The sequence below is a fragment of the Kitasatospora xanthocidica genome, assembly GCF_014656195.1.
In the GTDB taxonomy this organism is placed as follows: domain Bacteria; phylum Actinomycetota; class Actinomycetes; order Streptomycetales; family Streptomycetaceae; genus Kitasatospora; species Kitasatospora xanthocidica.
The window spans coordinates 1-51,637 of sequence record NZ_BNBY01000044.1; the positions used below are offsets into that span (position 1 = coordinate 1).

Below are 51,637 nucleotides of genomic sequence, written 5' to 3' on the forward strand. Positions count from 1 at the left end.
CACCCCAGGGGGTGCCGCGCGCCGCCTCCCGCCGTCGTCCCGGTGGACGCGGCGGCCGCGTCGTCACGCCGGCCCCGTCCACCACGCCCGCGGTCCGTCCGCCCGGCGCCCGCACGGGCCGGGTCCGGTCCGGTGGGGCGGCGGCCGGTCCCGGGCCGTCGGCGGTGCGGGCTCCGTCAGTCGTTGTTCCAGCTGGCGCCCGAGCCCACGAAGGAGCCGGAGACGCCGTTCTCGTCCGCCCAGATGAAGAACTCGGCGTGGGCGATCCCGTCGGGGGAGACGGAGGATTCGAGCGCCCCGACACCGGCACCGTTCTGGTTCGCGACGAACGCGCCCTTGCCGTAGTCCGCGCTCAGGCCCTCCTGGGCCGAGGCCAGGCCGGCACAGCCCATCACGAGCGGGGCGGTGAGAGCGGCAACGGTCAGGACACGCTTGAAAGCACGCATGGAAATCTCCTCCACGGAGTTCAGGGGTTGGAAGGGGCGGCGCCGAATCGGCCCGCCGCGACTTCAGACAGCCACGCGCCGCGACCCCCCGCAAGTGCTGCCGCCGCCGGCCGGACCTCACGACTCGTCAGACACACCGAGCTGACCTGCGGGAATGCCGATCGTATGCTGACTTCCCGGGATCAGTCGGGCGGAGCAGGCCGGGGGGTCCTTCCGCGCACAGGGGGCGGGCCGCCCGAACCGGCGCCGCGCCGGGCCGCGCGGAGCCCGTACCGGGTGGTCCGTCCGGGCACCCCGCGGCCGCCGCGCGCGAGCGTGGACACCGCCCCTGATCTGCTTGGATGTCCCGGTGACCGACTCGACCGCACCCCCCGTCTGCCCCTGCGTGCTCTGCGACCCCGCGGCCTCCGCGACCATCCTCGCCCGCCGGCGGCTGGCCAGGCACTGGTCCGCCGAGACGGCGCACGTCCGCGAGTACGGCTGGCACGTGGTCGGGGTGGGCGGGGGAGGGGAGGTCCCGGACTGGGCGTTCACCGTCGGCCTGTGGCACTCCTACCGGATGCCGGAGGTCGCCATGTTCGGCCTGGAGGTGCGCGGGCTGATGCACTGGGTCGGCGAGGCCGCCGCCCGGCTGCGGGACGGGGCGCCGACGGAGCCCGGCACGCTGCTGCCCGGCGTCATCGAGGACTACGAGGTCCGGCTCGAACCGGTGGACGGCAGCTGGCACCGCCCCCTGTTCGGCACGGCCGTCGGCTTCTACCGGCGCACCCCGGTCCCCGTCGTCCAACTGGTCTGGCCCGACCGGGAGCGCCGCTGGCCCTCGGACGAGCACGCCACCCCGGGCTGCCGCGCCCAGCCCAGCCTGTGGCTGCCGGTCGGCGAACACCCGCCGGGCGTCTGGACCGAGGAGGCCGCGGAGGCCGCGGCGGCCGGATGAGCGGTGGGCCGGAAGGCGGGCCGGCGCCCGGCGGCGGGCCCGCCGGGCACCGCCGCCGGGCCGGCGCCTACTGGTCCTCGACGCGCACCTTGTCGGCCTGCATGCCCTTCTGGCCCTGGACGGCCTCGAAGCTGACCTTCTGCCCCTCCACCAGGGACTTGAAGCCTTGGCTCTCGATCGCGCGGAAGTGGACGAACAGGTCGGGGCCGGACTCAGGGGTGATGAACCCGTACCCCTTCTCGTCGTTGAACCACTTGACCGTGCCGTTCTGACGATCCGTCATGTGCTGTCCCCTGGTTGATGCGAACCGTTGTCGACCGAGATCATTTCACGTTGCGTGAGGAATCGAGCGCCAAACGTCACACGCGTCACGGGAGCGGGTCGGGGGGATCGGGGACGCGCCGGGGACGGGCCGGGGGCGGGGCATCCGGCGATGCCCCGCCCCCCGGCGTCGTTCCTAGTGGCAGTTGGGGTAGGTGTTCACAGAGCTCCACCAGTCCAGCGCGCCCCAGGTCTGCGGGCCGACGTCGCCGTCCACCTGGAGGTACCCCATACAGGCCTGGAAGTAGCGGACGGAGTCCAGGGTGGCCTGGCCGAACACCCCGTCGACGGTGATCTTGGCGCGGGTGTCGGGGTTGATCGAGTAGTTCAGCTCGCACTGGAGCTCCCGTACGGCGTCGCCGGTGGCGCCGTACTTCAGCAGCGGCTCGCTGGTGCTCCAGTCGCCGCAGCGCGACCCCGCGGCGTTGGCAGTGCCGGCGGTGGCGACGGTGCCGGCGAGGAGCAGGCCGGTGGCGGCCAGCCCGATGACGATCTTGCGCAAGGTGGTTCCCTCCCGTTGGCGTGCGCCGTAACGGCGGCGCAGCGTGTGCCTCGACACTAGTCAGGGCGCATGCCCCAGAGGGGTATCCAATTGAGCGCCGTTTCCGTGGGCCAATCGACAGACGGCCTCGGGGTGTTCGGGGCCTCGGGGCGGTCAGCCGCCGCCCAGGCCGCCCTGGGCGGCGATCATGGTCAGCCCCAGCCCGTGCACCGCCCGGGCCAGGCCCGGGGTCCGGTCGGCGAGGCGGCCGGTGAGCGCGGCGATCCGCTCGGCGTGGGCGCCGCGGTCGTGGCGCGAGAGCACCAGCCGCAGGTGCCCGTGGGCGGCCAGCGCCGCCAGGGCCGCGTCGGCGAACGGCACCGCGGCGACCGGGGTGTCGCCGCGTACGAGCGCGGCCACCCGTGCCTGGAGGTCCAGGGCCTCGCGCGGGTCCTCCATCGCCACCGTCCGCCGCGGCGCGACCGGGCCGTAGGGGTCGCGGTCCGCCATGGTCACCACGCCGAGCACCGCGAGCCGCTCCTCGACGGCCTCCAGGGTGTCCTCGCGGCCGCGCCTGATCCACGTCTTCCAGCCGTGCGGGCGGGCGTCGCCCAGTTCTGCGAGCAGCGCGTCCAGGACCGGGTCCCCGGTGGCGGCGCCGGAGGCGACCCGCACCCGGCCCGCCCCGTCCTCCGCGACGGCGCCCCGGTGGGCGAGCTCGGCCAGGGCGGCGGCGCGCACCAGGAACCCGGCGCGGGCGCGGTCCTGCAGGGACCGGGCCCGGGTGTCGAAGGCCAGCAGATAGGTGTCCAGATGCAGTCCTCGGCTCATGGCACCGACGATAGGGCGCCACGCGGGGCCGCCGCTCAGCGCTCACCCCGCGGCGGTCGTGCCCTCCGGGTCGGTGCCGTCCGGGCCTGTGCCGTCCGGGTCGGTGCCGTCCGGGTCCGTGCCGGCCGTGTCCGTGCCGGCCGGGTCCGTGCCGTCCGGGTCGGGGAGGAGGGCGAGCAGGCTGCGGCGGGCGGTGTCGACGTGTTCGGCGGCGAGCCGGTCGAGGTGGTGCTCGTCGCCGCCCGCCCGCAGCAGCCGGGCGAGTTCGCGGTGTTCGGCGACGACCAGCGCGCGGTACTGGCCGCGGGCGAGCGAGACCCGCTGCAGCTGGAACAGGAACACCTGGGACCGTACGGCCTGCCAGGCCGCGGTGAGCCGGCCGTTGCCGGCGGCCCGGTAGATCCGGTCGTGGAAGGCCATGTCCAGGGCGAGCAGGCGCGGCACCCCGGCGCCGGCGGCCAGTTCGGCGGCCATCTCGTCGACGAGCCGGTCGAGTTCGTCGAGGTCCCGCGGTGTCGCCCGGCGCAGCGCGGTGACGGCGGCGAGCCGGTCGAGGGCGGCGCGCACCCGGTAGACCTCCTCCACGTCGGCGGCGGTCGCCGCCACGACGGTGGTCGGCCGGTGCCAGCCGGTGCGGATCAGCCCTTCGCGCTGCAGCCGGGCGAGCCCTTCGCGCACGGCCCCGCGGCTGACGCCCAGTGACTCGGCGAGCTCGACCTCCCGCAGCGGGGCGCCGGGCGGGAAGCGTCCGGCGAAGACGGCGTCGCGGACCCGGTCGGCGACCTCGTCGGCCAGTCCGCGCCGGACCGCCTTCGGCAGGGGTTCATCGTCCATGTCCGAATGTTGACATCAGGTCGTGCCGGGGATCAAGGTGAGGGACATGACCCGTCCTGCCTTTCATCTCGCCGTCCCCGTCGACGACTTGGTCCGTGCCCGCGCGTTCTACGGCGGTGTGCTCGGGCTCCCGGAGGGCCGGTCGGCCGACGGCTGGGTCGACTGGGACTTCCACGGCCACCAGCTGGTGACGCACCTGGTCGCCGGTCCCCGGCCGGACGCCGCCGGACACGGCACCGTGGACGGCCACGCCGTGCCGGTGCCGCACTTCGGGCTGGTGCTGGACGTCGACGCCTTCCACGCCCTGGCCGGGCGGCTGGCCGACGCCGGTACCGGGTTCGTCATCGCGCCGACCCTGCGCTTCGCCGGGCAGCCGGCCGAGCAGTGGACCATGTTCCTGCACGACCCGGCCGGCAACGCCCTGGAGTTCAAGGCGTTCCGGGACGAGACCCGGCTGTTCGCCCGGTGAGGGGCGTCCTGGTCACCGGGGCCTCCCGGGGCATCGGCCGGGCCGTGGCGCGGGCCTTCGCCGCCCGCGGCGACCGCGTCGCCGTGCACTACGCCTCCAGCCGGGCCCAGGCCGAGCGGACCCTGGCCGAACTGCCCGGCGAGGGGCACGTCCTGGTGGACGGCGACCTCGGCGACCCGGCCGCGGCCGAGCGCATCGCCCAGGCGGCGGAGGAACGGCTCGGCGGGGTGGACGTCCTGGTCAACAACGCCGCCGTGGCCACCTCGGCGGCCAACGCCCACCCGGTGGCCGAGGTGTCGTACGAGGACTGGCAGCGGGTCTGGCGCGAGATGGTCGACGTCAACCTGCTCGGCGCGGCGAACCTCGGCTACTGCGTGGCCCGGCGCCTGATCGCCCGCGGCGCCCCCGGCCGGATCGTCCACATCGGCTCGCGCGGCGCCTTCCGCGGCGAGCCGGACCACCCCGCGTACGGCGCGAGCAAGGCCGCGCTGCACGCCCTCGGCCAGTCCCTGGCCGTCGCCCTGGCCCCGCACGGGATCTCGGTGACCTCGGTGGCCCCGGGCTTCACCGCCACCGACCGGGTCGCCGACCGGCTGACCGGCGCGTCGGGGCTGGCCCTGCGCGAGCAGAGCCCGTTCGGCCGGGTCGGCACCCCGGAGGAGGTCGCCGCGGCCGTGCTCTACCTGGCCTCCCCCGAGGCGACCTGGGCCTCCGGCACCGTCCTGGACCTCAACGGGGCCTCCCACCTGCGCCTTTGACGATCCATCAGATCAGCGCCGGGCTCAGCCCAGCAGGCGCAGCCGGGTCGCGGAGACGCCGAGGCGCACGCTCTGGCCCCAGGTGAGGTCCAGGGCGTCCGCCTCGATCCCGTCGCCGAACGCGACCAGGCGCTCGGACTCGACGGTGAGCACCAGCCGCTGCCCGGCCTCCAGCAGGCCGTGCACCCGGCTGGTCCCGGTGGTGGGGGAGGGCCAGGCCTCGCGGACGAACCAGGCCAGCGCCGACGCGTCCGGGCCGGGCAGGGCGGGCAGGCAGGCCGGGCCGCCGCGCTCCAGCCAGGCCGAGCGGCACCAGCCGGTGGCGCCGGTGCCGGTGGAGACCAGGACGCCCGAGGAGGCCTGGGCCTCCACCGGCCCGGTGGCGTCGGGACCCTCAGAGGCATCGGGGGCGCCGGCGGTGCCCAGTCGGTAGCGCGCCGTCTGGTGGCCGGCCTGCCCGACGTACACCTCGTTCAGCGCGAGCAGCCGCTGGCCGTCGTCCGCGACGGCCTCGACCATCGTCCGCTCCTCCAGCGCCCCCGCGCCGCCCGCCGCCGCGGCCCGCAGCAGCGCGGGCAGGGCCTCCACCCGGTGCCGCACCAGCACACCGGGGTTGCGGCCCGGGTCGGCGTCCACGCCGACCACCGGCTGACCGTCCAGGTACTTGGCGACGTTGGCCACCAGACCGTCCTGGCCGACCACGGCCACCACGTCCCCGGGCTCGAACAGGAAACGCGGCAGGTCCGACCGCTCGACCCGGCTGCGCCGCCAGTCCAGCGGCACGGCCGCCGCCGCCCCGGCGAGCGCCGCCGCCTGCCGGTGGTGGCGCCCCTCCACCTCCCGCGCCGAACGCCCCCGGGAGGCGAGGAAGAACGCGGCCTGCCCGGGCGTGCCGTGCCGGGCCACCAGCTCCTCGTACTCGGTGCGCCGGTGAACCAGCACCACCCGCGGGGCGAGGCTCACCGCTGCGCCCCGGGAGCCTGCGCCCCGGAAGCCTGACCCCCGGAAGCCTGACCCCCGGGGGCCTGCGCCCCGGGGGCCTGAGCCCCCGGGCCGCCGAGGCGGGCCAGCAGGCCGGTGAGCACGTCCGGGGTGAGCGTCACGCTGTCGATCCGCGGCAGGTGCTCGGCCAGCCGCATCAGCGCCAGCGCCCGCAGCACCGCCGGATCGGCCTGCTGGTGGGCCGTCAGCCAGGCGGCCTCCGCCGCCGCCCGGGCCTCGCCCAGCTCACGGGCGGCCTGCGCGTCGGCGCCGGCCAGCCGGGTGCGGCGCTGCGCCTCGGCGTCGGCGCGCACCCGGTCGGCGACGGCCTCCTCCTCCGCCTGGAGCCGCTGGTTGGCGCCCTGCTGGGCGAGCAACTGCTCCTCGCGGCGGGCGAGTTCGATGCGGTTGGCGAGCTCGTTCTCGGCGATGCCGCGCTCGTGCTCGACGGCCACCGCGCGGCGCTCGAAGGTCGCCCGGTCGGCCTCCTGCTGGACCAGTTCGCGGGCGGGGGTGCGCAGCGCCCGCTCGACCTCCGGTTCGGGCCGCAGCGCCACCACCCGGACGGCGATCACGGCCAGGCCGGTCTCGGTGATCCGGGGCTCGTCGGCGAGGCCCTCGGCCATCCGGGCGCGCACCGCGCTCACCCCGTCGGCGAGGGCGGCGGCGAGCGGGGTGCGGGCGAGCAGGCCGAGCGCGTGCTGCTGGGCGGTCTCGGTGAGCAGGGTGGCGAGCTGGTCGAGCGGGGCCGCGCGCCAGGCGCCGGTGTCCGGGTCGATCCCGAAGTCGACGCGGGTGGCGGCGGTGGCCGGGTCGGTGACCCGGTAGGTGAGCGTCGCCTGGACGGTGACGTCCTGGAAGTCGGAGGTGCGGGCGTGGAAGAGCATGGCGAGCTCGCGGTCGTCCACCGGGACCTCGGAGATCGCGGCGGTCAGCGGCCGGAACCAGAACGCCAGCCCGGTCCCGTCGTGGGCGACCTTCCCGCGCCGCAGGTGGCGGATGTGCGCGGTGGGGACGGCGCGCAGGTGGCGCCGCCCGAATCGTCTGGTGATGTCGGCCATCGGAGAACCCCTTTTCGTCATGGCGACGATATGAGGCGACCCCCTTTTTCGTCAAGATGACGAAAAAGGGGGTGCGGGGTCGGCGGGCCTGCCGCGCTCAGGCCTCCAGGACCAGCCGCAGGAGCTCGCACAGGGCCTCGCGCTGCGGTGCGGTGAGCCGGGCCAGCGGGTCGGCGGCGAATGGCGTCCGGGCGCGCAGGTCCGCAGCGACGGCGCGCCCGGCCTCGGTGGCGGCGACACGCTTGATCCGCCGGTCGTTCTCGTCGAGGCTGCGCTCGACCAGGCCGCGCGCCTCCAGCCGGTCGATGATCACGGTCACGTTGGACGGCTCCGCGTGCAGCCGTTCGGCGACGCGGCGCATCGGCACCGGGCTCTCGGCCGCGAGCAGCGCCTTGGCCTGCAGTGGGGTCAGGTCGTGGGCCGCGGCGGCGGCCTCGGACTCCTGGGTGTAGCGGCGGTTGACGGCCGCGAAGAGGCCGACGACCTCCCCGGTGAGCTCATCCGATGGGTTGGACATGGGGCCAGCGTAACGAGGTGCTTGACAGGGTGGAATGTCGGCTCGCATAGTTATGGTTCATATTGGTTATGAAGCATAAGCATGTGAGGGGTCACCGCGATGAGCACCGAGCGCACCGAGAGCACCATGGGTGCCAAGACCGTCCTGATCACCGGCACGTCCACCGGCATCGGCCTGGCGACCGCCGTCGCCGCCGCCCGCGCCGGCTGGCACGTGATCGCCACGATGCGCGACACCGCCAAGGCCGGCGCCCTGCTGGCGGCGGCCGAACAGGCCGGCACCACCGTCGAGGTCCGGGCGCTGGACGTCACCGACCCCGCCTCCGTCGCCGCCTGCCTGGCCGGCCTCGACCGGCTCGACGCGCTGGTCAACAACGCCGGCGCCGGCCACGTCGGCACCCTCGAACAGGAGAGCGTCGAGGAGGTGCGCGCCGTCATGGAGGTCAACTTCTTCGGCGTCCTGCACGTCACCAAGGCCGCCCTGCCCCTGCTGCGGGCGAGCCGGGGCCGGGTGCTGACCGTCACCAGCGTCGGCGGCGTCATCGGCCAGCCCTTCAACGAGGCCTACTGCGCCGCCAAGTTCGCCGTCGAAGGCTTCATGGAGTCCCTCGCCCCGGTCGCGGCCACCACGGGCGTGACCGTCGCCGTCGTCGAACCGGGCGCGGTGGCCAGCGAGTTCGTCGCCAACGTCGGCCTGCCGGACGACGCCCTGGAGCAGGCCGGACCGTACGCCCCGGCCCTCGCCGCCTACCTGGAGCGCACCCGCGGCGCCTTCGCCAACGCCCAGAGCCCGCAGGACGTGGCCGGCCTCATCGTCGACGGCCTCACCGCCGAACACCCCGCCTTCCGGCTGCTCACCTCCGAGGCCGCGCGCGCCTTCGCCGGCGCCAAGCTCAAGGACCTCGACGGATCGGCCGTCCAGACCCTGACCGGCGCCTGGGTCGCCGGCTAGGGCCGGTCCTGCGGATCGCGCCTGGGCTGCGGCGCGCTCGCGTAGACGGGCGGCGGTGACCGTCACCTGAGCTGTGCCGAGGCGGACTTGCATGCCCTCGGGAATGAATCCCAGGGTCGCGTGGCTGTCGATCAAGCCGAGGTGATCACAGCTGCCCGGCTCCGTGTGTGTGCGGTTTTGAGGGAGTGTCAGCAGTATGTCCGTTACACAGCCTGCCGTGGAGCGTGTGCGCGTCTCCGCGGAACCCGACTGGTACGAGTCGGCCGGTATCTCGCTCGGCGTCCGGGTCGGGAACTTGGTCTTCACGTCAGGGCAGGCGCCGATCGATGCCCAGGGGGCCACGGTCGGCGCCGGGGACTTCGAGACGCAAGCCCGTCAGGCGCTCGCGAATCTGTCGACGGTCCTCACGAACGCGGGCTCCAGCCTCGCCGACGTCGTCAAGGCGACCGTGTTCGTCACGGACATCGCGCAGCAGGACATCTTCGCGAAGTTGCGCGCGGAACACTTCCCGGACAAGCCCCACCTCGCGGAGTCGTTCGTAGAGGTCTCCTCACTCGCGAACCCTGAGTGGATGATCGAGATCGAGGCCATCGGACTCGTCCGGTGACGCGGGGTACTCACGAGCAACATGATCGGCCGGACGGAACCCGGACGGCTCCAGCGGATATGCGCCCAGGGCCCGGCGGTCGCGCCCGCGAGGCGCCGGGCTGAGGGGGCGTCAGCCCGCTAGGCTCGCCACCGACCACCTGACCTGCGGAAACGTCGAACGGCCACCGCAGTGTCAGGACACCGCGTCGAGAGGCAGTGCGTTGAAGGTGACCGAGATCCGCCCTGGTTCCCCGTGCTGGGCACAGCTGAGCGCCCGCGACCTCCCCGCCGCCCAGCGGTTCTACGGGGAACTGTTCGGCTGGACCGCCGAGACCGACCCGGACCCGCAGTACGGCGGCTACACCACCTTCTCCCACGACGGCGCACCCGCCGCGGCCGTGGCCCCGCTGATGAACCCGCAGCAGCCGGTGATGTGGCTGATGTCCTTCGCGGCCGACGACGTCGACCAGGCCTGCGCGGCCGCCAAGGCGGCGGGCGCCCAGGTGTGGATGGAGCCGATGGAGGTCGGCGACCTCGGCCGCTGGGCCCTGCTCAGCGACCCGACCGGCGCGCCGTTCGCCGTCTGGCAGGCCCGCCGCTTCGACGGCTTCGGCGTGGTCGACGAGCCGAACGCCTTCGGCTGGACCGACCTGTCCACCCGGGACAAGGACGCCGCGCTCGCCTTCTACCCGGGCGTCTTCGGCTGGCGGGTCTGGCCGGACGACACCTACCCGATGGTCGGCCTCGGCGAGCGGATGTTCGGCGGCGTGATGGCAATGGACGCCTCCGTGCCGCCGGAGGTCCCCTCCCACTGGAGCCCCTTCTTCCTGGTCGCAGACGTGGACGCGGCCGCGGCGACCGCGGGCCGCCTCGGGGCCGAGGTCCTGCACGGACCCGTCGACGTGGAGATGGAGAACGGCCCGCGGATCGCCGTGATCCGCGACCCGCAGGGCGCCACCTTCGGCGTCTTCGCCCCCCGCGCCGACGGCTGACCCGGCCCACCGCCCGGCCGGTACGGTTCCCAGCACCCAGGCCGGGCCCCGGGACCCGTCCTGCGGGCCCCGGCCGCCCGGCGGGTAGGGTCCGGACCATGCACGCAGACACCGCCGCCCCCTGGTACCGGATGGCCGACCTCCTCCCCGAGGCCGCCGCGCAGCACGTCAAGGACTGCTGGGACACCGGGGAGCAGGAGAGCGGGCTCGGTCTGCTGGTCGAGGGCCTGATCGCCCGCCAGGTCCCGGTCGGCGGGGCGGACCGGGCGCTGCTCTCGGTGCTCGCCGAGCAGTGGGGCCTGCGCGAGCGGCTCACCCCCGGCATCCTGCGCTGCCTGGGCGACGGCGGGCCCGCCCCGGTGCGGCTGCTCGACGACGACGCCGACGGGGCCGAGCCGGTGACCGGCCTGGGCGGGCCCGAGCTCGCGGGCCTGGTGCTGGCGCCGTGGATCGGCTGCAACCGCTGCGGCCGGCTCCTGCTGCGCGCCCACACCTGGGAGCCCTGGGACGACTTCTCCCACCGCGCCGAGCACTACGTGATCGCCACGCCGGGCCGCGACCGGGTGCTGCGGGTCCTGCCCGCCGACGCCGCCGGCGAGGCCTTCGCCGAACTCCTCGACGGCTGCCCCGGGGTCTGACCGGGAATCCGGCCCGGCGGCCGGGGGCGCGGCGAAGCCGCGAATTCCGGAGCGGTCACGTCGCCGACGCGGGCGGTCGGGTCAGTGCGGCGGTGCACGTGGTGAGCAGGCGCCGCATCTGATCTTGTTGGCCGGCGTCCAGATCGGCCAGCATGGCCTGCTCGACGCGGCGGACCGCCGCGCTGGCCGTTTCGAGCTGGCGGCGCCCGAGGGCGGTCAGCTCGGTGGGCAGGGCCCTGCCCACGGGTGCCCGCGCCGGGCGGATGACGAGTCCCTGGCGTTCGAGGGCCTGCAGGAGCACGTTCATCGACTGCCGGGTGACGAAGGCGCCGCGGGCGAGCTCGGAGTTCGACAGACCCGGCCGCTGGGCGAGCAGCTCCAGGCAGGAGTAGTGGGTGATCGTCATGCCGAGCGGACTCAGCACGGCCTCCAGGGCCGAGTGCAGGGCGCTCGAGGCCGCCTTCAGCATGTAGCCCAGCGATGTGTCCAGCTCGATCCCGGGTTCACCTTGACTCATGTCAGAAGTCTGACATACGGTGATGCATGTCAGAAGACTGACATGCGACGAGGAGGCAAGGATCGTGGCCGTCACCGGACCCGACTTCATTTCACTGCAGGTGCGCGACCTGGAGCGCTCCGCCGTTTTCTACGAGCGCTACCTGGGGCTGAAGCGCTCCGACGCGGGACCGCCGCACGCCGTCGTGTTCGACACCAAGCCGATCGCGTTCGCCGTCCGCGACGTCGTCGCGGGCGTCGACCTGGACGCGATCGCGCAGCCGGGCCAGGGGATGGCGCTGTGGCTGCACGCACCCGACGCGCAGGACATCCACGACGCCCTCGCCGCCGCCGGCACGACGATCGTCTCGGCGCCCGTCGACGGGCCGTTCGGCCGCACGTTCACGTTCGCGGACCCCGACGGCTACCAGGTGACCCTCCACGACCGCGGCTGAGCCGGGCGGAAACCCGTCCCGGAATCCCGTCCCGGAACCCCTTCCGGAATCCCGTCCCGGAACCCCTTCCGATGCCCCCTGGATTTCCGGCGGAATCCTTTCCCCGCCCAGGGTCCCGCCTGACCACCCCTCACGAAGCCCCAGGTCAGAGCCGATTGTCAGTGCCTCACCGTAGTGTGGAACCAACGTCGGAGGGGGCGCCGGAAAGGCGCCGAAAAGGCGTTGGAAAACACGCCGGAAAAGGGTGGGGCATGTCTGCGAACAGGATCAAGCACAAGGTCAACCACGTCTCGCTCGTGGTCGACAATTCCGGTTCGATGCGCCAGCACGCGGAGCAGCTCGTCCGCGTCGTCGACGAGTTCGTGAAGGGCCTCCAGGAGGAGTCCGACCGGCTCGGCCACGAGACCCGCATCAGCCTCTACGCCTTCGACCACAAGGTGCAGAACCTCGTCTGGGACATGGACGTCAAGCACCTGCCGTCCCTGCGGGGCCTGTACAAGGTCGAGGGCGGGGCGACGGCGCTGATCGAGGCGGCCGTGAAGTCCGTCGACGACCTGAAGAACATCTGGGAGGGGTACGGGGAGCACTCCTTCCTCCAGGTCGTCGTCACCGACGGCGAGGAGAACGCCTCCGGCTGGGCGCAGAGCGGCCGGATGCACACCACCATGAGCGCCGGCTCGGGCAAGGCCGTCCTGAAGGACTGGATCGGCCGCATCAAGGGCGCCATGGACGGCCTCCCCGACCACTGGACCTCGGCCATCCTCGTCCCCAACTCCCTGGCCAAGCGCACCGCCCAGGAGTACGGCTTCCCCGCCGGCAACATCGCGATCTGGGACGCCGACTCCAGCAAGGGCGTCGAGGAGGCCATCGGCACCGTCAAGAAGGCCGCCACCAGCTTCCTGCGCGGCCGCGAGCAGGGCGTGCGCGGCACCCGCAACCTCTTCACCATGGGCCAGGACCTCAACACCGCCGAGGTGAAGGCCAACCTGGAGGCCCTGGACACCGGCAAGTACGTCCTGGTCCCGGTCGACGAGCAGGCGCCGATCCGCGACTTCGTCACCCGCACCGGACACACCTACACGACCGGCTGCGCCTACTACGAGCTGTCCAAGCGCGAGAAGATCCAGGGCGGCAAGCAGCTCGCCGTGGCGGAGAAGGACCCGGCCACCGGCCGGATGACGGGCAAGGTGTTCTCGGGCCCGGCGGCCCGCAGCCTCCTCGGCCTGCCCGCCGCCGAGGCCACCGTCAAGCCCGGCGACAACCCGGCCTACACCGTGTTCGTCCAGTCGACCTCCGTCAACCGGAAGCTGGTGCCGGGCACCAAGCTGCTGGTCATGCTCTAACCGGGTCAGGGCGGGCCGGCCGGCTGCGGCGGGCCCGCCCCGGTTCACCAGTCCCGGTTCACCTGTTCCGGGTCAGAGCAGGACGACGCCGACGACGGCCGCCGCCGTGACGACGACCAGGGTCACCACGGTGACCGCGATGTCCGACCGCGCGGAGCGCTGCCTGGCCGCGTGGTCCAGGACGAACCCGGCCGGGTCGTCCTGCGGGTAGTGGACCGTCACCTCCCGGCCGTACGCCCCCGCCGGATCCGCCACCCCCGACCCGCAGTGGGCGGTGACATCCACGCCCTCGCGGGTGGTGAACGCCACGACCGGCGTGACGGTCCTGGAGACGCCGCCCTCCGCGTCGGAGCTGACGTCCGTGAGCACCGCGACGATCCGGCCCGGCACGTCGGCCATCGCCGCCAGCCTCTCCCGGCGGCGCCGGACGTCGCGCACGTGCCCGGGCAGGTAGCAGACGCCGATCAGGGCCCACGGCCCGCAGACGCCGATCAGCGCCCACGGCCAGTCCCAGTCGATCGAGGCGACGACCACCAGCCCGACGTAGATCAGGAAGAGCGCCGTGTTCGGCCAGCCGAGCCCACGGCCGCCCGCCGCCTCCGGGTCATCGCTGAACCGGTAGGCGTGCGGCCTCCCGCGCGGGTAGTGGACCCCGATCTCCCGGCCCGTCCACGCGGCGGTGATCGTCTCGCCGCGCTCGCCGTCGTTCGTCACGACGACCTCCTCACCGGTGGACGGCTCGCGGTAGGAGACCACCACCGATATCCCGCCCCGCCCCGAGCCGCCGTTCCGGGGCGCCCGCACCTCCTCGATCCGCCCCCGCACCCGCACCGACCGCTGCGCCCGGGTCACCCCGGCCAGCGACCGCCCGTAGCCCACCAGCACCACCACACCCAACACCGCGAACCCAAGCGCCAGATATGCGTGCCAATCCGTCCAATCCACGCGCCCTCCTCCTGATCGTTACCGGGACCGAATCCACGGCGGCGAACGGCCCCGACGGCCCCGGGGCGCCGTGACCGCCCGGAGCCGTACGCACGGGGCGCCCTCAGCGGGCCGGGCTGCGCCGCACGACCACGCCCTGCCCGTCCGCCTCCAGCGAGGCCGAGCCGCCCGCGCCGGTCACGCTGACCCGGATCGTCAGGGAGCCGGTCACCCGGTCCGCGGAGAGCTGCCAGGTCTGCGGCGAGTCGACGCCGAGCGTGGTTCCGGCCTCCTCGACCAGCGCGGGCACCCGGTCGAAGGGCAGCGACCGCGGGTCGAACGCCGGGGCGTCCACGCCGGCGGGGGAGAACACCACCGTCAGCAGCTGCTCCCGCACGACGACGGTGAGCGCCTGCTTGCCGTCCCCGCCCTCGGTGAGCGACTCGACGGCCTCCCGCAGCGCGCCCCGGTCCAGCATCGACCGGCCCGGGCCGAAGGAGACCGTGCCGGTGGCCGAGGTCGTGACCACGCTCGTGCTCGTGCTCGACGAGGTGACGGAGACGGACTGCTCGGGGGGAGCCGGCTGCGCGTCGGCGTCGCGGTCGAACAGCTCGGCGCGGAAGAACAGCACCACGGCGGCCGCGCCCAGCAGCAGACCGAGGAGCGTGACGAAGCCCCAGGCGCAGCCCTCCGCCCGGTCGCCCGCGGCCGGCCCGGGCGCCGAGTCGATGGCGGCGCCGGCGGCCCGCTCCTCCCACGCGGGGGTCGGCCGCTTCACGATCCGCAGCCGCCACGGCCGGTCGGGCGGGTACTGGACCACCAGGACCCGGCCCGGGCGGTAGTCGGGCAGCTCGGAGACGTGGACGCCCTCGCTGATCCGGATGCGGAAGGCGGAGGCGTCCTCCGGCGCGACGGTGAGGTCGAAGCGCACCGGGACGTCCGTCTCCTCGCCCTGCTTGGCCTCCATGCCCTCGATCAGCGCGAGCGCCGTGCGGGGCGCCAGGGCCGCCTCCCGGGCCCGGCGCGGCGCACCGGCGAGGAAGAACAGCAGGCCGTAGGCCGCGAGCAGGGCCAGCGCCCCGACGATCAGCGGCGGCTTCCCGAGGGCGCAGCCGACGATGAAGGCGGTGAGCGACACCCCGATCACACCACCCGTCAGGAATCCCCGGGCGAGGTCGACGGGAGTGGCGCCTGTGGGCGGCGCGACCGTGGTGGTTGTCATACGGGTGATTCTGTCGGTCCCGGGCGGCGGCCGAACAGGGGTCGGTGCGTGGTCGGTGGATTTCCCCGGCTCCCCGTATTTCTGACGATCCGTCAGATGGTGCTGCGCCCCGCCGAGAGGCTGCGGCGCTGAGACCCGCGGTGCGGTCCCCGCGTCGTACCCGGCCGGTGTCACCGGCACCCACTACGGTCCTGGCATGGCAGCCAGAATCGACCTGACCCTCGACTGCGCGAACGCGACCCTCCTCGCCGCGTTCTGGAAGACGGCCCTCGGGTACGTGGACGAGCCGCCGCCCCCGCCGTTCCGGACCCGCGAGGAGTGGCTCGCGCAGTTCGACCTCCCGGAGGACGAGGGCGCGGACGACGGAGCCTGGCTCTGCGACCCCGACGGCGCCGGGCCCCGGCTGTCGATCCTCAAGGTCCCCGAGCCGAAGACCGCGAAGAACCGGCTCCACCTCGACATCCGGGTGCCCGGCCACGGCAGCCCGGCCGAGCGGTGGGCGCGGATCAGGGCGGAGGCCCAGCGGCTGGTGGCGGCGGGCGGCGCCGTCCTGGCCGAGTTCGACGGGCACCACGTCGTGATGGCCGACCCGGAGGGCAACGAGTTCTGCGTCGCGGCCGGCCCGGCGCCCGGGCCCTGACGGCACTTTTCAGGCCCTCGCGGACCCGGTGTCAGCGGCCTGACAGCGCCCCGCCGGTGGGATGCGGGCGCCCGGGGGCACGCTGGTGCCCATGAGCGAACTGCGCACACCCTCCCGCGACGGCCGGCCCGTCACCGCCCTGGACGACGGCGCCGGACCGGCCCTGCTGGTGGTCCACCCCGGCGGCGGGGACGCGACGTCCTGGGACGGCGTCACCGCCCACCTCACCGGCGACCACCGCGTCGTCAGGATCCACCGGCGCCTCTACGCCCCCGGCGCGGCCCCCGTCCTGCCGCACACGATGGCCGTCGAGGCGGCCGACGTCCTCGCCGTCGCCGGCCTGCTGGAGCCGCCGGTGGTCCTCGTCGGCCACTCCTCGGGCGCCGTGGCCGCACTGGAGGCCGCCCGGCTCGCCCCGACGGCCTTCGCCGGACTCGTCCTCTACGAACCGCCGCTGCCCACCCGGGAGTTGGTCGCCGGAGCGGCGGGAGCGCGGGCCCGGGCGGCGATCGAGGCCGGCGACCCGGTCGAGGCGATGCGGATCCACCTGCGGGACATCGTGCGCGTCCCCGGACACCTGGTCGACGGCATGCTCGCCGACCCGCACCTGCGGTCCCTGGTGTGCGCCCACGCGGCGGCGCAGATCGCGGACGACGAGGCCCTCGACGCCCTCGGCGTCGGCACCGGCCGCTACGCCGCGCTCGCCGTCCCGACCACCCTGATCGAGGGCGACCTCAGCCCCGCCCACCTGCGCGAGCGCCTCGCCGACCTGGCCGCCGTCCTGCCCGACGCCCGGACCGTCACCCTCACCGGCCAGGGCCACGCCGCCCACCTCACCGCCCCGCACACCCTGGCCGCCGCCGTCCGCGACGCGGCGGCCGGGATCCTCGCCCCGGGTGCGGCAGGAGGCCGGTGACCTGCGGGAAGGTGCGGGCGGGTCGTCCGCGTGGAAGGTGCGGGCGGGCGGCTGGCTGGCCGGGCGGTCAGGCAGGCGGTCAGCCGCCGAAGATCGCCGTCGGGTCGCCGGTGAACCAGGTGTTGTCGATGCGCATCCGCCGGATGAGCCAGCGGTCGCCGTCGCGCACCAGGTCGACGGTGTAGGGGTTCTTGAGCAGGGCGTGGGTGGCCGGGTCGGCGGTGAGCAGGTGCTGGGCCTCGACCAGCGCGGTGAGGCGGGCGGTGTCCCCGTCGACCCGCACACGCGGGTTGGTGACCTGGTGGGTGGTGTCGACCCGGCCGGTGAACATGGCCAGGATGGCGTCGACGATGGCGTCCCGGCCGGTCATCAGGGGCGGCTCGGCGCCCCAACGGGCGGCCGCCGGACGGAAGTCCAGCTCCGCGTCGGCGGTGAAGGCCGAGGCGAAGAGCGCGCGGTCCTTCAGGTCCTGGCCGAGGGCGAACCGGTAGAGGGCGTCGGTGATCTCGGCGCGGTCGCGCAGTTCGGCGACGACCGCGGCGGTGTCGTCGGGCTTCGCGGCCAGGGCCTGCGGGAGGTGGGCCGGGGCGGCCTGCGGGGCGTGGGTCGTCATGGTGTTCTCCGTGGGACGGGATCGAGCGGGAGGGTCGGTTGCGACGTCCCCCACTCTGCTGCCGTGCTCGTTGGCGAACAACGCCGCTCTGCGCAATGATCGTGAACTCGGGCTTAACGACGGGGTGGCGTGTGATCGAGCGGTACGAGGTGGAGTCGTTTCTGGCCCTCGCGGAGGAACTGCATTTCGGGCGCACCGCCGAGCGGCTGCGGGTGTCCACCGCGCGGGTCAGCCAGACCATCCGCAAGCTGGAGCGGCGGGTGGGGGCGGCACTGTTCGAGCGCACCAGCCGCCGCGTCGAACTCACCCCGCTCGGGCGTAAGTTGGCGGAGGAACTGAGGCCGGCCTGGGCGGCCGTCGGCGCGGCACTGCAAGGAGCCGTCGACGCCGGGCGGGGCCTGTCCGGCAGCCTGCGGGTCGCCTACGTCGGCGCCGCCGCCGGACAACTCCTCATCGGGGTCAACGAGTTGTTCCGGGAGCGGGCCCCCGACTGCGAGGTGCGGCTCAAGGAGGCCCGGCCGACGGAGGCGGTCCGCTGGCTGCGGGACGGCGACGCCGACCTGTGCCTCGGCCCCCTCCCGGTGCACGAGCCCGACATCGTCTGCGGCCCCGTCCTGGTACGCGAGGCGCGGATGCTCGCCGTCCCCGCCGGCCACCCCCTCGACCGCCCGGGCGGCGCCTCGGCCGAGGACCTGGCGGGCGTGCCGGTGGTACGGCTGCCGGAGGGCATGGCCGTGCCGCCGCGCCAGGCGGACCGGGCACCCGGCCCGGCGGCCGAGAGCGTCCAGGAGGCGCTCACCCACGTCGGGGCCGGGCAGGGGGTCCTGCCCGTCGGCGCCCACGCCCGGCGCTACTACCCGCGCCCCGACGTCGCCTACGTCCCCCTCGACGGCGCGCCGCCGCTCGAATGGGGCCTGGTCTGGCCGCGCGGGCACGCCACCGCCCGCGTCCGGGCCTTCGCCGAGGCCGCGGCCGACCTGGCCGGCGACGAGCGGTAGGGGCCTGACCGGGGCGTTTGGTCAGGTGCTCTGCTCGCCGTCCTGGCCGGCGTTCCCGACGGCGGCGCGGAGCCGGCCGAGGGTGACGCGCATGCCGTCGCGGTTGCGTTCGGCGCGCAGGGCGGCAGGGGTCCCGGTGCAGAGCAGTCCGAGCGTCTCGGCGATCCGTCGGCGCCAGCCGTGCCGGCGGTGGTCGTGCCAGTACTCGGTGACCAGCGTCCCCTCGGCCGTCGGCGCCATCCGGTAGCCCCAGCGGGCGATCGGGAGGCCGAAACCGGTGACGTCGAAGGCGAACTCCCGGCCGGGGTCGGCGATGACGATCCGGCAGCCGGTGAACCAGACCCAGCCGCCCCGCCGGTTGAAGCCCGTGAAGCGGCGGCCGCGGCGCCACGTCCAGATCACCTCCGGGCTCCACTCCTTCATCCGGCGGACGTCCGCGACGGCCGCGTAGACGACGTCCGGCGGGACGGGCATCTCCAGGGACTCCGCCAGGTCCCAGATCCGGGCGGTCGGTGCCGAACGGGCGTGCGGCGCGGGCTCTTCGGGCTTCATACGGGTCAGGCTAACACGCAAACGCAACGCACCGTTGCGTTGTGCCGGTGTTAGCCTGGCCCCATGTCCAAGGAGCAGCAGGAGGCGCGGCGCGGCACCGGCCCGCGCAGGTCGCAGGAGATCTTCGACGCCACCCTCGACCTGCTCGCGGAGCGGGGGTACGAAGGGCTGACCATCGAAGGGGTCGCCGAGCGCTCCGGGGTCAACAAGACCACCATCTACCGCTGGTGGTCCTCCAAGGGGGCCCTGCTCGGCGCCGCGCTGATCGGCGGCCGCCACCTCGACCTCGTCCCGCCCGACACCGGCAGCCTCCGCGGCGACCTGGAGGCCCTGCTGCGATCCCTGACGGCCCTGCTCACCGTGTCGCCGGCCGCCGAGGTCGCCGTCGCCACGCTGGGAGCGGTCACCCACAGCGGCGAACTGGCGGGCCACGTCCGCGAGTTCTTCGCCGACCGGCTCGCCCGCGAACAGCCGGTCTTCGAACGCGCCGTCGCCCGCGGCGAACTCCCCCCGGACGCGGACCCGATGCTCCTGGTCGACCTCCTGGCCGGAGCCGCCTGGATCCGGATCGTGTTCCGCCGCCTCCCGGTCGAGGAGGACTTCGTGACGCGCGCCGTCGCCACCGTCCTGAGCGGAGCGGCCCCGGCGGTCCGCACGGCGGCCGGCTCCTGAACGTCCGGACTGCCTGACGGTCCAGAAGCGACCCCGCGAGCGACCGCGCCCGCGGGACGGCGGCGCAGCGGGAACCGGAGCTCCGGGTCACGGGGTGTGGCTGACCCAGCCCTTGGTGACGGTGGTGTTCGGCGGGCAGTACAGGAGGACGTCGACGAACTCGGTCCTGGACCCGGGCACGGGTGGTCGCCACGGAAGCCGCCGCTGCTCGTTGAACCGTCGTGGCGAGCGAGACGGACGACGGCGGGGCCCGGGGGCCGGTGGTGTGGGCGCTGGCCGTCCGCGAGATGAGGCAGGGGCCGCCGGTCGCGGAACTGATCGTGGAGGTCGGCGCCGGCCTCCACGCCGATCTGGTGGGGGCCGCGGTCGACAGCGGCTTCACGGTCGCCGCCGGCGAACCCCCGGAGACCAGCGGCGCCGTGGAGGTCGCCGGCGGCCGGGTGCGACGGCTCGTCCTGGTCGGCGGCCGCCAGGGCTGGGAGCCGGGCTCACCGGTCGAGGCGTCACCCGGCTGGCTGGCGGCGGCCGGGCAGCGGGGCCGGGCCGTGGTGACCATCCTGCCGCCGCACACCCGGCCGCCCGTACCCGGACCTGTACCCGGACCGGCCGAGCAGGACGCCGAGGCGCGCATCGAGGCGCGCATCGAGGAGTTCACCCGCCGGCTCGAACGGGAGCAGCGGGCGGGCCGGGTGCTGCACGGCACGGTGGCGGTCCACGGCACGCGGTGACCCCCGTACGGCCCTACCCGACGTCCGCGAGCACCGGCTCCGACCCCGGGCAGCACGGGGTGTCCTCGTCGGCGACCACGGTGAGGCAGCCTCCGCAGAGCCACGCCGTCTCCGGATCCACGGGCTCGGACGCGGACACCGCGTTGTCGCGCACCGTCAGCTGCCAGGTGTCCCAGGGCTCCTCGCCCTGCGCGTCGATTACGCCGTTGAGCACGTGGTCGAAGGTGAAGGCCTCGAACCCGGCCTCGCCCCGGGCGTGCCCGCCGGGCTTCAGGAAGTGGTCGACCAGGTAGGCCATCCACTCGGGGGCGCCGTAGAACTTCTCCTGGCCGTTCCATTCGATCGCGGCCCCGTCATCCGTGGGCTCCCACTTGCACCACAGGCCGGGCTGGCCCGCCGGGGGCTCGTTGAACGCGCGGATGTCCGCGTCGTGGCCCTGTCCCGCGAAGCCGGTGCCGTCGACGTAGTAGGGGCCGTTGGCACGGTCCATGCGCCTGGTGCCGGCGAACTTTCGCAGGTAGGCGATCTCCTGCTCGTTGAGCGGCGGATCGACGGCGATCCGGCCGGTGAATTCCGTGGTGTAGCCCATGCCGGGCATCGTAGCGACGCCCTCCGACACCCCAGGCCGCCCAGCCGGAGTGCCCAGCCGGAGGGCCCAGCCGGGCCGCCCAACCGGGCCGGCGGGCGTCGGCGCGGACCCGGCCCGTCGCGGGTCTGGACAGCGGGTACGGGAGTCGGCCAGTGTGCACGACCATGAATCTCCCTCTCCCCGAGCCCGGCGCCGCCGCCCTGGACGCCGCCGCCCCGGACGCCGCCGCCCCGGACGCCGCCGCGCGCACCGCGCTCTTCGCGGCCGTCACCGCGGTCGGCGACGAGGCCGTCGCCCTGCTCGCCGGCTGTCGCGGCGACACCCCGATAGCCGGCGCCGAGTGGACGGTCGCGGAGGCCGCCGCCCACCTGGCGATGGCCAACGAGCTGATGGCCGCTCTGGCCGCCGGCGAGCAACGGCCGTACGGGGACGGCACCGTGGCCTCGCTGGCGGCGGCGAACGCGGCCTCGCTGGCCGCCCGGCCGGAGCGGGACCCGGCCGTGCTCGCCGAGCAGATCGCCCGGTGGGCACGGGAGTTCACGGCGGCCGCCGGCCCGCGGGCCGGCACCGAGCCGGTGCGCACCCCGCTCGGCCCGATGGACCTGGACACCCTCGGCGCCTACCTGCTGACCCACATGCTGGGCCACCTCTACGACATCGCCGTCGCCCTGGGCCGGCCGCACCCGATCGACCGCCACCGCGTCGCGCTGGCGATGCCGTTCCTGCGCACGGCCATGCCCCGGGTGACCGACGCCCGCGCCGCGGCCGGCCACAACGCCTGCTACCGGCTGCGGGTGCGCGGCCTGGGCGGGTTCGCGGTGACCTTCACGGACGGCGCCGCCACGGTGAGCCAGGAACCGCCGCGCCGCCCGGACTGCACGATCCTCACCGAGCCGGTGGCGTTCTTCCTCATCGCGCTGGGCCGCTCCACCGCCGTCGGCTCCCTCCTCCGCGGCAAGGTCCTCGCCTGGGGCCGCCGGCCGTGGCTGGCCCCGGCCTTCCCGGGGCTGTTCGCCGCCCCCTGAGCCGGGCGTCCTGAGCCGGGCGTCCTGAGCCGGGCGCCCCTGAACACACCAGCCGACCCGCCCGTACCCGGCCCGGATTGAGTACGGAGACTCAGGCGGCCGCCGGCGGCGCTGCGCCACGATGGCGGGACGGAGAGCGGGACCAGCCCGCCGAACGCCCGGAGGGACCCGTCATGCTCAGCCGGATCGCCGGCACCCTGGTGCCCGTCCTCGGCCGCCTGTCCGTCACCTCCGAGGTGGCGGGCCCGGTCGCCCCGGGCAGCATCGTCGCGGCCAACCACAGCTCGCTCGCCGACCCGGGCGTGGTGCTGGCCGCACTGCGCCGCCTGGGCACCGAACCGGTCGTGATGGCGACCGCCGGCCTGTGGCGGGTGCCCGTGCTCGGCCGGGTGCTGCGCACCGGCGGGCACATCCCCGTCCACCGCGGCACGGCCCGGGCGGCCGGCGCCCTCGACTCGGCCGCCGCGGCGCTCGCGGCCGGCCGGGTCGTCCTGATCTACGGCGAGGGCGGCCTGCCGAAGCACCGGGACTCCCGCGACACCGAACCCGGCGCCTTCCGCACCGGCCTGGCCCGGCTCGCCGCGGCCAGCGGCGCCCCGGTGGTCCCGCTCGGCCAGTGCGGCGCCCGCCGCCTGAGCTCGGGCGGCGCCGCCAAACAGCTCGCCGGCTTCGCCACCGCCCCGCTGCGCCGCCCCGCCCTGCACGTCCACCTCGGCGCCCCGCTGCACCTGGCCGGCGACACCGGCGAGGCGACGGCCACCGCCCGCCACGCCGTCACCGCCGCCTGGCGCACCGCGGAACGCCACTGCGGCGGGTGCGACCAGCGGCGGTGAGCCCGCGCCGGGCGGGTTCCCGGGGTGCTCTGCCCGTGGCGAATCTGCGGGGGGCAGAGAAACCGGGGCCGGGGGTCCTCCGGGGGCAAGAGTGGGAGTCGACGGCACCACCGCCCCGACGAGGAGGCCCCGATGACTGCCCGCACCACGCTCCCGCCCCGCGCGGGGGAGGGCGACACCCCGCCCAGCGCCTTCGACGACCAGCTCGCGGCGCAGCTGCTCGCGCAGCGGATCGTCCTGCTCGGCACCCAGGTCGACGACGTGTCGGCCAACCGGGTGTGCGCGCAGCTGCTGCTGCTGTCGGCGGAGGACCCGCACACCGACATCTGCCTCTACATCAACAGCCCCGGCGGGTCGGTCACCGCGGGCCTCGCGATCTACGACACCATGCGGCTCGTCCCCAACGACGTGTCCACGCTGGCGATGGGGTTCGCCGCCAGCATGGGCCAGTTCCTGCTCACCGTGGGGGCGCGCGGCAAGCGGTTCGCGCTGCCGAACGCGCGGATCATGATGCACCAGCCGTCGGCGGGCATCGGCGGCACCGCCGCGGACATCGTGATCCAGGCGGAGAACCTGCAGTTCACCAAGGAGGCCATCGAGCGGATCACCGCCGAGCACACCGGTCAGAGCGAGGAGACCATCGCGCGCGACGGCGACCGGGACCGCTGGTTCACGGCCGAACAGGCCAGGGAGTACGGGATCGTGGACCGGGTGGTGGAGTCGCTCGCCGACATCCGCCCGGCCTCGACGCGTCGACGGATGGGGCTGTGACATGGGGTCGTACACGGTTCCCTACGTCATCGAGCGCACCGCGCAGGGCGAGCGCTCCTACGACGTCTTCAGCCGGCTGCTGAACGAGCGGATCATCTTCCTCGGCACCGAGATCGACGACGGCGTCGCCAACGTGGTCATCGCCCAACTCCTGCACCTGGAGTCGGAGAACCCGGAGCGGGAGATCTCGATCTACCTCAACTCGCCCGGCGGATCGTTCACTTCACTGATGGCGATCTACGACACGATGACCTTCGTGCAGGCCCCGATCTCCACCTTCTGCGTCGGCCAGGCGGCGTCGACGGCCGCCGTGCTGCTGGCCGGCGGGGACCCCGGGCGGCGCTTCGTGCTCCAGCACGCCCGGGTGCTGCTCGGCCAGCCCGCCAGCGGCGGCCGGCAGGGGACGGTCTCCGACCTCAGCCTCGCGGCCAAGGAGATGGTCCGCATCCGCTCGCAGGTGGAGGAGGTCCTGTCCCGGCACACCCGGCACGACGTGGCCACGCTGCGCGCGGACATGGACCGGGACAAGGTGCTGAGCGCCGAGGAGGCCGTCGCCTACGGGATCGCCGACGAGGTGCTGAGCCGGCGGCTCCCCTTCGCCTGAGCCTGAGCCTGAGCGCGCGCCCGTGGCGGATGGCCGGGCCGGCGGCCGGTACCACGGGGGTGTACCGGCCGCCGGCCCGGTCAGGCGGCGAAGCTCAGGCGGCGAGGCAGAGCCCGTCGTACCGTGCCGTGGGCGCCGTGCCGCTGCGGCGCACCTGGCCGGCCCGGCCCGCCCGGTCGGCCTGGCTCCGGCCGTACCGGGCCAGTTCGTCCTGGGCGAGCGAGATCAGGTCGCCGAGGCCGAGGCCGAGCGCCCGGGCGGCGGCCGCGAGCACCTCGGAGGAGGCCTCCTTGCGCCCGCGCTCCAGCTCCGACAGGTACGGCATCGAGATCCGGGCCTCCTCCGCGACGTCCTTCAGCGTGCGCTCCTGGGCGAGCCGCTCGCGCCGCAGCGCGTCGCCGACGAGGTCGCGCCACAGGGGCTCGCGCGGGGCGGGTGCCGGCGGGGCGGCGGCCGGCCGCTGCCGGGGGCGGGCCCCGCCGTCCGCGGGCGGAACGGCCTGCGGGCGAAGGGGGATGACGCGGGCTTCGTTCGGCGCTTGAGTGCTCACTCCTTCAGCCTAGGGATCCGGGGCGCCGGGGGAAGGGAGCGGCGTTCTGCCCTGGGAGAAGCCGCGCGGGCGGAAGGCACCGCGCGCCGCCTCGATACGCACCGGGATCAGGCCACCAACTCCCTTGCCGTACCCGGAAAAGGACGGCCGTCCCGGCGCGCAGCCGGCCGCCGGTTTCAGCAGCAGAGGCCGGTCGCCACGGCCTTGCCGAAGTCGCCCGCCGCGAGCGCCCCGGCGGGGATGGTGAAGTACACCGTCCCGGCGTCGCCCCAGCCCCATCCGAGGTCGGTGTCCTCGGCGAGCTGGAGCAGGTGGACGGCGGGGCCGTCGTCGTCGCGGGTGGTCACCCGCACCGTGTACGAGGTGTCGGGCCAGCCGAAGGCGCAGTGGTGGCCGGTGGTGTTCCCGTTGAGGTCGTCCATCTCGCCGAGGATGAGCGAGGGCGCGCCCCAGTGCCGGTCCTCGTCGTACGTGAGGTCGTAGTCCTCGACGTCCCAGCAGTCGGGGAGCATGGTCACCTCGACCGCGTGGACGGGCCGTGCCGGGTAGCGGCGGGCGGGCTCGGGGGCGGTCACGGCGACCGCCCGCGCGGGATCGGCGGGAACCACCCGCCCGGCGCCGGGACCGTACATGTCCAGCTCGCGGTACTCCTCGTACGGCACGTCCGGGTCGAGGTAGAAGAAGTTCAGCAGGCCCGGCCGGACGGGCAGTCGCTCCCCGAGCCACCCGGCGAGCGCGTCGGTGTCGAGCACGGCGTGCAGGGACAGCGGGACGCCCGTCGACTCCGGCCACGGGGTGCCCGGTTCGAGCAGCGCGGGCCCGCCGAGCCGGGACCGGCCGGCGGCGGGCGCCTCCTGCGAGGCCGGGACCAGCCGGAAGCCGGGCCGGGCCAGTGCCGCGAACTGCCGCCCGGCTTCCGGGCCGAGCCGCTCCCCGCACAGTCGGCGCATGACGGCCGGATCGTCGAATTCCATGAGGCGATCCTCTCAACCCGCCCCGTCCGACTCCGCACGGCCCCGCCCCGCACGGCCCCGCCCTTGTCCGGAGGCGGCCTCAGGCCGGCTCAGGCGGCCGTCACGGACTGGGGGAAGGCGAAGACGCCGTCCGGGTCGTAGCGGCGGGCCACCTCCTTCAGCCGGGGCAGGTTCGCGCCGTGGTAGGCGCGGCCCCAGTCGGGCAGGGTGTCGTCGATGTAGTTGACGTACGCGCCGCGCGCGCCGAGCCCGGCCAGCCCGTCGCGGATCGCGTCCACGGTGGCGCGCGCCCGGTCCTCGCTGAGCGGCGTGGCGCTCGCGTAGACCTGGGCGCTGGCGAGGGAGTCGCGGTGCGGGAAGGCGGTGTCGTCCGGGGCGGGTCGGCCGACCGCGCCGCCCAGCGAGTCGAGCAGCAGGTCGACACCGCTGCGCCCGGCCATCAGCCCGGTGACCTTCACCGGGTCCAGCGGCGCCGGGCCCAGCATCCGGGAGACGGCGACGAAGCCCGCCCGGGGCAGGACGCCGCCCTCCCAGGTGGGGTGGCACTGGGCGATGGTGTCGTTCGAGCAGCCCGCCATGAACCTCATCGCGCCCAGGTAGTCCTTGGCGGTGACGGTGCGCGAGCCCGGGGTGGTGCCGGCCGCCCGCACCAGCCGGTCGAGCAGCGGGTTCACGCCGCCCGGGTCGCCCACCCAGCAGCCGACGACCCGGCAGGACGGCGGGCTGCCGCCGGAGACCTGGCAGCTGGCCCACAGCTCGTACGGGGCCCCGGCCACCCACTGCTGCCAGGCCCCGAGCACCTGGGTCACCGAGCCGGCCGGGAAGGCGAGCACGAAGACCGTCAGGCCGGGCGCGGGCGCGGTGGCGAAGGCGAACCGGGTGACCACGCCGAAGTTGCCGCCACCGCCGCCGCGCAGCGCCCAGTACAGGCCGGGCTCCTCGGTGGGCGAGGCGGTGAGCGCGCGCGAGTCGGCGGTCACCAGCTCGGCCGAGGCCAGCCGGTCGCAGGTGAGCCCGTACGCGCGGGCCAGCACGCCGATGCCGCCGCCCAGGGTCAGGCCGCTGATCCCGACGGTCGGGCAGCTGCCGCCCGGGAGCAGCCGGCCCGCCTGGGCGAGCGCCGCGTACACCTCGATCAGCCGGGCGCCGGCCCCGACCTCGGCGGTGCCGTCGGGGCGCACCACGACGTCGGCCATGCCGCGCAGGTCGATCACCAGGCCCCGGTCGGGGACGCTGTAGCCCAGGTAGCCGTGGCCGCCGCTGCGGGCCGCGATCGGGATCCCGTGGCCGCGCGCCACGTCCAGGCAGGCCCGGACGTCGTCGGCCGACACGCACCGGGCGACCGCGGCCGGCAGCTGACCGTCGTTCAGCTTGTTGTACCCGAGCCGGGCGGTTCCGTAGCCGGGGTCGGCGGGGAGCACCAGCCGGCCGCCCAGCCGCTGCCGCAGCGCCTGCCAGTCGGGGGGCGCGTCCGCCCAGACGCGGTCGCGGGGCGGGAAGGCGGTCAGGGCGCGGGCGGGAGCGGCGCGGACGGCCAGCGCGGTGGCGGCCCCGAGGGTGGCCAGGAAACGGCGTCGGTCGATGGTCATGGCGAGCCCTTCTGCCGGCGGCCGGCGCACGGACCGCCGTCCTGCCGTCCTGCCGATCGTCACGCAGCCGTGCCCCGGGGGCCCGCCGGACTGCGCCTTCCGGCGCCCGGCCGTGGTGTCGCCGCGGGGCCTCCAGCCTCGCCCGCGCTCAACGGGTCGGGGCGGCCGCCGGGTTCAGCGGGGGTGGCCGGCGTCGTCCGTGGTCAGGACCTGGGTGTCGAACTTGATCTGCCAGACCACCACTCGCCCGTCGGAGTGCTCGCACACCACGGCGCCGTCCTGCCAGATCCCGTTGTCCGGGTACCAGGGGCTGTCGACCGGGTCGCCCTGGTTGAGGTGGACGTCGTGGACGCCGAGCCCGTGGTCGAAGCGCTGCCCGAAGACGTAGATCCGGCTCGCGGCCCGGACGTGCGGGAGCAGGACGTCCAGCGCGTTGTCGCCGTTGCTGCGCACCCAGGGGAAGGCGCGGGCCGTGCGCTCCGGCAGCCGGGCGGCCAGCCGGTCGGCGAGGTCCGGGCCGAACGCGGGGGAGCCGGGCGCGGGGCGGGTCACGGCGAGGCGGACCCTGCGGAACAGCGCGGCGGCCGCGGCGAGCCAGGCCGTGTCCTGGAGCATGGGGCTGCGCGCGTAGTCGAGCGCGCCGGAGGCCGGGGTGGAGGCCAGCGGGTGGAACCCGTCGGGCAGGGCCCGGACGGCGGCGATGTGCTCCACCGTCAGGTCGTCGACCACCCGGTAGGCGACGCCCGTGTCGCGCGGCGCGTCGACGTCGAGGGCCGAGGCGCAGGGGCCGTCGGGCGTGGCGAGGGTGAGGTGGCCGTGGTACCAGTGCCCGAAGTCGTGGGACGGGTCGCGGGTGAAGGAGTGGAAGGTGCCGGCGGCCACACCGTAGCGGGGGAGGGGCATGCCACCAGCATCCGGCGCGGGGTCGGGCCCGCCAGCCGCCGACGGCCGCGCGTGTGACGCCGGTGCCGTCGGGCGGGCCTCTGCTCGACGGGGTTCTGCCCGACAGGTCTCCGCCCCCGCCTGGCCGGTCGTCGTGTGGACGACCGGCCAGGCGGGGGCGGAGGGGGAGGGCCTTGCGTCCGGGCTCAGGCCGCGGTGGTCAGGTCGTCCTGCCGGGCTCCGGGGCGGACGGCCCGGGCCGGGAGGCGGCGCTCCAGGCGGAGCAGGAGGCCGGCGCCGGCCAGTCCGGTGGCGGCCAGGACGAGCCAGGGCAGTCGGCTGTCGAGCGCCAGCAGGCCGGTGAGCAGCGAGGGGGCGAGGGCGGCGGACAGCGACCAGGAGAGCTGGTAGGCGGCCATGTAGCGGCCGCGGACGGCGGCCGGGGCGGTGTCGGTGACCAGGGCCGAGGCGGCGGGGTTGTGGACGATCTCGCCGAGGGTGATCACGACGACCACGGCCAGCAGTCCGGCGGTGGTGAAGCCTCCGGCGGCGGGCACCAGCAGGGCCTGGGCGAGGAACCCGGCGGCGAACAGCGCGGCGCCGGTGGCGGCGGCCCGGTTGCGGGTGGTGAAGCGGCGCACGGCGAGGCCGGCGGGGACGCCGAGGGCGGCGCAGAGCACGGTGTTGACGGCGAAGGCGAGGCCGGCCAGCGAGGCGGAGGCGTGCAGGACGCTCGTCACGTACACCGGGAGCAGGACCGCGAGCGCGGCGTAGCCGAGGGAGATCAGCAGGTTGGCGGTGGCCAGGCCGAGGAAGGGCCGGTCGGCCAGGACCGCGCGGTAGCCGATCTGTCCGGTGCCGCTCGGGGCCGGGCCGGCGGCGGCCTCGGCGCGGCCGTCCGGGACGCGGCGGACCAGGGCGGCGGCGGCCAGGAAGCTGACGGCGTTGAGCAGGGCGGCGACGGTGTAGCCGCCGTCGCCGGCCAGGCCGACCAGCAGGGCGGCGAGCATGCTGCCGGCGCCGAGGCCGGCGTTGGCGAGGCTGCGGCCGAGGGCGTTGACGCGCTCCAGGGCGGTGCCGGAGGCGAGTTCGCCGATCCTGGCCTGCTGGACGGCCGGGTAGCCGCGGGTCGCCACGGCGGTGACCAGGGTGACGGCGACGAAGGCGGGCAGCGACGAGGCGAAGGGGTAGACGGCGAACCCGGCGGCCCGGACCAGGTGGAGGGCGATCTGCATACGGCGGGCGCCGAAGCGGTCCACGGCGGTGCCGACCAGGGGCAGCGCGACCATCGCGAGCAGGCCGGTGGCGGTGAGGACCAGTCCGATGACGGTCAGCGGCAGGCCGGTGACGTGGCGGAAGAAGACCAGGCTGAACGGCACGTACATGCCGTTGCCGAGGGCGTCGATGGCCAGGGCCGTCATCAGGCTGCGTTCGCCGGGGAAGCCCGGGCTCCTTTTCGAAAGCATGTGAGTAACTTAGCAGTAAGCTAATTGCTGTCAAGCTTCTTTCCGGCAAGTGACCCTGTGCCACACTTGACCGCATGACCGACAGCGCCGACCCCACCCCGAGCCCGCACCCCGCCCCGGGCTTCCACACCGCCCAGGGTTTCCACCCCGCCCCGGACCCGCACCGCGTCACCGTCACCCCCGATGCGGTGGACGCGATCGCCGCCCAGTGGCGCCGGGAGCGGCCCGACCTGACGGAGTGCCTGCACGCCATGGAGACCTTCGGGCGGATCTTCCGGCTCTCCCGCGGCATGGGCGACCGGATGGAGCGCGCGTACGCCCCGTTCGGCATCGGCCGCGGCGAGTTCGACGTGCTGGCCACCCTGCGCCGCTCCGGTGAGCCGTTCTCGCTCTCGCCGCGCGAGCTGACCGCCACCCTGATGCTGACCACCGGCGGCATGACCGGCCGTCTGGACAAACTGGAGCGGGCCGGCCTGGTCACCCGTTCCCCCGACCCGAACGACCGCCGCGGCCTGCGGATCAACCTCACCCCCGAGGGCCGGTCCACCATCGACGGGGCGGTGAGCGCCGGACTCGCCGCCCAGCGCCGCGTCGTGGACACCCTCGGCCCCGAGCGGGCCGCCCAGCTCAACGACCTGCTGCGCGACCTGCTGGGCGCGATCGACGACTGAACCCGCTTCCCCCGCACCCGGGCGTCGCCCGAACCGCCCCCGCGCCTGAGCGACTTCAGGGTCGCCCGGCTCGGGGGCAGTCGCGTCGGGGGCACCCGGGTCGGGGCCGCCCGGGTCGCGCCGCCCAGCGGTCGTTGACGACGAGTCAGCCACCCCTTGCCAGACACTACGGTGACCGTACTATGGTGATCGGCATGACGAAGAAACGCTCCATGCAGGAGCCAACCTTCCTCCTGCTGACCGCCCTCGCCGACCAGCCGCGGCACGGCTACGCCCTCGGCGACGAGGTCGCCGCGATCTCCGACGGCCGGGTACGGCTCGGCGCCGGCACCCTGTACGGCACCCTCGACCGGCTGCTGGCCGAGGGGCTGATCCAGGTCGAGCGGGAGGAGACCGTCGACGGGCGCCCCCGGCGCGTCTTCGCCCTCACCCCGGCCGGCACCCAGGCCCTCACCGACGAGAGCGAGCGGCTGCGGGCCGCCCTCCGCGAAGCCGACCGGCGCCTGGCGACCACCCGCAACCGACTCGCCGGAGGCACGGCATGACCGCGGACCGGACCACCCTGAACACCCGGCTGCTGCGCCGGGCCCTCACCCTCTACCCGGCCTCCTACGGCACCCACGGGCTGGCCGAACTCGCCGACCACGCCGAACGCCGCGTCCGCGCCGCGCGCCCGATGGCCGGGTTACGCGAGGTCGCCGACGTGGCGGGACACGGCGCCCGGGTCCGGCTCGGCCTGGTCTCCCACCGGCCGATGGGCCGGGCGCTGGCCACCGCCGCCCCGCTCGCCGCGGTACTGGCCGGCACCTACGCGGCCTGGCACCTCTGGTACACCGTCCAACTGGTCCTCGGCCCCGGGGCCGAGGAGCTGGGGCCCTCCGATGCCCGGGCGGTCGCCGTCACCGCGCTGGCGGTCACCCCGGCGGCGCTGATGGCGGTCGCGGTGCTGGCCGGACGCTGGACGGCGGCGAGGGCCCTGGCCCTGGTCACCGTGGTGGCCACGCCGTTGCTCGCGACCCTGCACAGCACCGAACTGCGCGACTCCCAGACCGTACTGCTCGCGTTCAACGCCCTGGTCCTGCTGGTCGCCCCGCCGGACCGCACGTCGCACCCGCGCTCGGTCGCGCCGTGGGCGGTGGCCGTCTCGATCACCGTCGCGGAGGTCACCCTGACGCTGGCCGACGGCTACTTCGGAGAGCGGGCCGCCCACACCGGTTTCGATTTCGCCGCCCCGGTGGCCGTCGGCGTGGCCATCGCCTGCACCGCGCGCACGGTGGGGCGTGCGGCCCTGGCCACGGTGGTCCTGGCCGGGCCGCCGCTGCTCTGGCCCGTGCTGGTGGACGTCCAAGCGGACGCCCTGCCGTTCGTCCTGCGGCCGGTGGTGCTGTTCGCCGCCGGGTACGCGATCGCGTTCGCCGCGGTGCGGCTGTCGGACCGGTCCGCCCACCGGGCCGACCCGCAGCACCCCTGAGCGTCCCGGCTCCACGTGCAGGCCCCTTCCGCAGGCCCCTTCCGCCGGCGGAAGGGGCCTGCGGTTTCTGTGGGCCGGCACGTGTCCTGACGGTGCGACAGGTTGCTCGCCGGGAGGCGGGCGCGGGTCGGCGGGGGGCGAGTCGGTTGTACGAGTGCCAAGCCTTTCAGGATATCTCAGGTAGCCAATAAGCGCGGTGAACGTAGTCAATTGTTCATCAATACTTGGTCCTGCGGAAACCGATGCTCGCCACAGTTCTCGGCGTGACCGCAACGACCACCGCCCGGCCGCTCGCCGTGCCGGGCCGTCCCGCCCGCCGCCGGAACCAGGCCCGTGACTTCCGCACCACCCGATGGGGCTGGGCCTACTCGGCCCCGGCGGTGCTGATCTTCGCCACCTTCGTCATCGTTCCGACCGGCTACACGTTCTACGTCTCGCTCTGGAAGTGGAACGCGCTCAATCCGGCGATGTCCACCTTCAAGGGAGTGGGCAACTACCAGCGCCTGTTCGCCGCCACCCAGCCGACCTTCCTGTCCAGCGTGTGGCACTCGCTGTACTTCAGCGGGGCGATGGTGATCGGCGGGACCGCCGTCTCGCTGGCCATGGCGCTGCTGCTGCAGCGCGGCGGCGTGCTGCTGAACGCCTCCCGGGTGGCGCTGTTCGTGCCGCACGCCACCCCGGTGATCGCCACCTCGATGATCTGGGTCTGGATCTTCAACCCGCGCTTCGGGCTGGCCGACTGGGTGCTGCACAGCCTCCACCTGCCGACCTCGGACTGGCTGCAGTCGTCCGGCTCCTCGATGCCGGCGGTGATCATCTACAGCCTGTGGCACGAGGTCGGCTTCACCACCGTGGTCTTCCTCGGCGGGCTCGCCACCCTGCCGAACGAGCTGAGCGAGGCGGCCCGGGTGGACGGCTGCTCGGCCTGGCAGGAGTTCTGGTACATCACCTGGCACCAGCTGCGGCCGGTCACCACCTTCGTGGTCGCGATCACCGCGATCACCTCGCTGCAGGCGTTCACCCAGTTCTACGCGCTGTCCGGCGGCGGTCCGGTCTACGCCACCACGACCCTGAGCTACCTGGTCTACCAGGAGGCCTTCGTGCTGAGCGACACCGGCTACGGAGCCGCGCTGGCCGTGGTCCTGTTCGCCGTCACCGTGCTGTTCACCCTGGTCCGCCGGCGCACCGCCGCCGGTTCGGAGTCCTCGCTCGTCTGAGCCCCGCCGCCCGTCCCCGCCCGTGCGAGCTCCCGCCGCGCGTCCCCACGCGCGTGAGCTCCGCCGCTCGTCCCCGCCCGACCCGTACTGCCCCACACAGAACAAGAAACGGACACCCTCCCATGCGCGTGCGCACCGCCGCCGTCGCCGCCGTCGCGGCCCTCAGCCTCTCCGCCTGCGCCGGGGGCGGCACCCCCGCCGGCTCCAACTCCGCGGCCGCCCCCTCGGGCCACGAACTGGCCGTCCCCACCACCCCGGTGACCATCACCTTCGAGGAGGCGATGACCATCGGCACGCTGAAGCCGGCGATGGACAAGCTGGTCGCGGACTTCCAGGCCAAGTACCCGAACATCACCGTCAAGCTCCAGGGCGACCCGGACTACGCGACGATGTACACCAAGGAGAAGGCCGAGGTCCAGGCGGGCAACGCGCCGACCATCGGCCAGGTCTACGAGAGCTGGGCGTCCTACTTCCAGTCCGGCGGCGCGATCACCCCGATCAGCGAGCTGGCGGGCACCGACACCCCGCCGCAGCTGGCCGGCTTCTACAAGGGCGTCCAGAAGGACCTGGCGCTGGGCGACGGCAAGAACTGGATGTGGCCGTTCAACAAGAGCGTGCTGATCCTGTTCTACAACGCCGACATGCTCAAGGCGGCCGGCCAGAGCGAGCCGAAGACCTGGGACGACTACGCCACCGCGATGAAGGCGGTCTCCACCAACGGCGTCACCGGCTCGACCATCGACCCGGGTACGGCCGCCGGCGCCGCCTTCGGCACCCAGTGGTTCGAGATCCTGACCAAGGCCGACGGCGGCGCCCTGTACGACGCGGACGGCACCCCGCACCTGAACGACGCCGGCGCGGTCAAGGCGATGACCTACCTGAAGTCGCTCAAGGACGCGCACGCGCTGGCCACCGGCAAGAACTACCCGGGCGAGACCGCGCTCGGTGCGCTCAAGGGCGCCTTCGACATCTCCTCCGCGGCCGGTTACGGCTTCGAGAAGAAGACCGTCGGCGACAAGCTCACCCTGGGCATCTCGGCCCTGCCGTCCGGCCCGCAGGGCGCGGTCAACGAGCTGACCGGCACCAACATGGTGGTCTTCAAGAACGCCACCGCCGACCAGAAGGCCGCCGCCTGGGCGTTCATGAAGTTCATCACCGGCCCGGAGGAGCAGGCCGGCTGGGCCGCCGCCTCCGGCTACCTGCCGGTCACCCCGCAGGCGCTGCCGCAGATGCAGGACTTCATCGCCCAGAACCCCTACGAGACCGCCGCGGTCTCCCAGCTCGACACCGCCTTCGCGCTGCCCCCGTACAACTGGATCTTCAAGTGCCAGGGCTACGAGGCGACCGCGATCCAGGACGTGCTGGACAACGGGGCGGCGCCCGCCGACGCCCTGAAGACCGCGCAGGACGCCTGCGCCACCGCCAAGACCCAGGGCTGATGATCCGATGAAGACCGCCTCCCGCAAGGGAAGGAGGCCGGCCTTCGGTGGAGCCGGCCGAGCCGGGCACTACGCCCGGCTCGCGCTGGCCCTGCTGATCGGCGCCGCGTTCGTCTTCCCCTTCTACTGGACCGTCGTGATCTCCCTCGGGAAGCCCGGCGAGTTCAGCAACTTCCCGCCGGCGCTGTGGCCGCACTGGCAGTGGTCCAACTGGTCGCGCGCCTGGAACGCGGCGCCGTGGGTGCGCCTGTTCGCCAACACGGTGCTGATCGCCTCCGGCACGGTGCTGCTCTGCCTGGTCACCTCGCTGCTGGCCGGCTTCGCCTTCGGCGTGCTGCGCTTCCCCGGACGCAAGGCGCTGACCCTGCTGGTGCTCTCGGTGCTGATGATGCCCGGCACGGTGCTGATCATCCCGGACTACGTACTGGCCAACGACCTGCACCTGCTGAACACCTACTGGATCCAGATCATCCCCTGGGGCGCCAGCGTCTTCGGGATCTTCCTGGTCCGGCAGTTCTTCCTGGCGATCCCGCAGGAGATCCTGGACGCGGCCGCGCTGGACGGCGCCTCCCGGCTGCGGGTGCTGCGCTCGATCGGCATGCCGATGGTCCGCCCGGCGCTGCTCATCATCGCCGTCAACGTCTTCCTCGGCTCGTGGAACTCCTTCCTGTGGCCGGTCATCATGACCAGCAGCACCATGGACTCCTCGAACACCGTGCAGCCGGTCGAGGTCGGCCTGTCGATCTTCTCCTCCGCCGAGGGCACCGACTTCCCCGGCCTGGCCGCGGCGGTCACCTTCACCACACTGCCCGTGATGGTGTTCTTCCTGGTGCTGCAGCGGCAGTTCATCCGCGGCGCCCTGTCCGCCGCCGGAGGCGTCCGTGGCTGAGCGTCAACAACCCGTCATCGTCTCCGACTTCGACGGCACGGTGTACCGCAGCGACGACCCGATCCGCTTCTACGCGCGCCAGGTCGCCGGAGCCCTGGACCGCGCCGAGGCGGTACGGTTCCTGGACGTCTTCGAGCGCTACCTGGCCGAGGGCACCGCCGCCGCCGACGGCAGCGAGGACCCGGCCGAGGCCGCACTGCTGCGCGCCGCCGAGGACGGCTGGAGCGTGGTCCAGGCGCTCGCGGACGGCCACCGCATCGACCCCGCCACCGTGCAGCGGGCCTTCCTGGCCAGCCGGGTCCACATGCTCGACGAGGCCTGCTGGCTGGACCCGGTCGAACCGCTCATCGACCTGTACGCGCAGCTGCGCGGCGAGGTGCGGATCGTCCTCGCCACCAACAGCCCCGCCGAGGGACTGGCCCCGCTGCTGGCCCGGATGGGCCTGGCCGACGCCTTCGACGAGGTCGTCCCCGGCGCCGCCAAGCCGGCCGGCCTGAGCCGGTGGATCGGGGCGAACCTGGCCGACCGCCCGGCCGAACTGCTCCTCTCGATCGGCGACCACTACCGCAACGACATCGAACCGGCCGCCGCGGTCGGCGCCGCCACCGGCTACATCGACCGGTTCGGCCGCGCCGACGGCCCCGCCACCGCGACCGCAGACCGCGCCGAGGACCTGCTGCCCGCCCTGACCGCTTGGGCGCACCGGGCCACCTCCCGCACCGCACCATCCATTTAGGAAGAGACGTTTCTTTTGAGCACTGTTGAATTCTGGGGCGGCGTAGGCGTCATCGGCTCCAGCAAGATCATCGTCACCGACGGCGGCCACCGGGTCATGCTCGACTTCGGCATGGACGTGCCCGCCGGAGCCGACCTGTTCCGCGCCCCGGTCACGGTGCGGCCCGAGCGCCACCTCGCGCAGCGCCTGCGGATGGGCGCCGCGCCGCGGATCGGCGGCGTCTACGACCCGGCCCTGCTGGACGACGGCGACCCGCTGGCCGCCGAGGTGATGCCGACCGCGCTGTTCCTGACCCACGGCCACATCGACCACTGCGGCCTGGCCGGCTTCGTCCGCCCCGAGGTCCCGGTGCACGCCTCGCCCGAGACCGTCGCGCTGCTGACCGCGCTCGCCGAGGCCGGCGACGGCCTGCCCGGCGGCGACCCGCTCTGGCACCCGGTGGCGGCGGAAACCCCGGTGACGGTGGGCCCGATGACGGTCGAGCGGATCGACGTCGACCACGACACCCCGGGAGCCAGTGGCTACCTGGTCACCACCAGCGACGGCGTCCTCGCCTTCACCGGCGACATCCGCTTCCACGGGCGGGCCCCCGAGCGCTCCTGGCACTTCGCCGACCGCGCCGCCGGCTGCGACCTGCTGATCACCGAGGGCACCGCGCTGGGCCTGGGCCTGCCGGCCGGCCCGCCGCGCAACGAGGACGACGTGGCCGGCGACTTCGCCGCCGCGCTCACAGAGGCCGGCCAGGACCTGCTGCTGCTCGGCCTCTACCCCCGGGACCTGGAGCGAGTCGAAGAGTTCCTGAAGATCGCCGGCGCGGCCGGACGCCGCATCGTCTGGGGCGACCGGGTCGCGTCCTTCCTGCGCGCCACCGGCATCGAAGGCGTGCTGTCCTGGAGCGAACTCGGCCTCGCGGCCCTGCGCGCCGAACCCGGCGCCTTCGTCTACCAGCCGGACATGGGCACCCTGAGCGACATCGCCGAGCTGGCCGACCTGCCGATCGGGCCCGGCACGGTCTGGCTGCACGCCAACGGCGAGCCGCTCGGCCCGTTCGAGTCGCGCTGGCAGCTGTTCACCGAGTGGCTGGACGGGCTGGGCGTGCCGCTGCGCCGGATCGGTTCCTTCGGCCACGCCACCGCCGACGACCTGCACGCCCTGGTGCACCGGGTGGCGCCGAAGACAGTGGTGCCGATCCACACCCAGGCGCCCGACCTGCTGCACCCGACCGGCACCACCACCCGGCTGATCCCGCGGTTCGCCCAGAAGTACCGGATGGACGGCCGCGAGGCCTGACCGACCGTCATCTCCCGGTGCCACCCCGGTTCGTAGCCACCAGACGGCGAACCGGGGTGATGCCGGGAGGTTGCGACCGGTCGCAACCGGCGGGCCGACCTCCGGCCGGACTTCCGCTCCCCGTACGGGACCCGGAGCCGGAAAGCCGCGCGCGTGAGCCGAGCGCGCAGGCCATGCACGTCTGTTCCTCCTCCCCACACAAGGAGTTTGACGCATGCTCAGGATCGACAGGGGCACCAGGATCCACAGCGGTGCCCGACCGGTCGCCATGGCGGCGGCCGCCGTCGTGCTGGCCGCGGTGACCGGCAGCGGTGTGCTGCCCGCGGCCGCCGCCACGGGCAGCACCGCCGCCCCGGCCACCGCCGCCCCGGCCGCCGGCCCGGCGAAGCACCGGGTGCTGTTCGACGCGAGCCACGCCGAGACCGCCGGAAACGCGGACTGGGTGATCAGCACCAGCCAGCCCGACCCGCTGGCGGAGAACGCCGACCCGCAGACGGAGACGGACTGGACCGGGGCGATCTCGGCCTGGGGCGTCGCGCTGCAGAAGACCGGCAACTACAGCCTGAAGACGCTGCCGGCCGGGAACACCATCACCTACGGCACGGGCGGGGCGCTGGACCTGGCGAACTTCGACGAGTTCGTGCTGCCGGAGCCGAACATCCGGCTCACCGACGCCGAGAAGACCGCGCTGATGCTGTTCGTGCAGAACGGCGGCGGCCTCTTCCTGATCTCCGACCACACCAAGAGCGACCGCAACAACGACGGCTGGGACTCCCCGGCCATCATCAACGACCTGCTGACCACCAACTCGGTGAACAGCAACGACCCGTTCGGGTTCTCGGTCGACCTGCTGAACATCCAGACCGACAACCCGCGGGCGATCAGCGACAGCACCGACCCGGTGCTCAACGGCCCCTTCGGGACGGTGACCGGCTCGATCCTGCGCAACGGCACCACCTTCACCCTCAACCCCGCCGACAACCCGTCGGTCAAGGGCCTGGTCTACCGGACCGGCTCCAGCGGCAACACCGGCGCCTTCTTCGCGACCAGCGGCTTCGGCAAGGGCCGGGTGGCCATCTGGGGCGACAGCTCGACCATCGACGACGGCACCGGCTCGCCGGGCAACACGCTCTTCGACGGCTGGGACGACCCCGCGGGCACCGACGCGGCGCTGGCACTGAACGCGACCCAGTGGCTGGCCGGCGGCGGCACCGGAGGCACCAGCGGCACGGTCAGCGTGACCAACCCGGGCGCCCAGTCGACGGCGGCGGGCTCCGCCGCCTCGCTGCAGCCGACCGCGAACGACACCGCGGGCGGCACCCTGACCTGGTCGGCCGGCGGCCTGCCGGCCGGACTGTCGATCAACGCCGCGACCGGGCTGATCAGCGGCACCCCGACCACCGCCGGGACCTCCTCGGTCACCGTCACCGCCACCGACTCCACCGGCGTCAGCGGCACCGCCGCCTTCACCTGGACGGTGACCCCGACCGGCGGCACCGGCTGCACGGCGGCCCAACTGCTCGGCAACCCCGGCTTCGAGACCGGCACCGCCGCGCCCTGGACCGCCTCCAGCGGCGTGGTCAGCAACTCCGGCAGCGAGAGCGCGCACACCGGCAACTGGAACGCCTGGCTGGACGGCTACGGCTCGCCCACCACCGACACCCTCTCCCAGACCGTCACCCTGCCGGCCGGCTGCACCAGCTACAAGCTGACCTACTGGCTGCACATCGACACCGCGGAGACCACCACCACGACCGCCTACGACAAGCTGGTCCTCACCGCCAACGGCACCACCCTGGCCGGCTACTCCAACCTCGACCACAACACCGGCTACACCCAGAAGACCGTCGACCTGTCGGCCTACGCCGGTACGTCGGTCACCCTGACCTTCACCGGCACCGAGGGCTCCCAGAAGCAGACCTCGTTCGTCATCGACGACACCGCCCTGAACGTCAGCTGACGCCGAGCGACGCGGGCCTCCGGGACCCGTCCCGGAGGCCCGCGTCCCGCTGTCGACGGCCTTCGCCCCCGGTCCGTCCCCCCACTCCGTTCCCCCCGGTCCGGCGGGCCGGGCTGCGGGCCCCTACGCTGGCGCCGGGCATCCGGCCCGCCGCGCACAGACCCCGGGGGGACCGCGTGATACGCGTACAGCAGCGCAGCCACACCCTGATCGCCTGGCCCTGGAGCGTCATGCGCTGGGCGCAGGTGCCCGAAGGGCTCGACTTCACCCTGTACGACGTCGTCCAGCCGACGGTCCGCGGCGTCGACGTCCCCGGTACCCCGCAGGACGCCGCCCGCTGGAAGACGGCCCACGACGCCTACCAGGACCTGCTGCGCCACGCCGAGAGCACCGTGCGCCACGCCCACGGGGTGCGCAGCAGGCCCGGGTTGATGGTGGACGTCCGCACGGTGCGCCTGCGCCGCTACGACCTGCTGCCCGGCCGCAAGGCCCGCTCCCGGCGGCTGTTCGCCGAGTGCCGGGCCCTGATGCGGGCGGCCGAGGAGGCCTACCGGCCGGTCCTCGAGGAGATCGAGGCCCGCCTCGCGCACACCCCCGACGGCCCGGCCTGAGGCGGTCCTTGTCCCTTACCCTGTCCTCGCCTCCGTTCAGCGACCGGTCTGGGTGAACCGGCCGCCGAGGTAGCGGAACTCCGGGTCGTCGGCCGGGAGTTCGCCGAGCTCGGCGAGCAGCTCGGCGGCGTAGTCCTCGGCGTCGTCCAGCGGCTGGTAGCCGAGCGCCCGGGCCGAGGAGAGGTCCCACCAGGCCCTGGTGTTGGCGGAGATGCCGTACGCCACGGTGTGGCCGTCCACCGGACCGGTGAGCGCGGCGTGCACCAGCCGGGCGCAGTCGCCCGGGCTCAGCCAGGTGCCGAGCATCCGGACGCCGCGGGGCGCGGGGGTGAAGGAGCCGATCCGCAGCGAGACCGTCTCCAGGCCGTGCCGGTCGGCGTACAGCGAGGCCAGGTTCTCGCCGAAGCACTTGGAGAGCCCGTAGTAGGTGTCGGGCCGCTGCGGGGTGTCCACCGGCACGGTGCCGCCGTCGGCGGGCCGCTCGGTGAAGCCCACCGCGTGGTTGCTGCTGGCGTTCACGATCCGCCGCACGCCCGCCGCCCGGGCGGCGTCGTAGAGCCGGTAGGTGCCGTCGATGTTGGCGGCCAGGATGTCGGCGAACGGCGCCTCCCCGGGGATCCCCGCCAGGTGCACCACGGCGTCGACGCCCTCCATCGCCGCCGCGAGCGCCTCCGCGTCCCGCAGTTCGGCGGTGATCGCCCCGGGCTCGCCCGGCACCGGCAGCCGGTCGAAGGACCGCAGCCGGTACCCGTAGGCGGGCAGCAACTCCCGCAGGCAGGTCCCGATCCGGCCGGCAGCACCGGTGAGCAGGACCAGAGCGGGCTGGTCGGGCTTCTGTCGCGTCTCCATGGATGTCCCCCGCGGGCTCGTCGAACGGTCAGGCCGGATCCGGCGCCGTGTGACGATACCTGACGGATCACCAGTTCTCACTCCGGTATCCCGAGCCCCGTACGTTCCCACCCGCACCACCGCCGCCGGCGGCCGGCGGTGGGGGCGGCCGGGTGGAAGTGTCGGGCGAACGTCGGGTCAACGTCGTGGCCGGGGGTGTCCGGCGGCGGTGAGGATGAGCCCTGTCAGCCGGTCGGTCGGCTGGCACGGCGAGCGTCGTGAGACCCGTACCGCCGGAACGCCCGTGGGGCTCGGGCCCCGGATCGCGCACGGTGCTCCGTCCGTTCGTCCGTTCCCTCATGTCACGAGGAGCTCCCATGCGTAAGCAGATCTGCACCGGCCTCGGAATCCTGGCCCTGGTCACGGCCGCCCTCGGCGCGGGAGCCGGGTCGGCCTCGGCTGCCACCGGTGGCCCGAGCGCGAAGCCCGCCGCGGTCCGCGGCCTGGCCGCCCTGAACTACGTGGGCCAGTACCGGTTCCACAGCAACTACAACGGCAAGTGCCTGGACGCGGACCTGAACACCATCGGCGCCAACGGCACCAAGGTCCAGCTCTGGGACTGCAACGGCTGGACCAACCAGAACTGGACGATCTGGACGGACGGCAACATCGACTACATCCAGAGCAACTACAGCGGCCGCTACCTCGACGCGGACCTCAACACGATCGGCGCCAACGGCACCAAGGTCCAGCTGTGGGACTTCAACGGCTGGACCAACCAGCGCTGGAACGCCGCCAGTTACGGGTGGGTCAACGGCTACAACGGCCGGGTCCTGGACGCTGACCTGAACACCATCGGTGCCAACGGCACCAAGGTCCAGCTCTGGGACAGCAACAGCTGGAGCAACCAGGGCTGGTGGCTCGAGGCGATCTGACCCTCCCGGGTCGCTCCGGGCAGCCTGCCCCACCAGGACCTGCCCGGAGGCGGTGGCGCCGGCTCACCCGAGCCGGTGCCACCGCCGCTTCGGTGCCACCGCCGCTTCGGTGCCGCCGCCGCTTCGGCGCCGACGGGCACGGTTGGGCGGGGCCCGGGGCCCGGGGTCCGGCAGCGGGCAGACAAGATCACGATTCAGGCCGGCTGCGGGCCGGTCGGGGTGGACTCGGCCGGCGTTCCGCGCGTTCGGCGGCGGTGGGGGCGGGTCGCGGCCTAGCGTGGCGGGGGAACGATCCGGGCGGCGGGCCGTCGTCGGGATCCCGACCTTACGGAGGCACCTTGACCACGTCCACCGACCTCGCCGAGCTCACCGGGGACTACGTCCTCGACCCCGCCCACACCCGGATCGGCTTCGTCGCCCGCCACGCGATGGTGACCAAGGTCCGCGGCGCGTTCCACCAGTTCGAGGGCACCGCCCACCTGGACGGGGCCGATCCGGCCGGCTCCACCGGCCAGGTGGTGATCAAGAGCGAGAGCATCGACACCGGCGTCGAGCAGCGCGACCAGCACCTGCGCGCCAACGACTTCCTCGACGCCCCCAACTTCCCCGAGATCACCTTCCGCAGCAGCAAGGTCGAGTCGCTCTCCGACACCGAGTACCGCGTCACCGGCGACCTCACCATCAAGGACACCACCAAGCCGGTCTCCATCGACTTCGAGTACACCGGCAACGCCGTCGACCCGTACGGCAACCTGCGGGTGGGGCTGGAGGGTTCGGTGACCATCTCCCGCAAGGAGTTCGGCGTGACCTGGAACGCGGCGCTGGAGGGCGGCGGCGTCCTGGTCGGCGACAAGGTCGTCCTGGAGTTCGACATCTCCGCGATCAAGCAGGGTTAGCGGCGTCCCGCGGGTGCGGGGCCGCCGGTCCGCGGCCCCGCACCCGCGGGGTTCCGGGGCACCGCCCCGCCCGGCCCGACTCGCGGGGCGACCTTGCGGGGCGACCTTGTGGGCACGGCCCGGACCGGGCGGTCTCAGGCGCAGCGGTAGGTGAAGGAGGCGTCGGCGCTGCGGGTGCCGGGGGCGATGAGCTGCAGGGTGGCGGTGGCCTGGAGCGAGCCCTGGCCCTCGAAGCTCCAGCACAGCACCAGGTCGGTGCGGTGCGCGCCGGAGCGCACGTCCTGGACGAGCTCGTCCGAGGTGGTGCCGTCGCTGCGCAGCCAGCGGTAACGCAGGGTGCCGGAACCGCCGTTGGTCTCCACGGCGGCGGTGACCACCGCGGTGCCCGCGCAGCCGGGGCCCGCCGGGTCGGTGGTCACGGTGACGCCGGTGACGGCCAGGGCCGGGGTGCGCAGGTGGCGCCAGAACAGGAAGGCCGCGAGGGCCAGGAGGACGGCGACCAGCGGTACCAGCCACCGCCGCACCCGGCGGGGCGGCCGGGGCCGCCCGCTCTCCGGCACCGTCTCGCCGTGCCAGGCGGCGGCGGCCCGGGGCGGGACGCCGGGGCCGAAGCGGCGCAACTCGCCTGGGGCGAGGGGGCGTTCCTCCGGCGGGGCGGAGCCGGCGGATACGGATACGGATGCGGCGGCGGATGTGGCGGGGCCGGTCGTCGGCGCGGGGTCGGCGAGGGTGGCGGTCTCCCCGCTCGGCGCCGCACCGCCCCAGACGCGGGGGTCGAGGAAGGTCGCGCTCTCCGCCTCCTCGGCCTCGGCGGGCGCTGCCGCCCCGCGGGGCAGCCGGACGGTCTCCTCTCCCGGGCGTGGGCCCGAGCGCGGGCCCGGGCCCACGCCGGCGCCGAGCACGACGGTCTCCGCCGCGCCCGGTTCGGGAGCGGAGTCGGGGCGGGGCGTGGACATGTGGCTTCTCCAGGGCGGGGCGGGGCAGGGCGGGACGGGAACAGGCGTCAGGGCAAGCGGAGTTGACGGTACGTCAGCGCGGCGGGTCGCAGAGGAAGGCGGCCGTCTCGGCGGACGTCTTGCCCGGCTTGGCCGCGGCCGGGGTGGTGCCGACCCGTACGCCCCAGGTGGTGAAGTTGTCGGCCGAGCCGAAGTCGTGGGCGCGGGTGACGGTGGCGGTGCCGTTCTGGACCGGCACGGTGTCGGTCGCGACGGTGACCGCGCGGCCGCCCGAGCTGTGGTACCAGCTGAACGTCAGCGTCCCGCTGCCGGTGCCCTGGGCGGTCACCGTGACCGTGGCAGTCAGGCTCCAACGTCCGCTGCACGTCAGTGAGTTCAGGTTGACCGAGCTCACCGTCAGGGTGGCGGGGGCGACCGTCGGGCTCGGGCTGGGGCTCGGGCCCGGCGGGGCGGTGACGGGGGCCGACGCGGCCGTGGTGGGGGCCGGTACGGCGGGGGCGGACGGTGCCGGGGGCCGGCCGGGGGAGGAGGGGGCCGGGCCGGCCGGTGCGGTGGAGGCCCCGGTGGTCGGCGCGCCGGTGGCGGTCGGGGTGGCGCCGGGCGTGCTCGGGGTGGCCGTGGGCGTGGCCGTCGGGGCGGACGGTGTCGGGCCGGCCGTGGTGCTGTCGCCGCTCGGGGCAGGGGAGGTGCCGCCGCCGGTCGGCTGCGGCGGGCCGAGGGAGGTGGTCGCCTCCGGGGAGGCGGCGCCGACGACGGTGTGGCCGCCGCCGTCGGTGGCCCCCGCGACCGCCAGGCCGGCCAGTGTGGCCAGGGTGAGGGCACCGGCGGCGACACCGGTGAGCGCCTTGCCCCGGTTGCGGAGGAGCGCGCCGCGGCCGGCCGGGTCCCGGCGCGGGGCCCCCGGGGCCGGGTCCGCCACGGCACCGAGCGCGCCACCGAGCGCGCCGGTCGCGCCCTGCGAACCGAGCGCGCCCTGAGGCCCGAGGGAGCTGTGGGCCAGCGAGGTGGAGCCGCCGACCGCGCCGGCACCGGGCAGCAGGCCCGCCAGCAGGGCGAGCAGAGCCAGCAGGTCGAGGCGGCCCCGCTCCTCCCAGCGCGGCCCGTAACCGGTCGTCGCGACCGCCTCCAGCTCGCGGACGAACGCGGCCGCGCTGTCGGGACGGGCCCCGGGGTCCTTGGCCAGACCCGCCAGGATCAGCGGCCGGACGAGGTCGGGCGCCAGGTCGGCGGGGATCGGCGCCTCGGCGTGCTGGACAGCGAGTTCGGCGATCGTGACCCCGTCGTAGGGGCGGGCACCGTTGACATCCTCCCCGTCCTAGCGGACGGGGATTCCTCCCGCGCCCGTGGCACGGATGCCCGTGCGTGGCGGGTCGCCGAGGTGGGTTCCCCGTTCGACGGGCCGTGCCTGGCGTGGGATCGCCACGCCGGGTCTTGCCGGCCCTCCAGGGGCGTTTAGCCTGTCCGCCTGCCCGGCGGCCAGGATGTTGCGAGCAGCATTGAGGTCCCGGTCATGCAGCACGCCACACGCACCACAGGCCCACTCGCGGATCGCGAGGGGTTTGGGGCCGTCACGGTGCCCGCATTCCGAGCAGAGCTGGGAGGACGGGAACGCACGGTGCACGATGCCGACGGCGCGCCCGTACCGGGCCGCTTTCTCTTCGAGCAGGCGCCGGAAGGTGGACCATCCGGCGTCGTGGACGGACTTGGCGAGTCGGCCACGGGCGAGGCCGCGCACGTTCAGGTCCTCCAGGTATACCGCTTGGGTTTCGCGGATGATCCTGGTGGTCTGCTTGTGCAGCCAGTCCATGCGGGTGTCGGCGACCTTGGCGTGTGCTTTGGCGACCTTGATGCGGGCCTTGGCCCGGTTCTTGCTGCCTTTGGTCTTGCGGGACAGTTCCCGCTGCGCGGCCTTGAGCTTCTTCTCGGCCTTGCGGAGGAAGCGCGGGTTGTCGATGACGCGGCCGTCGGAGAGGACGGCGTAGGTGGTCAGTCCGAGGTCGATGCCGACCTCGGCATCGACCTCGGGCAGGTGCTCGGGTTCGACGTCCACGACGAAGCTGACGTGGTACCTGCCGGCCGGGTCGAGAATCACCGTCGCGGACGACGGGTCCGCGGGCAGTGCCCGCGACCACTTGACCCGCACGTCGCCGATCTTCGCCAGGTTCAGCTTCCCGTTGCCCCGGATGCGGAACCCGTTGCGGGTGTAGCGCAGCGTTTGCCGAGCGTCGCGCTTCGACTTGAACCGGGGCAGGCCGACCGGGCGCCCCTGCCGCTTGCCGGACACCGAGTCGAAGAAGTTCCGGTACGCGGTGTCCAGATCCCGAAGGGACTGGATCAGCGGATCGACGCCGACCGAAGCGAGCCACGCCCGTTCAGCGGTCTTCTTCGCCCCGGTGATCACCAGCTTCTGCAGATCCGCGCTCCCGGGGTACGGCCGCCCGGCCTTCCGGGCCTCCTTCCGTACCGCGAGAGCGTCGTTGTGCACCACCCGGGCACACCCGAACGTCCGGGCCAGCAAAGCGCGCTGACCAGCCGTCGGGTAGATGCGATACGAGTACCGAAGGTGCACACGATCAACCTACCGACAGGCACTGACAACGCCTCACATCAGAACCTCCGGAGATCACCCCGCCGCTACGCGGCTCCGAACCAAGCCCCCGTTCCTCCCCGGCCCGAAGGCCGGGGCATCCTGGGAGATCCAAGGTGAAGGTGGCGGCGTAGACGGTCCCCGGCCGGGGACACCGGGCGGCCCGCCCACTGCTCGGGCGGCATGTAGGCGGGGGTGCCGGAGACGTCGTGCTCGTCGCCGTCCTCGACCGGCGGTATCGGAGCGTCCTCGGTCGGCGGTGCGGGGGAGTCCTCGCCCCCGCCGGGTCTGTCGCCCTGCTGCGTCCGGTCGTCCATGTGTCCGGTGCTCCCTGCTCCTGTCGTGCCCGCCGTCCCCGGCCGCCGGCCGTGCCGATGCGGACGCGCCGTGCCTGCCGGCGCGGCACCCTACGGCACGACGACCGACGACGAGGACGCACCCCGTGGACAGCGGGTTCCCGGCCCCCGGGGGCGGCCGGTCGCGGCACCGGTGCTTCGCACAGCGTGCCAACCATTCGGCGGCGCCCCGGCCCGGCCGGGCAGCAGGGCAGTGGGGCAGCCGGTCAGGCGAGGACGACGGGGTTGCCGGTGAGGTGGACGCCGGCCTGGCGCAGTTCGTGGAGGGCCGCGGTGGTGGTGTCGGTGGCGACGCCCGCGGTGTAGTCGAGCAGGACGCGGACGGTGAAACCGGCCCGTGCGCCGTCGAGGGCGGTGGCCTTGACGCAGTGGTCGGTGGCGATGCCGACGACGTCGAGGTCGCTGACGTCCCGGGCGCGCAGCCAGTCGGCGAGCGGGGTGCCGGCCGCGGTGAAGCCTTCGAAGCCGCTCTTGGAGGCGGAGTGGGCGCCCTTGTAGAAGACCTCGTCGACGGCCTCGGACGCGGCGGTGGGGGCGAAGTGCGGGTGGAACTCGCTGCCGTCGCTGCCGGCGACGCAGTGCACGGGGAAGGAGTCGCGGAAGTCCGGGTGGTCGGAGAAGTGCCCGCCGGGGTCGAGGTGGTGGTCGCGGGTGGCGACGATGTGCGCGTACTTGCTGCCGGCGCCGCGCCGGGCGAGGCCGGCGATGGCGCGGGCCCGGTCGGCTCCGCCCTTGACCGGGACGCTGCCGCCCTCGCAGAAGTCCTTCTGTACGTCGACGACGATCAGTGCGCGGCGCATGGTGTGGCCCTTTCCGGCGGGGGATCCGTGTCCCTGATCCCGTGTCCCTGATCCGTGCCCGCCGGCGGCAGGGCGGTCGCGTTCCGGGGGCGCGGTTCACCCGGCCGCCGGGTCCCGGGGCGCGCCGTGTCGCCCCCGTTGCCTCCGCGTAGCGTTCACCGTCAGTCCATTGCAATGGAACGGTAGCTGTCGTTGCGTTAGATTTACGCTCGCTGCAACGATTTAAGGCCGATGACCTGCTGTGATGTCAATTTCTCGCAACGAGTTGCTTGTTGAGATTTGGAAAGCAACGTAGCTTTTCCGTTGTCGGAAACACGAAGCGCAAGTCCGCAGGAGCAGGAGAGAGATCATGCAGAAGTTCGACACCACCGCCCCGATCACCGCGGCCCTGGACCTCCCGGCGGGCCTGATCCGGTTCGTCGCCGACGAGCGGAGCGACACCACGGTCGAGGTCCTCCCGGCGGACGCCTCGAAGAGCCGCGACGTGAAGGCGGCCGAGCAGATCCGGGTCGCCTACGCCGACGGTCTGCTGCGGATCGAGGCCCCGGCGGCGAAGAGCCGGATCCTCGGCGACTCCGGGCGGGTCGAGGTGACCGTCCGACTGCCCGCCGGCTCCCGCGTCGAGGCGAAGGCCGCCCTCGCCGAACTGCACGGCGCCGGCCGCCTCGGCGACGTCACCTTCGAAGGCGCGCAGGCCACGGTCACGCTGGAGGAGACCGCGGGCGCCCGTCTCACCGTCCAGGCCGGCGACATCCACCTCGGCCGCCTGAACGGCCCGGCGCAGCTCAGCACCCGGAAGGGGAACCTGCGGATCGACGAGGCCACCGGCGGCACCCTGGCGCTGCGCACCGAGCACGGCGACATCTCGGTCGTCGCCGCCCGCGGCGTCTCGGCCACCCTCGACGCCGGCACCTCCTACGGCCGGGTCCGCAACGCCCTGACCAACACCGAGGGCGTCGCCGTCGGCCTGGCCGTCACCGCGACCACCGCCTACGGCGACATCACCGCCCGCAGCCTCTGAGCACCACCGCGCACACCCACCACGAGACAGGAATCATCATGAGCGAGTCCCTGAACACCGTCGAGCGCCCCGTCGGCCCCGACCGTCCCGAACTGCAGCGGGCCATCGAGGAGTTCGTCGCCGCCGGCTTCGCCGGGATACAGCTGCGGGTCAACGACGAGCACGGCGAATGGACCGGCAGCGCCGGGGTGCGCGACCTCGGCGAGAGCGCCAAGCCGGCGACGGACGGGCGGTTCTGGGCGGGCAGCGTCGTCAAGACCTTCACCGCGACCGCGGTGCTGCAACTGGTGGCCGAGGAACGGATCGGCCTGGACAGCCCGGTGGCCGAGCACCTGCCCGAACTCGGGCTGGACGAGCGGATCACGGTGCGGATGCTGCTGCGGCACACCAGCGGGCTGTTCAACTACACCGGCGAGTACTACGAGGACGGGACGGTCGTGCCGGGCATCCCCGCCACCGGCAAGGACTGGGTGGACAACCGGCTGCGCGCCTACCGGCCGCAGGAGCTGGTCGAGTTGGCGCTGTCCAAGCCGGCGCGGTTCGAACCGGGAGCGGGCTTCAGCTACTCCAACACCAACTACACGCTGGCCGCGCTGCTGATCGAGCGGGTCGCCGGCCGCCCGTACGGCGAGGAGATGGGCCGGCGGATCCTGGAGCCGCTCGGACTGCGGGACACCGTCCTGGCGGGCGATGTCACGGACCTGCCCGAGCCGCACGCCCACGGCTACTACCGCTACCAGGACGGCGACGAGTGGAAGGCCGTCGACGTCTCCCGCCAGAACCTCTCCATGCTGCTCGGCGCCGGCGGCATGATCTCGACCACCCGGGACCTCCACACCTTCGTCTCCGCGCTGAACGCCGGCACGCTCCTGCCGGCGCCGCTGCTGGCCGAGATGCGCACGCCGCACGGCGAACTCGGTTACGGCTTCGGGCTGTTCGTGCAGGACCTGGGCCCGGACCGCGGCACCGTCTACCACCACAACGGCGGCGCGCCGGGCGGCTACGGGGCGCTGATGTACAGCTCGCCGGACGGCCGCAGGACCCTGACCGCCGGACTGACCACCGGGGACGCCGAGATGAACCCCGCGGAGGTGTTCCCGGTGGCCCTGGACAGGCTCGTCAAGGCGGTGTTCACCGTCCACGGCCCGGCGGCCGGCGCGTAGCGGACGGTCCTGCGGCCCCGCCCGGAGCCCGTGTCCGGCGGGGGCGCCGCCCTGAGGCTGCTGTCCGGAGGCTGCTGCCCGGCGGGGTCATCGACCGGCGGGGTCACCGCCCGGCGGGGTCCCCGGTGTGGTCGCCGAGGGTGAGCAGGACGCGGCGCAGCAGGCCGGCGAGCTGGTCGCGTTCGTCGGCGGTGAGCCCGGCGAGCTGGTGCTCCTCGCCGGTGAGGTGGTGCTCGACGAGGCGGTTGGCCAGTTCCCGGCCGGTGTCGGTCAGGGAGATCAGCACCCGGCGGCGGTGGGCGGGGTCGACGGCCCGCTCGACCAGGCCCTTCTGTTCGAGGTGGTCGATGCGGTTGGTGAGCGCCGCGGAGCTGACCATCGCGGCCGAGCTGAGCTCGCCGGCGGTGAGGACGTGCGGGGCGCCGGAGCGCAGCAGGGTGGCCAGGACGTCGAACTCCCAGGGTTCGATGCCGTGGACGGTCAGGTTCTCCTTGATCCCGCGCTCCAGCAGGCGCGAGGCGCGGGAGATGCGGCCGATCACGGCCATGGGGGAGGTGTCCAGGTCGGGGCGGACCGCACGCCACTGTGCGGTGATGCGGTCGACACCGTCGTGCTGCGGCTGCTGTTCCGTCATGCCCCGGAGTCTAACATTTCGATGTGGAAATGTTTGACATCGCGGATCGAGCTTGCCTATAATTTCGACATCGAAATTTTCGACACCTTCGACATGGGGGAACCGTCATGAAGGTCCTGCTCACCGGCGCCACCGGCTACATCGGCTCCGCCGTCACCGAACACCTCGTCGCCGCCGGCCACCAGGTCGTCGCGCTCACCCGCAGCGCCGAGCCCCAGCCCGGCCGGGCCTGGCACGCCCAGCTGGTCGGCGACACCGCCGACCCGGCCTCGCTGGCCGGCGCCGTCACCCCGGACATCGAGGCCGTGATCCACCTGGCGCCCCCGAGCGGCGACGCCGACGTCGACACCGCCGTCATCGAAGCCCTCGCCACCCCACTGCGCGGCACCGGCCGCCCCCTCGTCTACACCAGCGGCGTCTGGGTGCTCGGCGCCACCGGCGAGGCCCAGGAGGTCGGCGAGCAGGCCCCGACCAACCCGATCGACATCGTCGGCTACCGCCCGCGGATCGAGCAGCGAGTCCTGGCCGAGGCCGGCGAGGGCGTGCGCGCGGTCGTCGTCCGGCCCGGCATCGTGTACGGCCGCGGCGGCGGCATCCCCGCCATCCTGGTCGACCGGGCCCGCACGCAGGGGGCACCCGAGTACTACGGCGAGAAGGACGTGCGCTGGCCCACCGTCCACGTCGACGACCTCGCCGACCTGTTCGTCACCGCCGTCGAGCGGGCCGAGGCCGGCACCGTCTGGCACGGCGTCGGCGAATCCGCCGTCCCGGTCCGCGACCTCGCCCGGGCCGCCGGCCACGCCGCCGGAGTACCCGCCGACCCGCACCCGGTGCCGGTGGACCAGGCCGCCGAGGTCTTCGGCCCGCTCTTCGCCGACGCGCTCGCCCTCGACCAGAGCGTCAGCGGCGCCGCCGCCCGTACCGCCCTCGACTGGCAGCCGACCCGGCCGGGCGTGGTCGCCGAGCTGGAGTCGGGCTCCTACCGGCAGGCCGACTGACCACCCGTACCCCCACCGCACCCCCCACCCGGTCGGCCCGGGGGCACACCAGCCCCCGGGCCGGCGCGGGGCGCGCGGGCCCGCACGGGGGTGTCGGGCAGGGACGGGAAGAGCAGGCCGGCGAGTGGCACCCCGGGTGGCCGGAGCCCGTCGGCCGGACGGCTGCCTTGCCCCCCACGACGGCGTCGCCCACCGGCACGACGGCCGCTGCGCCCACGGTTTGCGGGCGGAGGGCAGCCTCCTCTAGGCGAAGTCGAGGAGGCGGCCCCCCGGGTTTCCTCAGGGTGCGGCGAGCGTAACCCGGGCCACTGACAACAGCCCCGGCCGTCGGCCCGGCGCACGAAGCTCGACGGGGGCGCGGTGACCGTTCTCGACGTGGCGTGAGGCGTCGACCGTGAGCCCCCGGCCCACCTCGGCCGGGGGCTCACGTCGTCGTGGGCCGCGCCGATGTCCTCCGGTCGTCTGCCGGTCGGGTCAGACACCCCATGACGTTTGAGGTCAAGCGGCATGGAGGTCTGCGTGGTGGGACCAGG

At 74.2% G+C, this 51,637-nt stretch carries 58 protein-coding genes; 33 read left to right on the forward strand and 25 right to left on the reverse strand.

Features of this window, described 5'->3' with window-relative positions:
- Window positions 1-176 precede the first annotated feature (176 nt).
- Complete coding sequence (locus IE332_RS37895; RefSeq protein ID WP_189925807.1) at window positions 177-446, reverse strand: hypothetical protein; 270 nt, start codon at window positions 444-446, stop codon at window positions 177-179.
- Between the two features lie 349 nt (window positions 447-795).
- Here IE332_RS37895 and IE332_RS37900 point away from each other — a divergent pair, with 349 nt between their 5' ends.
- A complete protein-coding gene (locus IE332_RS37900; RefSeq protein ID WP_189925809.1) occupies window positions 796-1,383 on the forward strand; it encodes a DUF4262 domain-containing protein in 588 nt (195 codons plus the stop codon).
- A gap of 67 nt (window positions 1,384-1,450) precedes the next feature.
- On the opposite strand, the gene IE332_RS37905 is transcribed toward IE332_RS37900, so the two are convergent.
- The 4 genes from IE332_RS37905 to IE332_RS37920 form a co-directional block, all read right to left on the reverse strand.
- Entirely contained in the window at window positions 1,451-1,666 is a 216-nt protein-coding gene (locus IE332_RS37905) for a cold-shock protein (protein WP_189925811.1), read from the reverse strand.
- A 174-nt stretch (window positions 1,667-1,840) separates the two neighbouring features.
- Window positions 1,841-2,206, reverse strand: coding sequence for a peptidoglycan-binding domain-containing protein (locus IE332_RS37910; RefSeq protein ID WP_189925818.1), 366 nt, complete (start codon window positions 2,204-2,206; stop codon window positions 1,841-1,843).
- A 153-nt stretch (window positions 2,207-2,359) separates the two neighbouring features.
- Entirely contained in the window at window positions 2,360-3,016 is a 657-nt protein-coding gene (locus IE332_RS37915) for a GOLPH3/VPS74 family protein (RefSeq protein ID WP_189925820.1), read from the reverse strand.
- A 42-nt stretch (window positions 3,017-3,058) separates the two neighbouring features.
- Window positions 3,059-3,850, reverse strand: a complete 792-nt coding sequence (locus IE332_RS37920) for a GntR family transcriptional regulator (RefSeq protein WP_189925823.1) — start codon at window positions 3,848-3,850, stop codon at window positions 3,059-3,061.
- 46 nt (window positions 3,851-3,896) lie between these two features.
- Here IE332_RS37920 and IE332_RS37925 point away from each other — a divergent pair, with 46 nt between their 5' ends.
- Both IE332_RS37925 and IE332_RS37930 read left to right on the forward strand, forming a co-directional pair.
- Window positions 3,897-4,319, forward strand: a complete 423-nt coding sequence (locus tag IE332_RS37925; protein WP_189925825.1) for a VOC family protein — start codon at window positions 3,897-3,899, stop codon at window positions 4,317-4,319.
- The gene (locus tag IE332_RS37930; protein ID WP_189925827.1) at window positions 4,316-5,077 is read left to right on the forward strand and encodes an SDR family NAD(P)-dependent oxidoreductase; all 762 of its coding nucleotides are present in this window, start codon (window positions 4,316-4,318) and stop codon (window positions 5,075-5,077) included. The genes IE332_RS37925 and IE332_RS37930 overlap by 4 nt, the downstream gene beginning before the upstream one ends.
- 24 nt (window positions 5,078-5,101) lie before the next feature.
- On the opposite strand, the gene IE332_RS37935 is transcribed toward IE332_RS37930, so the two are convergent.
- From IE332_RS37935 to IE332_RS37945, 3 genes are all read right to left on the reverse strand, one after another.
- Complete coding sequence (locus IE332_RS37935) at window positions 5,102-6,040, reverse strand: NAD(+)/NADH kinase (protein ID WP_189925829.1); 939 nt, start codon at window positions 6,038-6,040, stop codon at window positions 5,102-5,104.
- Entirely contained in the window at window positions 6,037-7,119 is a 1,083-nt protein-coding gene (locus tag IE332_RS37940) for an SPFH domain-containing protein (RefSeq protein ID WP_189925831.1), read from the reverse strand. The genes IE332_RS37935 and IE332_RS37940 overlap by 4 nt, the downstream gene beginning before the upstream one ends.
- 97 nt (window positions 7,120-7,216) lie before the next feature.
- Entirely contained in the window at window positions 7,217-7,636 is a 420-nt protein-coding gene (locus IE332_RS37945) for a MarR family winged helix-turn-helix transcriptional regulator (RefSeq protein ID WP_189925833.1), read from the reverse strand.
- Window positions 7,637-7,735: 99 nt separating this feature from the next.
- On the opposite strand from IE332_RS37945, the gene IE332_RS37950 reads away from it, so the two are divergent.
- From IE332_RS37950 to IE332_RS37965, 4 genes are all read left to right on the forward strand, one after another.
- Complete coding sequence (locus IE332_RS37950; protein WP_229929239.1) at window positions 7,736-8,587, forward strand: SDR family oxidoreductase; 852 nt, start codon at window positions 7,736-7,738, stop codon at window positions 8,585-8,587.
- A gap of 217 nt (window positions 8,588-8,804) precedes the next feature.
- Entirely contained in the window at window positions 8,805-9,194 is a 390-nt protein-coding gene (locus IE332_RS37955; RefSeq protein WP_229929240.1) for a RidA family protein, read from the forward strand.
- A 208-nt stretch (window positions 9,195-9,402) separates the two neighbouring features.
- Window positions 9,403-10,167: a VOC family protein gene (locus IE332_RS37960; protein ID WP_229929241.1), complete on the forward strand. Its 765-nt coding sequence runs from the start codon at window positions 9,403-9,405 to the stop codon at window positions 10,165-10,167.
- A 98-nt stretch (window positions 10,168-10,265) separates the two neighbouring features.
- Window positions 10,266-10,805 carry a hypothetical protein gene (locus IE332_RS37965; protein ID WP_189925839.1) on the forward strand — a complete coding sequence of 180 codons (540 nt, stop codon included), beginning with the start codon at window positions 10,266-10,268 and terminating at the stop codon, window positions 10,803-10,805.
- 55 nt (window positions 10,806-10,860) lie between these two features.
- Here IE332_RS37965 and IE332_RS37970 read toward each other — a convergent pair whose 3' ends face one another.
- The gene (locus IE332_RS37970) at window positions 10,861-11,322 is read right to left on the reverse strand and encodes a MarR family winged helix-turn-helix transcriptional regulator (RefSeq protein ID WP_189925841.1); all 462 of its coding nucleotides are present in this window, start codon (window positions 11,320-11,322) and stop codon (window positions 10,861-10,863) included.
- Between the two features lie 64 nt (window positions 11,323-11,386).
- Here IE332_RS37970 and IE332_RS37975 point away from each other — a divergent pair, with 64 nt between their 5' ends.
- Together IE332_RS37975 and IE332_RS37980 are read left to right on the forward strand one after the other, a co-directional pair.
- The gene (locus IE332_RS37975; protein WP_189925843.1) at window positions 11,387-11,755 is read left to right on the forward strand and encodes a VOC family protein; all 369 of its coding nucleotides are present in this window, start codon (window positions 11,387-11,389) and stop codon (window positions 11,753-11,755) included.
- 251 nt (window positions 11,756-12,006) lie between these two features.
- Window positions 12,007-13,098: a vWA domain-containing protein gene (locus IE332_RS37980; RefSeq protein WP_189925845.1), complete on the forward strand. Its 1,092-nt coding sequence runs from the start codon at window positions 12,007-12,009 to the stop codon at window positions 13,096-13,098.
- 72 nt (window positions 13,099-13,170) lie between these two features.
- Here the strand turns inward: IE332_RS37980 and IE332_RS37985 are convergent, their stop codons facing one another.
- Together IE332_RS37985 and IE332_RS37990 are read right to left on the reverse strand one after the other, a co-directional pair.
- Window positions 13,171-14,043: a DUF3592 domain-containing protein gene (locus IE332_RS37985; RefSeq protein WP_189925847.1), complete on the reverse strand. Its 873-nt coding sequence runs from the start codon at window positions 14,041-14,043 to the stop codon at window positions 13,171-13,173.
- 103 nt (window positions 14,044-14,146) lie between these two features.
- Window positions 14,147-15,244, reverse strand: a complete 1,098-nt coding sequence (locus IE332_RS37990; RefSeq protein ID WP_189925849.1) for a hypothetical protein — start codon at window positions 15,242-15,244, stop codon at window positions 14,147-14,149.
- 196 nt (window positions 15,245-15,440) lie between these two features.
- Between IE332_RS37990 and IE332_RS37995 the strand changes: the two genes are divergently transcribed.
- A complete protein-coding gene (locus IE332_RS37995; RefSeq protein WP_189925851.1) occupies window positions 15,441-15,884 on the forward strand; it encodes a VOC family protein in 444 nt (147 codons plus the stop codon).
- 91 nt (window positions 15,885-15,975) lie between these two features.
- A complete protein-coding gene (locus IE332_RS38000) occupies window positions 15,976-16,800 on the forward strand; it encodes an alpha/beta fold hydrolase (protein WP_189925853.1) in 825 nt (274 codons plus the stop codon).
- 79 nt (window positions 16,801-16,879) lie between these two features.
- Here the strand turns inward: IE332_RS38000 and IE332_RS38005 are convergent, their stop codons facing one another.
- Complete coding sequence (locus IE332_RS38005) at window positions 16,880-17,413, reverse strand: nuclear transport factor 2 family protein (RefSeq protein WP_189925855.1); 534 nt, start codon at window positions 17,411-17,413, stop codon at window positions 16,880-16,882.
- A gap of 131 nt (window positions 17,414-17,544) precedes the next feature.
- Here IE332_RS38005 and IE332_RS38010 point away from each other — a divergent pair, with 131 nt between their 5' ends.
- Window positions 17,545-18,411 carry a LysR family transcriptional regulator gene (locus IE332_RS38010; RefSeq protein WP_189925857.1) on the forward strand — a complete coding sequence of 289 codons (867 nt, stop codon included), beginning with the start codon at window positions 17,545-17,547 and terminating at the stop codon, window positions 18,409-18,411.
- Between the two features lie 21 nt (window positions 18,412-18,432).
- On the opposite strand, the gene IE332_RS38015 is transcribed toward IE332_RS38010, so the two are convergent.
- Window positions 18,433-18,963 carry an SRPBCC family protein gene (locus IE332_RS38015; RefSeq protein WP_189925859.1) on the reverse strand — a complete coding sequence of 177 codons (531 nt, stop codon included), beginning with the start codon at window positions 18,961-18,963 and terminating at the stop codon, window positions 18,433-18,435.
- Between the two features lie 63 nt (window positions 18,964-19,026).
- Here IE332_RS38015 and IE332_RS38020 point away from each other — a divergent pair, with 63 nt between their 5' ends.
- The gene (locus IE332_RS38020) at window positions 19,027-19,635 is read left to right on the forward strand and encodes a TetR/AcrR family transcriptional regulator (RefSeq protein WP_189925861.1); all 609 of its coding nucleotides are present in this window, start codon (window positions 19,027-19,029) and stop codon (window positions 19,633-19,635) included.
- A 221-nt stretch (window positions 19,636-19,856) separates the two neighbouring features.
- Window positions 19,857-20,363 (forward strand): hypothetical protein, encoded by a 507-nt coding sequence (locus IE332_RS38025; RefSeq protein ID WP_189925863.1) that lies wholly within the window; start codon window positions 19,857-19,859, stop codon window positions 20,361-20,363.
- Between the two features lie 13 nt (window positions 20,364-20,376).
- On the opposite strand, the gene IE332_RS38030 is transcribed toward IE332_RS38025, so the two are convergent.
- Entirely contained in the window at window positions 20,377-20,952 is a 576-nt protein-coding gene (locus IE332_RS38030; protein WP_229929242.1) for a hypothetical protein, read from the reverse strand.
- A 164-nt stretch (window positions 20,953-21,116) separates the two neighbouring features.
- Between IE332_RS38030 and IE332_RS38035 the strand changes: the two genes are divergently transcribed.
- The 4 genes from IE332_RS38035 to IE332_RS38050 all read left to right on the forward strand — a co-directional run bounded on the left by IE332_RS38035 (window position 21,117) and on the right by IE332_RS38050 (window position 24,185).
- Window positions 21,117-21,977 carry a maleylpyruvate isomerase family mycothiol-dependent enzyme gene (locus IE332_RS38035; protein ID WP_189925865.1) on the forward strand — a complete coding sequence of 287 codons (861 nt, stop codon included), beginning with the start codon at window positions 21,117-21,119 and terminating at the stop codon, window positions 21,975-21,977.
- A 173-nt stretch (window positions 21,978-22,150) separates the two neighbouring features.
- A complete protein-coding gene (locus IE332_RS38040; RefSeq protein ID WP_189925867.1) occupies window positions 22,151-22,810 on the forward strand; it encodes a lysophospholipid acyltransferase family protein in 660 nt (219 codons plus the stop codon).
- A 132-nt stretch (window positions 22,811-22,942) separates the two neighbouring features.
- Window positions 22,943-23,581 carry a ClpP family protease gene (locus IE332_RS38045; protein WP_189925869.1) on the forward strand — a complete coding sequence of 213 codons (639 nt, stop codon included), beginning with the start codon at window positions 22,943-22,945 and terminating at the stop codon, window positions 23,579-23,581.
- Between the two features lies 1 nt (window position 23,582).
- Window positions 23,583-24,185 (forward strand): ClpP family protease, encoded by a 603-nt coding sequence (locus IE332_RS38050; RefSeq protein ID WP_189925871.1) that lies wholly within the window; start codon window positions 23,583-23,585, stop codon window positions 24,183-24,185.
- 94 nt (window positions 24,186-24,279) lie between these two features.
- On the opposite strand, the gene IE332_RS38055 is transcribed toward IE332_RS38050, so the two are convergent.
- From IE332_RS38055 to IE332_RS38075, 5 genes are all read right to left on the reverse strand, one after another.
- The gene (locus IE332_RS38055) at window positions 24,280-24,735 is read right to left on the reverse strand and encodes a helix-turn-helix domain-containing protein (protein WP_189925873.1); all 456 of its coding nucleotides are present in this window, start codon (window positions 24,733-24,735) and stop codon (window positions 24,280-24,282) included.
- Between the two features lie 176 nt (window positions 24,736-24,911).
- Window positions 24,912-25,709, reverse strand: coding sequence for a DUF1963 domain-containing protein (locus IE332_RS38060; protein WP_189925875.1), 798 nt, complete (start codon window positions 25,707-25,709; stop codon window positions 24,912-24,914).
- A gap of 89 nt (window positions 25,710-25,798) precedes the next feature.
- Window positions 25,799-27,298 carry an FAD-binding oxidoreductase gene (locus IE332_RS38065; protein WP_189925877.1) on the reverse strand — a complete coding sequence of 500 codons (1,500 nt, stop codon included), beginning with the start codon at window positions 27,296-27,298 and terminating at the stop codon, window positions 25,799-25,801.
- 174 nt (window positions 27,299-27,472) lie between these two features.
- Complete coding sequence (locus IE332_RS38070; protein WP_189925879.1) at window positions 27,473-28,201, reverse strand: DUF2278 family protein; 729 nt, start codon at window positions 28,199-28,201, stop codon at window positions 27,473-27,475.
- Between the two features lie 185 nt (window positions 28,202-28,386).
- On the reverse strand, window positions 28,387-29,646 hold the full coding sequence (locus tag IE332_RS38075) for an MFS transporter (RefSeq protein ID WP_189925881.1): 1,260 nt from the start codon (window positions 29,644-29,646) through the stop codon (window positions 28,387-28,389).
- A 74-nt stretch (window positions 29,647-29,720) separates the two neighbouring features.
- On the opposite strand from IE332_RS38075, the gene IE332_RS38080 reads away from it, so the two are divergent.
- The 10 genes from IE332_RS38080 to IE332_RS38125 all read left to right on the forward strand — a co-directional run bounded on the left by IE332_RS38080 (window position 29,721) and on the right by IE332_RS38125 (window position 39,930).
- The gene (locus IE332_RS38080; protein ID WP_189925883.1) at window positions 29,721-30,317 is read left to right on the forward strand and encodes a MarR family winged helix-turn-helix transcriptional regulator; all 597 of its coding nucleotides are present in this window, start codon (window positions 29,721-29,723) and stop codon (window positions 30,315-30,317) included.
- Between the two features lie 194 nt (window positions 30,318-30,511).
- Window positions 30,512-30,862 carry a PadR family transcriptional regulator gene (locus IE332_RS38085; protein ID WP_189925885.1) on the forward strand — a complete coding sequence of 117 codons (351 nt, stop codon included), beginning with the start codon at window positions 30,512-30,514 and terminating at the stop codon, window positions 30,860-30,862.
- A complete protein-coding gene (locus IE332_RS38090) occupies window positions 30,859-31,788 on the forward strand; it encodes a hypothetical protein (protein ID WP_189925887.1) in 930 nt (309 codons plus the stop codon). The genes IE332_RS38085 and IE332_RS38090 overlap by 4 nt, the downstream gene beginning before the upstream one ends.
- Before the next feature lie 263 nt (window positions 31,789-32,051).
- Complete coding sequence (locus tag IE332_RS38095; RefSeq protein ID WP_189925889.1) at window positions 32,052-33,005, forward strand: carbohydrate ABC transporter permease; 954 nt, start codon at window positions 32,052-32,054, stop codon at window positions 33,003-33,005.
- A gap of 122 nt (window positions 33,006-33,127) precedes the next feature.
- Window positions 33,128-34,444: an extracellular solute-binding protein gene (locus tag IE332_RS38100; protein ID WP_189925891.1), complete on the forward strand. Its 1,317-nt coding sequence runs from the start codon at window positions 33,128-33,130 to the stop codon at window positions 34,442-34,444.
- Window positions 34,445-34,451: 7 nt separating this feature from the next.
- Window positions 34,452-35,333: a carbohydrate ABC transporter permease gene (locus IE332_RS38105; RefSeq protein ID WP_189925893.1), complete on the forward strand. Its 882-nt coding sequence runs from the start codon at window positions 34,452-34,454 to the stop codon at window positions 35,331-35,333.
- Window positions 35,326-36,069: an HAD family hydrolase gene (locus IE332_RS38110; RefSeq protein WP_189925895.1), complete on the forward strand. Its 744-nt coding sequence runs from the start codon at window positions 35,326-35,328 to the stop codon at window positions 36,067-36,069. The genes IE332_RS38105 and IE332_RS38110 overlap by 8 nt, the downstream gene beginning before the upstream one ends.
- A 15-nt stretch (window positions 36,070-36,084) precedes the next feature.
- On the forward strand, window positions 36,085-37,359 hold the full coding sequence (locus IE332_RS38115; protein ID WP_189925897.1) for an MBL fold metallo-hydrolase: 1,275 nt from the start codon (window positions 36,085-36,087) through the stop codon (window positions 37,357-37,359).
- 268 nt (window positions 37,360-37,627) lie between these two features.
- The gene (locus tag IE332_RS38120; RefSeq protein WP_189925924.1) at window positions 37,628-39,319 is read left to right on the forward strand and encodes a putative Ig domain-containing protein; all 1,692 of its coding nucleotides are present in this window, start codon (window positions 37,628-37,630) and stop codon (window positions 39,317-39,319) included.
- Window positions 39,320-39,495: 176 nt separating this feature from the next.
- Window positions 39,496-39,930, forward strand: a complete 435-nt coding sequence (locus tag IE332_RS38125) for a hypothetical protein (RefSeq protein ID WP_189925899.1) — start codon at window positions 39,496-39,498, stop codon at window positions 39,928-39,930.
- Between the two features lie 36 nt (window positions 39,931-39,966).
- On the opposite strand, the gene IE332_RS38130 is transcribed toward IE332_RS38125, so the two are convergent.
- On the reverse strand, window positions 39,967-40,779 hold the full coding sequence (locus IE332_RS38130) for an NAD-dependent epimerase/dehydratase family protein (RefSeq protein WP_189925901.1): 813 nt from the start codon (window positions 40,777-40,779) through the stop codon (window positions 39,967-39,969).
- Between the two features lie 356 nt (window positions 40,780-41,135).
- Between IE332_RS38130 and IE332_RS38135 the strand changes: the two genes are divergently transcribed.
- A complete protein-coding gene (locus IE332_RS38135; protein ID WP_229929244.1) occupies window positions 41,136-41,693 on the forward strand; it encodes an RICIN domain-containing protein in 558 nt (185 codons plus the stop codon).
- Window positions 41,694-42,031: 338 nt separating this feature from the next.
- Complete coding sequence (locus IE332_RS38140; protein ID WP_189925906.1) at window positions 42,032-42,589, forward strand: YceI family protein; 558 nt, start codon at window positions 42,032-42,034, stop codon at window positions 42,587-42,589.
- Between the two features lie 134 nt (window positions 42,590-42,723).
- Here the strand turns inward: IE332_RS38140 and IE332_RS38145 are convergent, their stop codons facing one another.
- The 4 genes from IE332_RS38145 to IE332_RS38160 all read right to left on the reverse strand — a co-directional run bounded on the left by IE332_RS38145 (window position 42,724) and on the right by IE332_RS38160 (window position 47,288).
- Window positions 42,724-43,545 (reverse strand): hypothetical protein, encoded by an 822-nt coding sequence (locus tag IE332_RS38145; RefSeq protein ID WP_189925908.1) that lies wholly within the window; start codon window positions 43,543-43,545, stop codon window positions 42,724-42,726.
- Window positions 43,546-43,618: 73 nt separating this feature from the next.
- Window positions 43,619-44,464: a hypothetical protein gene (locus IE332_RS38150; protein WP_189925910.1), complete on the reverse strand. Its 846-nt coding sequence runs from the start codon at window positions 44,462-44,464 to the stop codon at window positions 43,619-43,621.
- Between the two features lie 396 nt (window positions 44,465-44,860).
- Window positions 44,861-46,114: an RNA-guided endonuclease InsQ/TnpB family protein gene (locus IE332_RS38155; RefSeq protein WP_189925912.1), complete on the reverse strand. Its 1,254-nt coding sequence runs from the start codon at window positions 46,112-46,114 to the stop codon at window positions 44,861-44,863.
- A 580-nt stretch (window positions 46,115-46,694) separates the two neighbouring features.
- A complete protein-coding gene (locus IE332_RS38160; protein WP_189925913.1) occupies window positions 46,695-47,288 on the reverse strand; it encodes an isochorismatase family protein in 594 nt (197 codons plus the stop codon).
- A gap of 349 nt (window positions 47,289-47,637) precedes the next feature.
- Between IE332_RS38160 and IE332_RS38165 the strand changes: the two genes are divergently transcribed.
- Window positions 47,638-48,309, forward strand: a complete 672-nt coding sequence (locus tag IE332_RS38165; RefSeq protein ID WP_189925914.1) for a DUF4097 family beta strand repeat-containing protein — start codon at window positions 47,638-47,640, stop codon at window positions 48,307-48,309.
- Between the two features lie 38 nt (window positions 48,310-48,347).
- Complete coding sequence (locus IE332_RS38170) at window positions 48,348-49,472, forward strand: serine hydrolase domain-containing protein (protein WP_189925916.1); 1,125 nt, start codon at window positions 48,348-48,350, stop codon at window positions 49,470-49,472.
- Between the two features lie 103 nt (window positions 49,473-49,575).
- Here the strand turns inward: IE332_RS38170 and IE332_RS38175 are convergent, their stop codons facing one another.
- A complete protein-coding gene (locus tag IE332_RS38175) occupies window positions 49,576-50,106 on the reverse strand; it encodes a MarR family winged helix-turn-helix transcriptional regulator (RefSeq protein WP_189925918.1) in 531 nt (176 codons plus the stop codon).
- A 107-nt stretch (window positions 50,107-50,213) separates the two neighbouring features.
- Here IE332_RS38175 and IE332_RS38180 point away from each other — a divergent pair, with 107 nt between their 5' ends.
- Window positions 50,214-51,104 (forward strand): NAD-dependent epimerase/dehydratase family protein, encoded by an 891-nt coding sequence (locus tag IE332_RS38180; protein WP_189925920.1) that lies wholly within the window; start codon window positions 50,214-50,216, stop codon window positions 51,102-51,104.
- Window positions 51,105-51,637 lie beyond the last annotated feature (533 nt).

Excerpts from the sequence above, each read along its gene's own strand:
- IE332_RS38075 (WP_189925881.1), bottom strand. The coding sequence starts at position 29,646 with ATGCTTTCGAAAAGGAGCCCGGGCTTCCCCGGCGAACGCAGCCTGATG.
- IE332_RS37995 (WP_189925851.1), top strand. The coding sequence starts at position 15,441 with ATGGCAGCCAGAATCGACCTGACCCTCGACTGCGCGAACGCGACCCTC.
- IE332_RS37920 (WP_189925823.1), bottom strand. The coding sequence starts at position 3,850 with ATGGACGATGAACCCCTGCCGAAGGCGGTCCGGCGCGGACTGGCCGAC.
- IE332_RS38100 (WP_189925891.1), top strand. The coding sequence starts at position 33,128 with ATGCGCGTGCGCACCGCCGCCGTCGCCGCCGTCGCGGCCCTCAGCCTC.
- IE332_RS37965 (WP_189925839.1), top strand. The coding sequence starts at position 10,266 with ATGCACGCAGACACCGCCGCCCCCTGGTACCGGATGGCCGACCTCCTC.
- IE332_RS38035 (WP_189925865.1), top strand. The coding sequence starts at position 21,117 with ATGAATCTCCCTCTCCCCGAGCCCGGCGCCGCCGCCCTGGACGCCGCC.
- IE332_RS38020 (WP_189925861.1), top strand. The coding sequence starts at position 19,027 with ATGTCCAAGGAGCAGCAGGAGGCGCGGCGCGGCACCGGCCCGCGCAGG.
- IE332_RS38030 (WP_229929242.1), bottom strand. The coding sequence starts at position 20,952 with ATGGGCTACACCACGGAATTCACCGGCCGGATCGCCGTCGATCCGCCG.
- IE332_RS38070 (WP_189925879.1), bottom strand. The coding sequence starts at position 28,201 with ATGCCCCTCCCCCGCTACGGTGTGGCCGCCGGCACCTTCCACTCCTTC.
- IE332_RS38060 (WP_189925875.1), bottom strand. The coding sequence starts at position 25,709 with ATGGAATTCGACGATCCGGCCGTCATGCGCCGACTGTGCGGGGAGCGG.
- IE332_RS38175 (WP_189925918.1), bottom strand. The coding sequence starts at position 50,106 with ATGACGGAACAGCAGCCGCAGCACGACGGTGTCGACCGCATCACCGCA.
- IE332_RS37925 (WP_189925825.1), top strand. The coding sequence starts at position 3,897 with ATGACCCGTCCTGCCTTTCATCTCGCCGTCCCCGTCGACGACTTGGTC.
- IE332_RS37970 (WP_189925841.1), bottom strand. The coding sequence starts at position 11,322 with ATGAGTCAAGGTGAACCCGGGATCGAGCTGGACACATCGCTGGGCTAC.
- IE332_RS37905 (WP_189925811.1), bottom strand. The coding sequence starts at position 1,666 with ATGACGGATCGTCAGAACGGCACGGTCAAGTGGTTCAACGACGAGAAG.
- IE332_RS37950 (WP_229929239.1), top strand. The coding sequence starts at position 7,736 with ATGAGCACCGAGCGCACCGAGAGCACCATGGGTGCCAAGACCGTCCTG.
- IE332_RS38080 (WP_189925883.1), top strand. The coding sequence starts at position 29,721 with ATGACCGACAGCGCCGACCCCACCCCGAGCCCGCACCCCGCCCCGGGC.
- IE332_RS38065 (WP_189925877.1), bottom strand. The coding sequence starts at position 27,298 with ATGACCATCGACCGACGCCGTTTCCTGGCCACCCTCGGGGCCGCCACC.
- IE332_RS38145 (WP_189925908.1), bottom strand. The coding sequence starts at position 43,545 with ATGTCCACGCCCCGCCCCGACTCCGCTCCCGAACCGGGCGCGGCGGAG.
- IE332_RS38000 (WP_189925853.1), top strand. The coding sequence starts at position 15,976 with ATGAGCGAACTGCGCACACCCTCCCGCGACGGCCGGCCCGTCACCGCC.
- IE332_RS38005 (WP_189925855.1), bottom strand. The coding sequence starts at position 17,413 with ATGACGACCCACGCCCCGCAGGCCGCCCCGGCCCACCTCCCGCAGGCC.
- IE332_RS38050 (WP_189925871.1), top strand. The coding sequence starts at position 23,583 with ATGGGGTCGTACACGGTTCCCTACGTCATCGAGCGCACCGCGCAGGGC.
- IE332_RS38090 (WP_189925887.1), top strand. The coding sequence starts at position 30,859 with ATGACCGCGGACCGGACCACCCTGAACACCCGGCTGCTGCGCCGGGCC.
- IE332_RS38160 (WP_189925913.1), bottom strand. The coding sequence starts at position 47,288 with ATGCGCCGCGCACTGATCGTCGTCGACGTACAGAAGGACTTCTGCGAG.
- IE332_RS38130 (WP_189925901.1), bottom strand. The coding sequence starts at position 40,779 with ATGGAGACGCGACAGAAGCCCGACCAGCCCGCTCTGGTCCTGCTCACC.
- IE332_RS38085 (WP_189925885.1), top strand. The coding sequence starts at position 30,512 with ATGACGAAGAAACGCTCCATGCAGGAGCCAACCTTCCTCCTGCTGACC.
- IE332_RS38165 (WP_189925914.1), top strand. The coding sequence starts at position 47,638 with ATGCAGAAGTTCGACACCACCGCCCCGATCACCGCGGCCCTGGACCTC.
- IE332_RS38045 (WP_189925869.1), top strand. The coding sequence starts at position 22,943 with ATGACTGCCCGCACCACGCTCCCGCCCCGCGCGGGGGAGGGCGACACC.
- IE332_RS38105 (WP_189925893.1), top strand. The coding sequence starts at position 34,452 with ATGAAGACCGCCTCCCGCAAGGGAAGGAGGCCGGCCTTCGGTGGAGCC.
- IE332_RS38170 (WP_189925916.1), top strand. The coding sequence starts at position 48,348 with ATGAGCGAGTCCCTGAACACCGTCGAGCGCCCCGTCGGCCCCGACCGT.
- IE332_RS37990 (WP_189925849.1), bottom strand. The coding sequence starts at position 15,244 with ATGACAACCACCACGGTCGCGCCGCCCACAGGCGCCACTCCCGTCGAC.
- IE332_RS38040 (WP_189925867.1), top strand. The coding sequence starts at position 22,151 with ATGCTCAGCCGGATCGCCGGCACCCTGGTGCCCGTCCTCGGCCGCCTG.
- IE332_RS37940 (WP_189925831.1), bottom strand. The coding sequence starts at position 7,119 with ATGGCCGACATCACCAGACGATTCGGGCGGCGCCACCTGCGCGCCGTC.
- IE332_RS37895 (WP_189925807.1), bottom strand. The coding sequence starts at position 446 with ATGCGTGCTTTCAAGCGTGTCCTGACCGTTGCCGCTCTCACCGCCCCG.
- IE332_RS38135 (WP_229929244.1), top strand. The coding sequence starts at position 41,136 with ATGCGTAAGCAGATCTGCACCGGCCTCGGAATCCTGGCCCTGGTCACG.
- IE332_RS37980 (WP_189925845.1), top strand. The coding sequence starts at position 12,007 with ATGTCTGCGAACAGGATCAAGCACAAGGTCAACCACGTCTCGCTCGTG.
- IE332_RS37945 (WP_189925833.1), bottom strand. The coding sequence starts at position 7,636 with ATGTCCAACCCATCGGATGAGCTCACCGGGGAGGTCGTCGGCCTCTTC.
- IE332_RS37915 (WP_189925820.1), bottom strand. The coding sequence starts at position 3,016 with ATGAGCCGAGGACTGCATCTGGACACCTATCTGCTGGCCTTCGACACC.
- IE332_RS38120 (WP_189925924.1), top strand. The coding sequence starts at position 37,628 with ATGGCGGCGGCCGCCGTCGTGCTGGCCGCGGTGACCGGCAGCGGTGTG.
- IE332_RS38015 (WP_189925859.1), bottom strand. The coding sequence starts at position 18,963 with ATGAAGCCCGAAGAGCCCGCGCCGCACGCCCGTTCGGCACCGACCGCC.
- IE332_RS38180 (WP_189925920.1), top strand. The coding sequence starts at position 50,214 with ATGAAGGTCCTGCTCACCGGCGCCACCGGCTACATCGGCTCCGCCGTC.